Here is a 55,755-nt window from a genome sequence, read left to right as displayed (position 1 = left end):
TCGACGTTGCGGCCCGCCCCGACAGTTCGAGAGACACCGCCGGAAGGCATGTCGAATCCGGTCAGGTGTTCCACCTGACCATCCGCCGCCGCATGTGCGAATACTGCAAGTGTTCGGTTCCGCGAACCAGGGGTTCCTCGTTCTTCGTTTCTCGCTCGTGCGGTGGCGCCTGTGCAGCGGCGGGCGGGTGGTCTCGCGACCGTCGCGCGAGGTGTGTCGACCCTTGCGGGTTCCTGCTCAGGTACGAGGGGGCAATTCTGCAGCGCTACGTCGGTGATCGGTTCCCGTCGGCGCATTCGGTGTCAGTACAGGTAGACGTCGACGACCAGTGCAGACAAGCCGCCGAGCAGGGCCAGTAGTGCTGCCGACCGGGCGGGCCGGGATCGCATGGGGCCGAAGCCCAGCAGCAGGGCGAGGGCGGCGACGGTGAACACGCCGGAGCCGGTGTCCTGCCAGCTGACCGGGAACACCGTGAGGGGGGCGTCGTGGAAGAACTGATGGGCGGCGGTCGCCCTCAGGATCGCATTCCACGCCACGGGGCCGGCGAAGGCGCCGACCGCGACGGTGGCGAGGATTCCGATGCTCCGTTCGCGGCCGAGCAGCGCGGTAACGAGGACGGCGAGCAACGCGGACTGGGCCGCCCCAAAGGTGATGACACCCCAACTCGGCATCCGGGTGCTCCCTCGTCCGAGGACTCGATCGGACTCCAGTCTGCACCGGTCACCGCCGGTGATTCCCGGTTCGCTCGATGACGATCAGGCTTCGATCAGCGCCCATCCGAACTCCACAATTGTGGACCCACCGAGCAACCGCGGCTGTTCTGCACTCACCTCCGGGCCGTCGACGACGCCACCGCCCCGGCTCACGCGTTGCGTTCGGCACTCGACGCGACCCACCCGAAATCGGCTCGGTGGCGATGCCGGCGACCGCGTTCGGGCCGGCTCGGCGAGCAGGGGTCGCTCCTCGAAGGTCGGTCGCCCTGGCGTGACAGTTCGACAGGGCGGGAAATCAGGTCGCCCAGGGGTTCCCGCGGACGAAGACCGTCGGGAAGCTGAGCCGAACGCCGTTCCGGTCGGCGAGCCGGGTGAGCACGCGCATCGTGCGGTCGAGGTCGTCGCCGGCGTAGGGGAGGGCCCGGAGCGGTTCGGTGAGGGGGCGGAAGAAGTCGTCCCAGTGGATCAACACCGCGCGGCGGGCGCCGACGGCCCGGACGGTCTCGTCCCAGTACGTCTCGATGTAGCCCTCCGACTGCAGCCCGAGTTGTCCGACCCCGAGGTACGCCACCTCCGCCTCCTGGCCGGCGAGGGCGCCCGCGACGTGTCCGGCGCTGCCCTGGATCAGCACAGACCGGCCGGACGTGTTGTGGCGCACCAGGATCGACCACGCATCACCGCACCGGAACGCGGACGCGCGGGCCGGGGTCCGCACCGGGGCGGTGATCACTCCGGGGAACCGGTCGGGCGGGCAGTGGTGGGACGGCACGAACGTGACCTCGAACCCGCCCAGTGTCAGCGGCTCGGCGGGGGTCACGGTGACGATCCGGTCGTCCGGCAGGCCGTGTCCGCGGCCGATCTGCGCGGCCGACGTGCCGCCGACCAGCGGCGCGCCGGTCCGCGCGGCGACGTCCGCGGAGTCCAGTGTGTGGTCGAAATGGGTGTGTACCGGGATCACCGCGTCCAGGGAGGTGATCCCCGTCCGGGTGAGGACGTCGGTGATCCGTGCCGGGTCGGGAGCGATCCGGCCCAGCCCGACCCGCAGCATCCCGGGCCGGCTGAAGTACCCGTCGGTCAGGATCGCCGACGTCCCGTCGTCGATCAGCAGGCTGGAGACCCCGAGGAACGTGACGGCCGGGCCGTCGCCGGCCGGCGGGACGTCGAACCGCTCCCGGTACGCGGAGATGTCGGGTCGCCCGAGACGTGGTCGCATACCCGGACGGTAGCCGCGGCACGCCGCCGACGGAGCCGGTTGCGGCCCGGGAAACGCGCCGGGTCACCCGGTTGCGAAGGGTGCCGGCGGTGATTGCCCTCACATCTGAGGCCCGGACGGTGTGATCACCCGCGCCCGCGGGGTCGGGGTCGGGCGGATGCCGGTCGTGCGGAGCCCTCCGGGGCACGGCGTCCCTGCCAGGCGATTTACTACTTGGCGGTAACTTCGAGCGGCGCGGAACCTGTGTCAATCCATGGTGAGAAATTTGCAAAGTTAGCAACGTCGAGTGAAAAGCTAGCCAAGGTTGGCATTTGCAACAGGTAGACGGCGGTTTTTCCGTATGTCACTCTCGATACGTACACCAGAGGGGCCTGGCAAGCATGTGAAGCCGTACGGACGTACTGGACCTGAGCATCCTGAATGGCCCGCAGATCAGAGAGAGTGGAGTCTTGATGTCGACCACCGGCACCCCGAAGACCGCAGCTGAGATCCAGAAGGATTGGGACACCAACCCGCGCTGGAAGGGCATCACCCGCAACTACACCGCCGAGCAGGTCGTCAAGCTGCAGGGCACCGTCGTAGAGGAAGCCACCCTCGCCCGCCGCGGTTCGGAGATCCTGTGGGACCTCGTGAACAACGAGGACTACATCAACTCCCTCGGCGCCCTCACCGGCAACCAGGCCGTGCAGCAGGTGCGCGCCGGCCTCAAGGCCATCTACCTCTCCGGTTGGCAGGTCGCCGGTGACGCGAACCTCTCCGGCCACACCTACCCGGACCAGAGCCTCTACCCGGCCAACTCGGTGCCGCAGGTCGTCCGCCGGATCAACAACGCGCTGCTGCGTGCCGACGAGATCGCCAAGGTCGAGGGCGACACCTCGGTCGACAACTGGCTCGCCCCGATCGTCGCGGACGGTGAGGCCGGCTTCGGTGGCGCGCTCAACGTCTACGAGCTGCAGAAGGCCATGATCGCGGCCGGTGTCGCCGGCTCGCACTGGGAGGACCAGCTCGCGTCGGAGAAGAAGTGCGGCCACCTCGGTGGCAAGGTGCTCATCCCGACCCAGCAGCACATCCGCACCCTGACCTCGGCCCGCCTCGCGGCCGACGTCGCCGACGTCCCGACCGTCGTCATCGCCCGCACCGACGCCGAGGCCGCCACCCTGCTGACCTCCGACGTCGACGAGCGCGACCGTGAGTTCCTGGACGGCACCCGCACCGCCGAGGGCTTCTACGGCGTGAAGAACGGCATCGAGCCCTGCATCGCCCGCGCCAAGGCCTACGCCCCGTACTCCGACCTGATCTGGATGGAGACCGGCGTGCCGGACCTCGAGGTCGCGAAGAAGTTCGCCGAGGCCGTCCGCGGCGAGTTCCCGGACCAGCTGCTGGCCTACAACTGCTCCCCGTCCTTCAACTGGAAGGCGCACCTGGACGACGCGACCATCGCGAAGTTCCAGAAGGAGCTTGGCGCGATGGGCTTCAAGTTCCAGTTCATCACCCTCGCCGGCTTCCACTCGCTCAACTACGGCATGTTCGACCTGGCCCACGGCTACGCCCGCGAGGGCATGACCGCCTTCGTCGACCTGCAGGAGCGCGAGTTCAAGGCCGCCGAGGAGCGTGGCTTCACCGCCATCAAGCACCAGCGCGAGGTCGGCGCCGGCTACTTCGACTCGATCGCCACCACGGTCGACCCGAACACCTCCACGGCCGCCCTGAAGGGCTCCACCGAGGAGGGCCAGTTCCACTAGGAACTGCGTGTCATCCGCGGCGGCGTTTCCCCGACGCTCCCGCACACGGTTGACCGACTCACCGTTCACCCCGCCGCGGGGCCCACAGCCCGGGTCTCGCGGCGGGGCTGGACCTCCCGCACCATCCACAGTCTTCCTGCATGACGATGACGATCCACCACACGATGAGGAGCTGACGTGACCAGCGAAAAGATTCAGCGCGTCGGCGTGATCGGCGCCGGACAGATGGGCGCCGGAATCGCCGAGGTGTGCGCCCGCGCACATGTCGACGTCCTGGTGTACGAGCAGACCCGCGAGCTCGCGGCCGCCGGACGCGCGCGCATCCTGCGCTCGCTCGACCGCGGTGTGAGCAGCGGCAAGATCACCGAGCGGGAACGTGAGCAGGCCGCCTGGCGGCTGCGCTTCACGTCCGACCTCGGCGACTTCGCGGACCGGCAGCTCGTCGTGGAGGCCGTCGTCGAGGACGAGAAGATCAAGAGCGCGATCTTCACCGAACTCGACCAGATCGTCACCGATCCGAACGCGGTGCTCGCGTCCAACACCTCCTCCATCCCGATCATGAAGCTCGGCATCGCGACACAGAAGCCCGAGCGCGTCATCGGCATGCACTTCTTCAACCCCGTCCCCGTGCTTCCGCTCGTCGAGCTGGTCACGACCCTCAAGACCAGCGGCGCCGTCTCCCAGCGGGCCGAGGAGTTCGCCAGCGACGTCCTCGGGAAGCAGGTCGTGCGCTCCGCCGACCGCTCCGGGTTCGTCGTCAACGCCCTGCTGGTGCCGTACCTGCTCTCGGCGATCCGCATGGTCGAGTCCGGGTTCGCCACCAAGGAGGACATCGACAAGGCGACCGTGCTCGGCCTCGCGCACCCGATGGGTCCGCTGGCGCTGACCGACCTCGTCGGTCTCGACACGGTCAAGTCGATCGCCGACTCGATGTACGAGGAGTTCAAGGAGCCTCTGTACTCGGCCCCGCCGCTGCTGCTGCGCATGGTCGAGGCGGGCCTGGTCGGCAAGAAGGTCGGCCGCGGCTTCTACGAGTACGGCGAGAACGGGCGCGTCGCCAAGAAGGCCAGCTAGGCACATCGCAAGCCAGCAGTCAGCACCTTCGGCGCCCGTGAGTGAACTGCCCCCGACGCGGGCGACCTTCACTCACGGGCGCGAAGCGCACCAGGGAAGGGTCGACGACGACAATGTCAAGCAGCGCAGCTACTTACGGTTCCAGCGTCCTGGGCTACCCCCGCATCGGCCCCCGACGTGAACTCAAGCGGGCCCTCGAGGCGTACTGGCACGGAAAGTCCTCCCGCGCCGAGCTGGTCGCGGTCGGGCGCGAGATCCAGGAGCAGACCTGGAGCGAGCTCGCGGCGACCGGCCTGACGCAGGTCCCCGGCAACACCTTCTCCTACTACGACCACGTCCTCGACAACGCGCTGCTGTTCGGTGCGGTGCCGTCGCGGTTCGCGTCGCTGCAGGGTGAGCTCGACGAGCTCGACTTCTACTTCACGATGGCGCGCGGCCGGCCGGACTTCCCGCCGCTGGAGCTGGTGCGCTACATCGACAGCAACTACTACTACCGGCAGCCGGAACTCGACGAGACGACCCCCTTCTCGCTGCACGCCGATGCACTGATGGACGAGTTCGAGCGGGCCAAGGAGCGGGGCATCGAACTGCGGCCGGTGGTGCTCGGGCCGGTGTCGCTGCTGCTGCTGTCCAAGGTCGGACCCGGTGCGGCCGAAGGCTTCTCGACCCTCGACCTGCTCGACTCCCTGCTGCCTCAGTACGAGGCGCTGTTCGAGCTCCTCGCGAAGGCCGGCGCGACGTGCATCCAGCTCGACGAGCCGATGTTCACCCAGGACCGGACGCCCGCCGAGCTCGCGGCGCTGGAGCGGGCATACGCGACGCTGTCGCACGCGCCGCTGCGCCCGCGGATCCTGGTCACCGGCCCGTACGGCAACCTCGGCGATGCGTTGCCGATCCTCGCCGGCACCAAGATCGAGGCGATCGGCCTGGACCTGGTGTACGGCCGGATGTCCGCGGACGAGCTGGCGAAGATCCCGGGCCTGCGCCGCAAGCGGCTGTACGCGGGTGTCGTCAACGGCCGGAACGTCTGGCGTGCGGACAATTTCGTCACCCTGACCTACCTGTCGCAGCTCAAGGACGTGATCCCCGATCTCGTCGTGTCGACGTCGTGTTCGCTGATGCACGTCCCGTACGACGTGCTCGCCGAGTGGGACCTCGACGGGGACGTCGCGGACCGGTTGGCGTTCGCCAAGCAGAAGGTCGGCGAGGTCGTGTCGCTGGCCAAGGCGCTGACCGAGGGGCCGTCGGAGCGGTGGCGCAGGAAGCCGACGTCGGTGCACTTCAAGCAGAAGCACGAAGTCCGGTCCCGCGTCAACGCGATCAAGCCCGGACACCGTGTCCGGGCCCCGTACGAGGAGCGGCGCGCCGCGCAGCAGGCCCGGCTGGACCTGCCGATCGTGCCGGCGACCACGCTGGGTTCGTTCCCGCAGACCGACGCGATCCGCCAGGTGCGTTACGAGCTCGGTCAGGGCCGGATCGAATACCCGGACTACGTCAAGCGCATCCAGGAAGAGATCGAGCGCACCATCCGGTTGCAGGAGGACATCGGGCTCGACGTCCTCGTGCACGGTGAGCACGAGCGCAACGACATGATCCAGTACTTCGCCGAGCTGATGGACGGATTCGCGTTCACGCACAACGGCTGGGTGCAGGCGTACGGGTCGCGGTGCGTGCGGCCGCCGATCCTGTACGGCGACGTGCGCCGGCGCGGTCCGATGACCGTCGAGTGGATCGGCTACGCGCAGTCGCTGACCGATCGCCCCGTCAAGGGCATGCTCACCGGACCGGTGACGATGCTGGCGCGCTCGTTCGTCCGGCAGGACCAGCCGCTGCACGAGACGGCCGACCAGGTCGCCCTGGCGGTCCGGGACGAGATCGCCGACCTCGAGGCGGCGGGCATCGCGATCATCCAGGTCGACGAGCCGGCGATCCGGGAACTGCTGCCGCTGCGGGCCGGTGGCCGTACCGAGTACCTCGGCTGGGCGGTCGACGCGTTCCGGCTCGCGACCGGAGGGGCGAAGCCGGAGACGCAGATCCACACCCACCTGGCGTACACCAGCCGGGCGGAGGTGGTCGACGCGATCGAGCGGATGGACTGCGACGTCACCGCGATCGTCGCGACCCGGTCGATCTCGTGGGTGCTCGACGCGCTCAAGGAGCGCAAGCTCACCCACGGCGTCGGTCCCGGCGTGTACGAGTCCCGGTCGGCGCGGATCCCGGACATCGACGAACTCGACGAGTTGCTCACCGAGGCCGCCGAATCCGTGGACCTGGACCGGTTGTGGGCGAACCCGGACGGCGGCCTGAAGACGCGGCACTACTGGCAGCTCGAGCCGTCGCTGCGGAACCTGGTCGCCGCGGCCCGCCGGCTGCGGCGGCGTGCCGCGGCGGCGGACGGCTGACGCCGGAAAGTCGTGCGGGACTCCCGCGACCCGTGAGTGGTCGCGGCCGCGGGAGGTCCGCCAGGAGAACGGTGAGGCCCCGGACGTCTGCGGTCCGGGGCCTCGCCCTTTTTCGTGCGTGAGTCCGTCAGGATCCGGCGCTGCCGGTCGACGACCCGTCGGCGCTGCCCGTGTCGCCGGGCAGATTCGTTCCGTCGGAACCGGTTCCGTGGATCGACACGGTGACACTGCTGCCCGGATCCGCCTGCACGGTGACGACACGCGCACCCGCCGGGGAGGTGATCCGGCCCCCCTCCGCGGTGGCGACGTATCCGTCGGGGTAGTGCAGGTCGGAGACGTAGATCTCGGTCGGCTTCGTCGACGGCCGGGCCGTGTACGTGTACCGGAAGTCGCCGTTGTCGCTGTTGAACCGCAACGTGCCCGGCGAGCCGGCGGTGGCCTGCGGATAGGTGCGCACCAACTGTTTTCCGATTTCGCCCCGGAACGGGTCCCGTCCGGATGCGGCGTCGACGAAGTTGCCCGGCGGCCAGTAGTGCCAGCCGACGAATCGGTCGTCCGCCCGGGAGGCGGTGGCCGCGAGCGTGTCCGCGTCGATGTCGCCGAACTCGGTCACCATCACCGGCCGGTTCGTGCGGGACCCGAGCGTGTCGATGTTGAACCAGGTCTTGTCGTGCTGGACCGGGCACGCCGCCTTCAACCCCGCGGGCAGGCCGGCGTAGATGCTCATCTGGCTCGGAATGCAGTAGTCGTGCACGGACAGCGCGATGTTCGGGTCGGTGATCGCCGGCGTGTGTGGCGGGTTGCCGAGGTTGCTGGGCATCGTCTCGTTCCACGTCACGTTCGGTTCCCAGAACACCGGCACGTCCGGGTCGACGGCACGGATGTGGTCGGTGAGCCTCTGCATCGCGCCCTGGTACTTCCGGTCGAAGTCGGGGCAGCCGTTCGGGAAGCAGGTGAGGAACGGCGAACCGGGCCACGGCTCGTTCATCAGCTCGATGCCGAGCACGCCCGGCAGCCCGTCGACGCGCTCGGCGAGCGCCGCGAGCGCGGTGCCGAGGTGGTCGAGGACGCCGTTCTCGTTGTTCCAGACGGCATCCCACGCGACGTTCATGCTGGGCATCAGGTAGTTGAGCGGGAATCCGGGATTCGGTTCCCAGGACTGCGGCCGCGCGGCGATCGCCCAGTCCGGGAAACCGTTGCCGCCCCACGGCTTTCCGATTCCGTCCTGGTGGTTGTCGAGCAGGACCCGGATGCCGCGGCTGCCCAGGGTGTCGACCACGTCCGCGAGCCGGTCCAGGTAGTCGGTGTCGATCACCCCGCGCCCGGGCATCAGCCCGTCGAACGAGACGCCGAGCCGGACCGTGTTGAGCCCGTGCCGGACCAACAGGTCGGCATCCTGCGCGGTGAGGGTGGTCCCGTCGCCGGCGACGACGTACGGCGCCTTCTTGTCGACGTTGTTGATCCCGTGCAGCAGCAGGACCCGGCCGTCCTCGTCGACGATGGAGCGGCCCTCGACGTGGGTCCGGGTGGTGCTCGGCGGGGCAGGCTCGTCGGCGAGCGCGGTCGCGGGTGTCGCGGCGACCAGCGCTCCGACGGTCGCGGCGATCGCGGCCGCGTACGACAGATTGCGCATCAGACTCCTCAACCCTGATCTGGACGAATGTCCAGATCTACCCGATGTCGGACGGCGCCGGTGCCGATTCGGCGGAATGGGCCGACCCGGCCCGGGAAAACCGTCCGAACGACCGACGCCGTTGCACCGGCTCCGATGACGCGGGATAGACATGTAGGCATGCTCACTGTTTCCGCGTACGCCGCGACCGCCCCCGACAAGCCCCTCGAGAAGACCGCGATCGAACGTCGCGACCTCGGGCCGCTCGACATCCTGATCGAGATCAGGTTCGCGGGCATCTGCCACTCCGACATCCACACCGTACGCAACGAGTGGGGCGGCACCCGCTACCCCGTCGTCCCCGGGCACGAGATCGCCGGCATCGTGGCGGAGGTCGGGTCGGAGGTCACCCGGCACCGGGTCGGCGACCGCGTCGGCGTCGGCTGCTTCGTCGACTCCTGCGGCACCTGTGCGCCGTGCGTCGCGGGCGAGGAGCAGTACTGCGCCAACCGCGTCACCGGCACCTACAACTCGGTCGACCGCGACGGCCGGGTCACGCAGGGCGGGTACTCGACGCACATCGTCGTCACCGAGCGGTTCGTCGTCTCCATCCCCGACGCCCTCGCGCTCGACGCCGCCGCTCCGCTGCTGTGCGCCGGGATCACGCTGTACTCGCCGCTGCGGCACTGGAACGCCGGCCCCGGCAAGCGGGTCGCGATCGTCGGCATGGGCGGGCTCGGTCACGTCGGCGTCAAGATCGCGCACGCGCTGGGCGCGGAGGTCACGGTGCTCAGCCAGTCCCTGTCCAAGCAGGAGGACGGACTGCGGTTCGGAGCCGACCACTACCGCGCGACCTCCGACCCCGCCGTGTTCAAGGAACTGCGCGGCAGCTTCGACCTGATCCTCAACACCGTCTCGGTGAACCTCGACATCGACGCCTACCTGAGCATGCTCGCGCTCGACGGCACCCTCGTCCTGCTCGGGCTGCCGGAGAAGCCGATGACGGTGCGCGGCTTCTCGCTGGCCGGAAACCGTCGCAGCCTCGCCGGTTCCAACGTCGGCGGCATCCGCGAAACCCAGGAGATGCTCGACTTCTGCGCCGAACACGGCATCTCCGCCGAGATCGACGTGATCCCCGCCGACAAGATCAACGAGGCCTACGACCGGGTCCTGCGCAGCGACGTGCGCTACCGCTTCGTCGTCGACGCCTCGACGTTCTAGCACGTCCCCGCCCGCGGGCGCTCCTCACCCCGGCTCGGGTGGGGAGCGTGCACGGGCGGCGTGACCCGCCCGGCCGCCCGGGTCCATACTCGGAAGTGACGGGGGTCACATCTGGTGAAGGGGTTCGGGGCGATGAGCAGGCAACTCGAGGGACACCGGGTGGCAGTGCTTGCCGCCGACGGCGTCGAACAAGACGAACTCGTCGAGTCGCGGCGGGCCGTCGAGGCGGCCGGTGGGACCACCGAGCTGCTGTCGATCGCCCTCGGCGAGGTCCAGGCGTATCGCGCCGACATCGTGGTCGGTGACCGGTTCCCGGTCGATCTCCTGGTCGGGCGTGCCGACGTCGACGACTACGACGCGCTGATCCTTCCCGGGGGCACGTTGGGGCCGGACCGGCTGCGCACGGACGACCACGCGGTCGCGTTCGTCCGGCACTTCATGCACGTCGGCAAGCCGGTCGCGGCGATCGGGCACGGGCCGTGGATTCTGGTCGAGGCGGCCTCGCTGGTCGGGCGCACCCTGACGAGCTGGCCGAGCCTGCGCACCGACATCATCAACGCCGGCGGCATCCACGTGAACGAGAAGGTGGTCGTCGACCGGAACCTGGTGACCAGTCGCGGCCCCCTGGACCTGCCGGCGTTCTGCAACGCGCTGGTCGGCAAGTTCACCCAGCATCCCGAGGCGATCGGACAGTTTTGATCCGCCGGCCCGGCCCTTGTCGCGTTCGCTTCGCCGGGCGTAGCGTCGAACGCACCACCTGATCCTCGTGCCGAGGAGGAGTGAACGATGAAGATGCATCTCTTCGCCGAATGGTTCGGCTACTCGCTGGGACTCATCGCCGTCATCACGTTCGCGATGGCCGTCGTCGCGCTGGCTTCCGGCTACGGCGGATGGGCGCTGGTCGCCGGGATCGTCTGCCTCGTCTCGATCGCGTTGGGACTCGGCATCGTCACCGAGACGGTGCACCACGACCACAAGCAGCGTCGCCACACACCGCGGTTCCCGCTGCCCGGCGGCACCGCCTGGCCGGTCCGGGAGTGAGGACCGTCGACGATCCGACCCGGTGCGGGTGATCGCCCGACCGCAGATCCACCACACACGAGGAGTGGACCGATGACTCTGAACATCGTTGCCGGCTGGGTGGGGTTCACCTCGGTGCTGCTCGCCGCCGGGTCGCTGGGCATGTTCCTGGTGGCCGCCGGGAGCGGGCACGCTGGCTGGGCCGCGCTCGCGGGCGGGCTGTTCCTGCTCGCGGTCGTCACGGCCGCCGCCGTGGTCGGAGGCACCGTCCGGCACGATCACAAACTGGGGCTGGACGTTCCGCACTTCCCGTGACGGTGCGGGGCCACCGCGGAGTGCGGCCGGCCGACGGTCACGAGTCGGCCAGTCGGCGCTTCTCCGTCTCGACGTCGAAGGTCGCGGCCGGCCAGTCCAGGTCGAGTCGCTCGAGCGCGTCGATCAGCAGCTCCGTCACGACCAGGCGGGAGTACCACTTCCGGTCGCACGGCACCACGTGCCACGGCGCGTGCTCGGTGGACGTGCGGTCCAGCATCGCCTGATACGCCTCCTGGTATTGCGGCCAGTAGCCGCGCTCGGTGACGTCGTTCGGGTTGTACTTCCAATACTTGTCCCGGCGTTCGAGACGCTCGGCCAGCCGCGCCTTCTGCTCGTCGAGCGAGACGAACATCGCGACCTTGACCACCGTTGTCCCCGAGTCGACGAGCTCCTTCTCGAACGCGTTGATCTCGTCGTACCGCGGCTCCCACTCGCTGCGCGGCACCAGATCGTGGACCCGCACGACCAGCACGTCCTCGTAGTGCGACCGGTCGAACACGCCGAGCTGACCGTGGCGTGGCAGCGCCTTGCGGATCCGCCACAGGTAGTGGTGTCGCTTCTCCTCGGGCGTCGGCACCCCGAACGAGGCGTGGTCGACACCCTGCGGGTCGACGTGCCCAATCACGTGGCGGACCACGCCGCCCTTGCCCGCGGTGTCCATGCCCTGCAGCACCAGCAGCACCGACCGGTGCTCGTTGGTGGCGCGGCCGTGGGCGAACAGCTTCTCCTGCAGGTCGGACAGGACCGCCCCACGTTCCTCGAGGAGCTTCTCGCCCAGTGACTTCCCGCCGGCGAAGCCGGGGGTGCCGTTGGTGTCCAGATCACCGACCCGGGTGTCCGGGGTGACGCGCACCGCCTCCGCCGCGGGAATCTCCCAGCCTTCGCTCTTGCCCATGCCCGAGACTCTCGCACGCCGACCCCGGACACGCCCGGATTGCCGGAGCGTGGCGGTCTCAGAGCCCTTCGGACTTCTCCGGCAGCAGCGGGTGCGGGATCGACTTGAACCGGGCCGGCGAGCCCGCGACCGCGGCGATCCCCGTCACGCCGCCCCAGGTCATCATCGACAGGTAGTCGATCAGATCCTCGGCGGTCATCGACCGGTTCGAGATCCACCAGTGGGTCGCCAGCTGGACCGCGCCGATGATGCCGTACGCCCAGGGCACCGCGCCGCCGGAATCCATCTCCATCTGGCGCAGCCGCACGCCGAGCACCGCCGACAGGGCCTCGGCGATCATCCGCTCCGACTCCGCGACCACGTCGCGGTTGGCGCCGGAACTGTTCGCCATCACGTACAGGTAGACCTCGGTGTCCTCGGCGACGGTCTCCACGTAGGCGGCGATCGCGACCCGGACGAGTTCGTACTCGTCCATGTCCGCGCCGATCGCGGCGTACATCCGCGGCGCGAGCACCGTCTCGACCCAGCGGGTCATCGTCGCGGTCGTCAGGTCGCTCTTGTCGTTGAAGTACCGGTACAGGACGGTCTTCGACACGCCGATCTGGGATGCGATCTCGTCCATGCCGACGTCGCGGCCGCGGGCCCGGATCGCGGACAGCGTGCCGTCCACCAGCTCCTCGCGGCGCGCGATCTTGTGCTCGCGCCACCGGCGTTTGCGGCCGTCGGTCTTCGGCGGCTCGAGGGTGGTGTCGGCGACCTCGGGGGTGTCGAGGTCGGGGGCAGTCTTCTTCGGCACTGGAATTGCCATCCGTTCAATTCGATCTTTGGGTGCAAGTTTAAGGCCACCGGCTCCACCGGCCCGGCGCATGCCCCGGTGTCGTGCCGAATTTCGGCACAATGGCCAGGTGATGGAGTTGCTCGTTGACGACGCCGCCAAGCGACGGGACCTACGCCGGATGAAGGCGGTCGCGACCGGGTTCCTGCTGGCCGCAACCGTCCTGTACCTGTTCTGCCGCTGGCAGGAGACCCGCGGGGCGGGGGAGTGGGTGGGGTACGTACGTGCCGCCTCGGAGGCAGGCATGGTCGGTGCGCTCGCCGACTGGTTCGCCGTCACCGCGCTGTTCCGCCGTCCCCTCGGACTGCCGATCCCGCACACCGCGATCATCAAGAAGAAGAAGGACCAGCTCGGGTCGAGCCTGGGTGCCTTCGTCGGGGACAACTTCCTCGCGCCGGACGTGGTGTCGCAGAAGGTGCGCGCCGCGCGGGTTCCGCTGCGGCTGGGCACCTGGCTCGCCGAACCGGTGCACGCGGATCGGGTGGCCGCCGAGACCGCGACCCTGCTGCGCGGCTTCGTCGGTGTGCTGCGCGACGAGGACATCCAGCAGATCATCGACAACACGATCGTGCGCCGCATCGCCGAGCCGGCGTGGGGTCCGCCGATCGGCAAGGTGCTCGCCGAACTGCTCGCCGAGAACCGGCAGTTGCCGCTTATCGACATGCTCGCGGAGCGGGCCCACCAGTGGGCGCTCGGCAGCCAGGAGACCATCGACCGGATCATCGACAGGGACAGCCCGTCCTGGTCGCCGAAGTTCGTCGACCTGCTGCTCGGGGAGAAGATCTACAAGGAACTCGTCGAGTTCACCTGGAAGGTGCGCTCGAATCCGCAGCACGAGGTCCGGCTGGCCGCCAACCGCTTCCTGATCGACTTCGCGCAGGACCTGCAGCACGACCCCGCCACGATGGCGAAGGCCGAGAAGATCAAGACCGAACTGATGGGCCGCAAGGAGGTCACCGGGGCGGCCGAGGCGGCGTGGCGGGTGGCCAAGCGCATGATCCTCGAGTCCGCCGACGACCCGAACTCCACGCTGCGCGCGAAGACCCGCGACACGGTGATCAGGGTGGGGGAGCGGCTCCGCGACGAGCCGGAGCTGCGGATCAAGGTCGACGGCTGGCTCGACAGCGCGGTGCGCTACATCAGCATCAACTACACCGCCGAGATCACCGGGATCATCACCGAGACGGTGGCCCGCTGGGACGCCGAGGAGGCCAGCCGCAAGATCGAACTGCAGGTGGGCCGGGACCTGCAGTTCATCCGGATCAACGGCACCGTCGTGGGCGCGCTCGCCGGACTGGCGATCTACACGCTCTCCCAGCTGCTGTTCGCGTGATCCAGGTCTCCTGCTAGCACGAGTGCTTGCTATAGCTAGCACCCTCCCGTACCGTGGATTGTGCACACAGGGAGAGGGAACGGGGTATGACCGAGGACACCCGGTCGACCGGTGACAGCGCCGGCGACGTCGCGGCCCGGGTGGTCAGCTCCGCGGCGCAGGACATCGGCAGCTTCATCAGGTCGCAACGCGAGGCCGCTCAGGTGTCGCTGCGCCAACTGTCGCAACTGGCCGGCGTCAGCAATCCGTATCTGAGTCAGATCGAACGCGGACTGCGCAAGCCGTCGGCCGAGGTGCTCGGACAGATCGCGAAGGGCCTCCGGATGTCGTCGGAGGTGCTCTACATGCGGGCGGGCCTGCTCGAGCAGCGCCCCGCCAGCCCGGTGCGGGACGCGGTGCTCTCCGACGTCTCCATCACGGAACGCCAGAAGCAGGCGCTCCTCGAAATCTACGAGTCGTTCCGGCGCGAGAACGCCCCGCGAACGACGACCCAGCCCGAAGAACAGGAGAACGAGAATGACTGATCTCAAGGGTTTCGACAACGTGAAGACCCCGTTCTACGCCGCGGTCGGCGCCGGTGACGTCGTCGTGCAGGCGGTTGCCGACGTCGTCGCCCAGGTGCGCGAGCGCGCCGCGACCGCCGGCGACGACCTCACCGCCGACGCCGCCCGCGAGCGCTTCGACAAGCTCGCCGGGGACGTCGTGGACGGCGTCGAGACGCTGCGCGAGCGGCTCGCCGGCTGGCCGTCCGAGCTGCCCGAGGAGCTCGCCGAGCTGCGCGAGCGGTTCACCGCCGAGGAGCTGCGCAAGGTCGCCGAGGCGTACCTCAAGGTGGCCTCCGACATCTACACCTCGCTCGCCGAGCGCGGCGAGGAGACCGTCGAGCGGCTGCGCAAGCAGCCGGGCGTCGAGGAGGGCCTCGGTCGCGCCGAGTCCGTTCTCGGGGACGCCGCGGCCCTGACCGAGGAGGCGCTCGGCACCGTCGCCCGCCAGACCCGGGCCGTCGGCGAGCAGGCCGCGAAGCTCGCGGGCCGGGCGGCGGAGAAGATCAGCGACGTCGCCGACGAGGTCTCCGACGCGGTGTCCGACGCCGGCGAGCAGGTCGCGAGCCGCTTCGTGGGCGCCGGCGAGAAGGCCGAGGCCACCACCGAGTCGGCCGCGAACAAGGTCGCCGCCGCCGCGCCGAAGGCCGCAGCCAAGCCCGAGTCCGCCGCGGCCGAGCCTGCCGCCAAGACCGAGCCTGCCGCCGCGGCCGAGCCTGCCAAGGCCGAGCCCGCGAAGGCCGCCCCGGCCAAGGCCGCCCCCGCGAAGGCCGCGCCGGTCAAGGCCGCCGCCAAGCCCGCCGCCGACACGAAGGCCGCTCCGGCCAAGGCTCCCGCCAAGAAGGCGCCGGCCCCCAAGGCCACCGACGCCTAGTCGACCACGTCGAGACGGGACGCCCCCACGCACACCGTGCGTGGGGGCGTCCCGTCGATAGGATGGCACTGTGACCACCGCCTACAACATGACCACGCTGATCATGATCGCGTTGCGTCTACTCGCCCTCGGAGCCGGCGCGTTCGCGCTGTTCCACGCCGTCCGTCAGCGCACCGACGCCTTCACCGCCGTGGACAAGCTCAGCAAGCCGATCTGGGTCGGCATCCTGGTCGTCGCGATGCTGGTGGTGTTCCTGTTCGGCGTGGTGTCGTTCTTCGGTCTGATCGCGGTCGTCGCGATCTGCGTGTACCTGGTCGACGTGCGACCCCGGGTGGACGAGATCCAGCGCGGCCCCCGCTGGTGACAGGTGACTGAGAATTAGAGTCACAGATACCGTTGACAACGGGTAACCGCGCGACGCATTGTTGAGGCGAGCAACCGGCCGGGTGATCTCCACCGGCACCGGTGCTCACTTCAACAGTCGGTGATGCACGGAGGTACCCACGGTGTCGGACAGGACTCGCACGTCGGCGCGGCGCATTCTGGTGGGAGCGGCCGTCGGCGCCGCGGTCACCGGGGCGGTGGCCGCGACCCGGTCCCGGCGGGCGAAGGCACTCGCGACCTCCGGCGCGGCCAACCCCGCCCTCGCCGACCCCTCCGTGCGAGCCGAGGTCGTGCCGGTCGTGTCCGCCGACGGGCACCCGATCAACGTGCTCGCGTACGGTGACCCCACCGCGCCGCCGATCGTGTTCGCACACGGCTGGACGTGCTCGACCACGTTCTGGTACCCCCAGATCAACGCGCTCGCCGACGAGTTCCGCGTCGTCGTCTACGACCAGCGCGGACACGGCCGGACCGGACTCGGGCCGACCCGGCCCAGCCCCGAACTCCTCGGTGACGACCTCGACGCGGTGCTGTCCGCGACCGTCCGCGACGGACAGAAGGCCGTCGTCGTCGGGCACAGCATGGGCGGCATGTCGATCATGTCGTGGGCGCTGCGGTATCCCGAGCGGGTCGCGGAGAAGGCGAGTGCGGTCATGCTCGCCAGCACCGGCCCGGACCGGTTGATCGCCGAGACCACCGTGATCCCGCTGCCGAAGCGGGCGCCGGCGGTGCCGGTGCCCGTCGGTCGCGCGATCCTCGGGTCGACCGCGCCCCTGATCGCGACCCCGCTGACCCGCCGCGGAGTGCAGTACGTCGCGCTCGCGCCCGGCTCCACGCGGCAGGAGGTCGACTTCTGCGTCCGCATCGTGCGGGACTGCCCGCCGGCGACCCGCGGAGGCTGGGGCCGCGCGCTGAGCACCCTCGACATCGGCGCCTCGCTCGACCACCTCACCGTCCCGACCACGGTGGTCGTCGGCACCGCCGACCGGCTCACCCCGCCGGTCCACTCGGAACGGATGAGCGATCGGCTCGACGCCGACGGACACCTTCAGCGCCTCATCCGCCTGCCCGGCATCGGGCACATGAGCACCATCGAGGCGGCCGACGAGGTCAACGCCGAGATCAGGCGCCTGCGGCGCCTGTGAGTACTTTTCGAGCACTCACGGGCCGCGTCCGCTAACTGAAGACGACGGTCTTGCGGCCGTGCACCAGCACCCGGTCCTCAAGGTGCCAGCGCAGGCCCCGCGCGAGCACCAGCTTCTCGATGTCGCGGCCCTGCCGGACCATGTCGCGGACCTCGTCGGCGTGGTCGACCCGGATCACGTCCTGCTCGATGATCGGGCCGGCGTCGAGTTCGGCGGTCACGTAGTGGCAGGTGGCGCCGATCAGCTTGACTCCGCGCGCGAACGCCTGGTGGTAGGGCCGGGCGCCGACGAACGACGGCAGGAAGCTGTGGTGGATGTTGATCGCCCGGCCGGCCCAGTGGTCGCACAGGTCCGGCGGCAGGACCTGCATGAACCGGGCCAGCACGACCGCGTGTGGATCGTGCACGTCGACGAGCTTGCGCACCTGCTCGAACGCCGGCCCGCGCTCGGCGGGATCCTTCGGGAACGACACGTAGTGGAAGTCGATGCCGTGCTGGCGGGTGACCTCCTCGAGGTCGGGATGGTTGCCGATCACCGCGGCGATGTCCGCGGGCAGTTCGCCGCCCGCGGCCCGGCCGAGCAGGTCGTGCAGGCAGTGCCCCTCCTTGCTGACCAGCAGGACGATCCGTTTGCGCACCCCGGTGTCGTGCAGCGTCCACTCCGTTTCGGGACCGAGATCGGCCGCGACCGTGGCGAACCGCTCACGAAGCTCGTCGAGGCCGAGTCCGATCGACGACGCCCGCACCGCCTGCCGGGTGAAGAACCATCCCGAGTCGGCGTCGGCGTGGTAGGCGGCTTCGACGATCGAGCCTCCGACCTCGGCGAGGAACGTCGAGATGCGGGCGACGATGCCGGTGCGGTCGGGAGTGCCGAGGGCGAGCACGTAGCGCCGGTCGTCCTCGGATGCGGTGGGCCTGTTCATGCGGACAGTCTCGCAGGTGTCCGCGACCGTCGAGCCCGACCGGGTGAAGTCGGCCAGGTCAGTGCACCACGACCGCGGTGGCGACGAGGGTGCCGGCGTCGACGGTCTCGATGTCCCGCTCGGTCAGCAGGGCCAGGAAGTCGAGCCGCACGGCCTCGACCGTCTCCGGGCCGGGCGGCAGCGACGCGCGCAGCGCGGTGCCCAGGACCAGGTCCCAGACGAGTTCGGGTGTCGTGGGCAGCAGGTTCGACAGCTCGTTGACCTCGACGGATCCGGCGCTGTATCCGGTCAGCCAGGTACGCAACGCGCCCGGATTGTCGAGGTGGGACAGGGCGGCGGGTCGGTCGGTTCGGCGCGGGTTCGGCACGTGTGCGGCCAGCGCGTCGTGGAAGGTGTCGGTGAACTCGGCCAGCGCCCCGCGCCGCCACACCGTCACCCCCACCTTGGCGACCGGGCGCAACAGCCGCACCAGCCGCCCGAGCGCCGCGTTGGGATGCGGTAGCGAGAACAGGCCGTACGAGCAGGCGAGCGCGTCGTAACGACCGCGCGGAACACTGCTAGGCGGCTCCCAGGTGGCGGCCTCGGCGCGGACGAAGTCGATGTTGTGCAGGGCGCGGTCGGAGGCGAGGAGCCGGCCCTGCTCGAGCAGGTCGTCCGCGAGGTCGACGGCGTGGACGAGTCCGGTCGGTCCGACCGCGGCGGCCGCGGGAAGCGCGGACGCCCCCGCGCCGCAGCAGACGTCGAGCACGGTGTCACCGGGCCGCAGCCGCAGCTGGAAGGCCAGTGCCTGGCCTGCCGGGCCCCACACGGTCGGCATCAGCCTGCTGAACTCGCTCGCTCCGCCCCACACCTCGACGAGCTCGTCGGCGCTCATGCGAACAACGGTAGTCGCTCCCGGCGCCGTCGGCGGCGTCAGAGCAGGTAGAAGGCCTCGGGGTAGCGGAACTCGCCGGTGTGCTCCGGGGTCCACGCGTCCAGGCGGCGGACCTGGAAGTGGTCGGCCCACTCCGGTACACCGGGGTCGACGGCCACGGTCGCCGCCGGCACGAACCCGAACCGCGGGTAGTAGTCGAGATGGCCGAGTAGCGCGACGAGCGATTCCCCGAGTGCGTCGGCGCCACCGAGGCACGCGTGCATCAACGCCGCGCCGATCCCCGACCCCTGCCGGTCCGCGAGCACCCCGATCGGACCGAGCGCGAGGGCCGGGCGCCCCGACACCGACCCGCGGGTCAGGCACACGTGTCCGACGACCGCGCCCGCCGCGTCCTCGGCGACCAGCGACAGCGCCGGCAGCCAGGCGTCCGAGGCCCGCAACGCGGCGACCAGTGCGACCTCCACCGGTTCGGCGGCGCCGGGCGGGGTCTCGTGGGCGAAGGCGGAGCGGTGCACCGCGGCGACGGCGTCGACGTCGGTGGGACGTTCCCGGCGGATCAGCATGGGCGTCAGTGTCGCCGGGCCCGGGAGTCGGTCGCAACCGGTTTTGTCACGGGGGGCCGGGGCGGGCTGTGCGAAGCTCGACGCATGTCGGAGAACCTCACCCGTGCCCGGGTCGCCGCGATGGTCGACCACACCCTGCTCAAGCCGGAGGCGACCGCGGCCGACGTCGCGGGACTCGTGACCGAGGCCCGCGAACTCGGGGTGTACTCGGTGTGCGTGTCGCCGTCGATGCTGCCGTTGCGGGCGGACGGGTTGCGGGTCGCGGTCGTCGCCGGGTTCCCGTCCGGCAAGCACCATTCGCTGATCAAGGGGTCCGAGGCGCGCCTGGCGGTGCAGCAGGGCGCGGACGAGGTCGACATGGTCATCGACGTCGGTGCCGCGGTCGCCGGGGACTACAACGCGGTGCTCGCCGACATCCTGACCGTGCGTGAGGGCATCGCGGACGCGGCGGTGTTGAAGGTGATCCTCGAGACGGCGGCGCTGTCCGACGAGGCCATCGTCGAATGCTGCCGGGCCGCCGAGCGGGCCGGCGCGGATTTCGTCAAGACTTCGACCGGGTTCCATCCGGCCGGCGGCGCGACGGTCCACGCCGTCGAGGTGATGGCGCAGACCGTCGGCGGCCGGCTCGGCGTGAAGGCCAGCGGCGGAATCCGGACCGCGGACGCCGCCCGCGAGATGATCGCCGCCGGCGCGACGCGGCTCGGGTTGTCGGGCACGCGGGCGGTGCTCGACGGCTTCCCGGACTGAGCGGCCGCCGGCCGACCCGGTCAGACCAGCAGCGAGCAGCTGTCGGGCGCCTGCTGTCCGGCCTGCGGTGCCGGCATCGTGTAGGCACCACCGGCCAGGGTCAGTTCCAGGCCGCTGCTGCTGACGGTCAGCGTCTGTGCGGTCATGCCCAGCGGGAAGTTCTGCAGGCTGCTGGTCAGGATGTCGACGATGCCGCTGACCAGATCGGTCGGCAGGCCCAGCCCGAACACCGCGGCGTCGACGGTCTGCACGTGCACCGCACCGTCGACGACGGTCGGCTTGACGGTCAACTGGGCGATGCTGCCCATCACCTGGAACTGCAGCGTGCCCGCGGACGGATCCGCGACGACGTTCGTGACCAGCGCGCCGAACGGCTGCTCCTGGATGGTCGACAGGATGCCCTGGGTGGACCACTCGATGTCGGCGGTCGAGCTGCCGACCGTGCCGCCCGAGGTCTCGCTGGTGGTCAGGTCGACGTCGTTGACGCGGGCGCTGACGTGCATGTCCTTGGCGGGGCCGAAACTGGAGTCGTCACTGGTGATCGTGATGTAGGGGACCTTCTTGTCGACGGCCTGCAGCAGCACCGGCTTGGCGCTGAGCCCGACGTCGACCTGGGATCCGAGCTGGCTCTCGAACTGGCTGGTCATGCACTGCTTGACGTTGTGCCGGACGTACAGCTCGGCGCCGATCAGTGCGGCGACGAGGGCGACGATCACGACCAGGGCGACGGTCAGGGCGAGGCTGCGCTTCGAGCGGGTGCTCGCGGGACCGGAGGGTGCGTGCGTGGTGGCCATTGCTGGGATTCTTCCGGAAGTTCCTGTGCCGTTTCTGAGAACACCCGGAGGGAATTCGTGTGGAATCCGCCACGCGGACAATTGTGTGACCTGTACCACAGTTTCGTCGTACTGTGTCGACATGGACCACACGCCGGAACGGAAACGACGCGACCGCGCCCTGCGCGAACGGGCCGGCGGGCAGGGCGGCTACTTCACCTCCGCGCAGGCACGTGCCTGCGGCTACTCGGCCGACGAGATGGCGGACGCGGTTGTCGCCGGCGCCTGGTTGCAGTCGGATCCCGGACTGTTCCGGCTCACCACGTGGCGCACCGGCGACTTCGACGAGGTCGCCCGGTGCTGCGTCCGCCTCGACGGCGCCGTGGTGTCGCACCAGAGCGCGGCGGAGTTGCACGGTCTCGGGCATCTCCATCCGAGCTTCCTGCACGTGACCGCGCCCGACGACGGGCACGCGCGGCTCGACCGGGTCGCGGTGCACCACTGCGACCTCGCCGCGGGCGACACCGAGCACGCCGGCGCCTTCCTGATCACGACACCGCTGCGCACCGTTCTCGACCTCGCCGACGGCGGGGTCTCGCAGTGGGTGCTCGACGAGGTCGTCGGCGACGCGCTGGCGATCGACCGGCTCGACCGGGAGGAACTCGAAGTCGGGTCGGACCGGTGTCCGACCCGGGTGCGGCAGCGGGTGCGCCGGGCGCTGTCGGCCTGGGCGTGACCCGGAGCGTCAGGAGGCGGACGGCGCCACCACCGCCCACGGCACCGTGAGCACGTTGTCGCGCAGGCGGCGGCGCGGCACCTCCACCGGAACACCCTGAGCGCGCAGCAGCTCGAGCGTCGCGCGCCACCGGATCCGGGGGCCGAACGCGGCGTGGGGAGCGGCGGTCGCCCAGGCCCGGTCCGCCGCGAGCAGCAGGTCGTGGACACCCTCGCCGGCCACGTTGCGGTGGATCAGGGCTTTCGGCAGCCGCTCGGCGATGTCGCCGGGGCGGTCGACGTCGAACGGGTCCCACGCCAACGTCAGCGTCAACGGCCGGTGCGCGTCGAGTACGACCCACGCGCAGCGGCGACCCAGCTCGTCGCAGGTGCCGTCGACCAGCAGTCCGTTCGGTGCCAGGGCCGACTGGATCTTCGCCCAGGCGCCGGCGACCGCGTCCTCCGGGTACTGACGGAGCACGTTGAACGCCCGCACCAGCACCGGGCGCAGGCCGGCGAGTTCGAAACCCCCGCGTGCGAAGCGGACGCCGTCCCGGCCGGGGACGACCCGGGCCGGGTCGATCTCGAGGCCCACGACCGGCAGGTCGCCGCGGACCGCCCGGAGCCGGGCCGCCAGTTCGAACGTGGTGTCGGGGCGTGCGCCGTAGCCGAGGTCGACGACCAGGGGGTGCGGGGTGGAGTTGAGCAGGTCGACGACCTGGGGGCGGTGCATCAGCCAGCGATCGCTGCGCCGCAGCCGGTTGATCCCGGTGGTGCCGCGGGTGATGACGCCGTCCGGTTTGGCGGCGCGGTTCATGCGGATCTCGTTACCGGTCTTCCCGCTGTCGGCGGTCCAGCCAGTCGGCGGTGACCCGCGCCTCGGTGCGCAGCAGGTCGACGACGTTGAGCAGCATCATCTGCTCGAGCTTGCCGCCGACGAACGGGATGGACACCTTCGCCTCGGACGAGGTCCGGAGGGTGGACCCGGTGTCGGTGCGAAACAGCGACATCGTGCCGGTCAGGCTTCCGGGTCCGGCCGGGATCGTGGCCTCGTAGGTGCCGGTGACCGGCTCGCCGAACGCTCCGTAGTGCTCCCTGCGGGTGATGATCATGTCCTTCGTCATCACGGTCTGGGCGACGTCCGGCAGGCTGCTACGGGGGATCACGTGGTGAAAGACCAGGTCGATACCGGTCTCGGTGACCTCGAAGTGTTCGACGTCGTTGTCCGAGAACTTCCTCAGCTCGTCCATCCGGGCTTCCCAGTAGTCCCGGTCGGACAGCGCCGCGTACACCCGCTCGGTGGAGTGGGTGTAGCGGGCGGAGTAGTCGATGCGGCGAGCCATGAGCGGACAGGCTACCGGCTCGGCACGCATCGACCACACAATTCGCCGCGGTCAGGCGTTCGCGGCCGCCCACTCCTCGACGGCTTCCTGATCCGTCTCGAAGATCTTGCGGACCTGGTCGACGACCATTCCCTCGATCGTGCCGCCGATCAGCTTGACGTTGACGTCGACCTCGCCGGCGCCGGTGAGGGTGGATCCGCCGTCGACGTCGGTCAGCGTGTAGGTGCCGCGGACCGTGACCGGAATTCCGGTGGTGTCGACGGCGAACGAACCGGCCGCGGAGCCGCCGGCGACCGGGCTCCAGTTCTCGGACCGCAGGATGGCCAGGTCGCCCTTGATCAGCTTGGTGACGATGGAGGGCAGTGCGCTGGTGTCGACGACCTGGTTGACCGCGACGTCGATCGTGCCGGGGCCGGACTCGAGCCGGGTCAGGGTGACGCCGCTGTCGGCGCCCTTGGCGACGCGGTCGTTCCAGAACGCGGGAGCGGTGAGGGTGCGGTGCACCACCTCGGCGGGCAGGGAGTAGTTGGCGGTGAACTCGATACGACGTGACATAGTGCGGCAGATTACATGGCTGTAGTGCTAGTCGTTTTCGGCCAGCCAGCGTGCGGTGAATTCGTCCTCGTGGGTGAGCAGATCGTCGATCTGCTCGGCGATCACCGACTCGATTTTGCCGCCGATTAACGGGATCGCGACCTGCACCTGCCCGTCGAGGGCGACGGTCGCACCGGTCCCCTCTGCGGTCAGGGTCAGAGTGCCGGTCAGGTCGCCGGGCATGCCCGCGACGTGCGCGGTGAACGTGCCGGTAGCCCGGTCGTCACCGAGCGGTCCCCAGTCCTCGGTGCGGGTGATGGTCAGGTCGCCGGGCCGGATCTTCGTCACGATCGACGGCAAGTGCTCGGCGGGGATCGCCTGCGTCATCTCCACGGCGATCGTGCCGGCGCCGACGTCGATGCGGTCGACGTGCGAGTGCTCGCCACCGGCCTCCGCGAGCCGGTCCCGCCAGTACCGCTCGCTGGTCAGGGCGGCGTGCACCCGCGCGACGGAATGCGGGTAGGTGGCGGAATGCGGGATTCGGCGGGCCATGTCCGGCACGCTACCGTTTGCACCCGTGCGGGTAGTGGAGGACGTGGCGGCCGAGTCCGGGGCCGAATTGGATGTGGACGTGCCGATGTCGCGGCTGACGACACTGCGGGTCGGCGGTCCGGCGCGGGCGATGCTCACCTGCCGCGACACCGACACGCTGGTCGCGGCGGTCCGCGCGCTGGACGCGGCGCGGGTGCCGGTCCTGATTCTCGGTGGGGGCTCGAATCTGCTGGTCGCCGACTCCGGTGTCGACGCGGTCGTGGTCCGCGTCGCGGGCGACGGGGTCCGCCTCGACGACGGACTGGTCGTCGCCGACGCCGGCGCGGTGTGGGACGACGTGGTGGCGCGGTCGGTCGACGCCGGCCTCGGCGGCCTCGAATGCCTGTCCGGGATTCCCGGGTCGGCGGGTGCGACCCCGGTGCAGAACGTCGGCGCGTACGGCGTGGAGGTCGCGTCGCTGTTGCGGCGGGTGCAGTTGCTCGACCGCGCGTCGGGTGAGGTGCGGTGGGTCGGCCCGGACGCGCTCGGCCTCGGGTACCGCACCAGCGTCCTCAAGCACACCGACACCGCGGTCGTGCTGGCCGCCGAGTTCGCGGTGACCGCGGACGGGCTCAGCGCGCCGTTGCGCTACCGGGAACTGGCGACCGTGCTCGGCGCCGACGAGGGGGAGCGGCGGTCGGCCGCGAAGGTCCGCGAGGTGGTGCTCGGGCTGCGGGCGGGCAAGGGCATGGTCCTCGACGCCGCCGACCATGACACCTGGAGCGCCGGATCGTTCTTCACGAACCCGGTGGTACCGGACGATCGGCTGCCCGCGGTGCTGGCCGCGATCGCCGCGCGACTCGGCGAGGGCGTCGCGGTTCCGCGCTACCCGGGTGACGGCGGCACGAAACTGTCGGCGGGCTGGCTGATCGAGCGGGCGGGGTTCGCGAAGGGGCATCCCGCTCCGGGGGCGGCGGCGCGGCTGTCGACCAAGCACACGCTGGCGCTGACGAACCGGGGGGCCGCCTCGGCCGCGGATCTGCTGGCGTTGGCGCGGGAGGTACGCGACGGTGTGCAGGATGCGTTCGGGGTGCGGCTCGAGCCGGAGCCGGTGACGGTGGGCTGCCGCATCTGAGCGGTGGGACGAGGGTCACATCCGCGACGTCGGTACCGTGGATTTCGTGTTTGCTCTCGGTGTGCGCCCCGGACGGGCCCGCGGATTCTGGTTGCTCGCCGCGCTGGCGGCGGTTGTCGCGCTGGTCGCGGGCTGCAGTGCGGGCGGCGGCTCCACCCCGTCCGCGCGCCCGGAGAAGGGGCCCGTCGCCACGGTGACGCAGACCCCGGCGGCCGGTGCCACGGACGTGAACCCGACCGCGCCGGTGTCGGTGACCGTCACGGGCGGCACCCTGCAGGGGGTGGCCCTGACCAGCCCGTCCGGCAAGGTGGTGCAGGGCACGCTGGCGCCGGACCAGCGGACGTTCGCGGTCACCGAACCGCTCGGCTACGGCGCCACCTACACCTGGTCCGGGACCGCCGTCGGCACCGACGGCGTGGCCGTGCCCGTGCAGGGCGCGTTCACCACGGTCGACCCGCCGTCGACGACGTCGGTGACCACCAACATCGCGGACGGTCAGCAGGTCGGCATCGCGGCCCCGATCATCCTCAAGTTCGACGCCCACGTCGCGGACAAGGCCGCCGTCGAGAAGGCGTTGACGATCACCACCAACCCGCCCACCCCGGGATCGTGGGCGTGGTTGCCCGACGACAACGGGTCGCGGGTGCACTGGCGGCCGGAGCACTACTGGGTGCCCGGCACCACCGTGCACCTCGTCGCGAAGCTGTACGGCCTGCCGTACGGGGACGGCGCGTACGGCGAGTCCGACGTGACCCTCGACTTCGGCATCGGCCGCAGCCAGATCGTCAAGGCCGCCGCCCCGAGCCACCGCATGCAGGTGGTCCGGGACGGGCAGACGATCATGGACATCCCGGTGAGCTACGGCGAGGGCAACGAGAACCGCAACGTCACCCGCAGCGGAATCCACGTCGTCACCGAGAAGCACGAGGACTTCCTGATGTCGAACCCGCCGTTCTACGAGAACGTCCGCGAACGGTGGGCGGTGCGGATCTCGAACAACGGCGAGTTCATCCATGCGAACCCGCAGACCACCGGCGTGCAGGGGTCGGCGAACGTCACCAACGGCTGCATCAACCTGTCACTGTCGGACGCGCAGCAGTACTTCGGGACCGCGCTGTACGGCGACCCGGTCGAGGTGACGGGCACCCGCATCGACCTGTCGGCCGCCGACGGCGACATCTACGACTGGGCGATCGACTGGCCGACCTGGCAGTCGATGTCGGCATTGCCGGCCGCGGCCGCTCCGGCGCCACCCGCGGCCGCGGCCCCGGTCCCGGCCCGCTGACGCTGGAAACGCACCCGGGACCTGCCCTGATGTCGACGGCGGGGGAGACGGAAACGCTTCGGTGACGGCACGAGTCCCGCTCCCGGAGCGGCCGTGGGTCCTCCGGGCACGGTGTCGTGTCGGGAAGGACCCACGGCCGGATTGCCGTGCTGCCTAGCTTCCGAAGAGGGAGCCGAGGCTGCCGGTGGAGCTGCCGCCGCCCGTGCTGTCCGCGGTTGCGACGGTGACGGTGATCTGGCCGGAGGAGGTGACGCCGCCGGGTCCGGTGTACGCCGCGGTGATGGTGCGATCGCCCGCGGCGGTGGGGGTCCAGCTCAGGGTGGCGGTGCCGTTGGCGTCGAGGGTTGCGGTGCCGACGACGGTGTCGCCTTCCTTGAATTCGACTGTGCCACCGGTGCTTCCGGGGGTCACGGTCGCCTTCAGTGTCGTGGCGGTGCCGACGGTGGCGCCGGTGACCGGGGCGACGGTCGTGGTGTAGGCGGAGGGGACGTCCACGTACTGCACGGCCGACAGCGATCCGTCGGCGCTGGCGGTGACCAGGTACTTCGCGGTCAGTCCGTGGGAGCCGGGAACGGCCGGCGTCCAGGTCGTGGCGGCGACGCCGTTGGCGTCGAGGGTGCCGGTGCCGATCTTGGCGGCGCCGTCGTAGAACTCCACCGGGTCGCCCTGGGCGCCGCCGGTGACGGTCGCGGTCAGAGTCGACGCCTGCCCCAGCGCCGCACCGCCGACCGTGGCGAGGCTGGTGGTCGTGGCGTTCTTCGCGACCGTGATCAGCGGGCCCTTGGTGGTGTAGGTGCCCGGGCCGCGGGAGCCGAGGTAGCTCATACCGGTGGTGAGCGCCTCGTTGCGGCTGCAGTCGTTGCCGACCTTGTACTGCGTGCTCAGCAGCGGTGCGTCCTCGTACCGCTTCGCGGTCGGCTGGTAGCCGAGGCCGACGAAGTCGACTGCGGTGTAGTCGGACTGGGTCTCGACGAACGGCTCGACGGCACGGGTTCCGGCCGCGTCGGTGACCGTCGCGGAGCCGGGCACGTAGGTCAGGCAGGCGGGGTGCCATTCCCTGACCCAGTTGAGCTTCTCCCAGTTGGCGTCGGTGCGCTCCCACCGGGTGGTGATCGTGACGGTGTCACCGGCGGCGGGGGTGGTGTTGGTGACGATGCGGGTGAAGTGGGTGTACCCGTCGTCCCAGGTGATGGTCTGCGGCGCCGCGTTCGCGATTCCACAGGTGAGGAGGGTGAACGCGCCGACCGTGAACGTGGCCGCCGCGCCGGCGGCGATGCCGCGAGCGCTCGTTCGGTGAGCCATGAAGATTTCCTTCCGTGTTCGGTGAGGCCTGGTTGACGTGCTGGCGGTACCTCCCCGGAGCCGGGGAGGGGCCTTACTAGCTGCCGAAGAGGGAACCGAGGCTGCCGGCGCCGCCCCCGCCGGCGGTGCCCGCGACGGCCACGACGGCACTGGTGGTGGCGGACACTCCGGGACCGCTGTAGGTGGCGGTGATGGTGTGGTCGCCGGCGGTGGTCGGCGTCCAGCTCTGGGTGGCGGTGCCGTCCGGGCCCACGGTGGCGGTGCCGATGACGGTGTCGCCGTCCTTGAACTCGACGGTGCCGGCACCGTGCGGGGTGACGGTGGCGGTCAGAGTGGTCGCGGCACCGACGGTGGCACCGCTGACCGGGGCCAGCGCGGCGCTGAAGCTGTCGTTCGCGACGGTGACGGCCGGTCCCTTGTTGACGTAGTCACCCCGGCCGCGCGAGCCGTTGTAGCTCAGCCCGGTGTAGAGGGCCGACCCGCGAGCGCAGTCGGCGCCGACCGTGTACTGGAAGCTGAGGGTCGGGGTGTCGCTGTAGTTCCTGACCATCGGCTTGTAGCCCGAGGTGGCGAAGTCGGCGGCGGCGAAGTCCGGCTTGACCTCGACGTACGGTTCGACGGTGTGGACACCGGCGTTGTCGGTGAGCTTGGCCGAGCCGGGGACGTAGCTCAGGCAGGTGGCGTGGAAGTCCTTGGCCCACCAGAGCTCTTCGTAGTTGGCGTCGTCGCGGGCCCACGTGGTGGTGACGGTGATGACGTCGCCCGGATTCGGGGTGGTGTTGCTGACGGTGCGGGTGAAGGTGGTGTACCCGTCCCTCCAGGTGATGGAGCCGGGCGCGGCACTCGCCACGCCGCCGGCGAGGAGGGTGACGGTACCGACCGCCAGCGCGGTGGTGGTGGCGGTGATGAAGCGGGTCGTTGCTCGTCGAACCATGGTCGTCTCCCTTGCGATCGGTGCGGACATACGGTCGGTCGGTCGGTCGGTCGTGTGCGGGTCGGGCCGATCAGCTGCCGAAGCCGCCGAGAAGGGAGTCGAGGCTGCCGGTGCCACCGCCGCCGAGATAGCTGATCGAGATGGACGGGCCCTTGGTGGCGTAGCCACCGGAGCCGAGGGTGCCGTTGTACTCCATGCCGGTGGGGAGGTAGTTGCCGCGCGAGCAGTCGGCGCCGACCGTGTACTCGACGGTGAGCACGGGCGACTCGGCGGGGTTCTTCTGCACCGTCCAGCTGCCTGCGGAGATGTCGGCGGCGACGAAGCCGGGCTGGATCTCCAGGTACGGCTCGACATCGAGGGTGCCGCGGTTGCCGCTGATCTTCGCCGAGCCGGGCACGTAGGTCAGGCAGGTGGGATGGTGGTCCTTGATCCAGTAGAGCCGTTCGGGTGTGTCGTTGGTCCGCTCGAACTTCGTCGTCACCGTGATGGTGTCGCCCGGGTTCGGGCTGGTCTCGCTGATGGTGCGGGTGAAGTGGGAGTAGTAGTCGTCCCACGTGGCCGTACCCTCGGCGGCACCCGCGACGCCTCCGCCGATCAGGGCCATGGACCCGACCGCGACTGCGGCCGCCGCGGTGGAGACGACGCCGCGCGTGATCCATCGATGTGCCATATCGGTGTTCCTTTCGACTGTGACGGACGGTTGGTCGGATCGCTCCGCCGCCGCGCGACCGCAGGGGCAGGAGCGGGGGACCGGCCTTCGCTCTGCGCCGACACCGATCGGCACTGGGGGGCCGTTGCAGATCGGCGGAGAAGGGAGGTGCGCGGCGATCGGATCCGTCGGGCGCAGCGCCGTCACAACTGGCACGAAAGCGAAAGCACGAGAGCAGAATTCGATTGGTCGACGGTGACGATCCGCGACGATGACCGACGCTGAGCACTCGTGGTCCTCAGTGCGGCCGACATGACCGGGGCCGGGTGCATCCTGGTCGGACGTCCGTACCGGACGGTATGTGAGATCAGGCTAGGTCGGCGGGCGTCGGAACGACAAACACCTGCTTGCTCGCGATTGACAGGGCGTTGCTGTCAGTACGCGACGGGGATGGGCATCGCGCGGTCTTCGAGGTCGGGCGCCTGCAAGCGTTCGACCAGATCAGGATTCTCGTCGCGCACCTGCCGCGCGGCGGCGACGAACGAGCGGACCAGCGTCGACGGGTTCGCGCGCGGCCACGCCACCGAGACGTCACACGGCGCGACGTCGGTGATCGGCAGCAGGGTCACTCCCGGAAACGGGATCCAGCGCGCGCAGGCCGCGGTCACGCCGATGCCGACACCGGCCGCCACCTTCTGGTACTCCTCGAGCAGCGACGCCGACCGGGACACCACTCGTGCCGGCACGCCGTGGCGATGGTCGTCGAGTTCCCAGTAGGCATTCCACACCGGGTCGTTGCACGCCGCACCGAACACCGGCTCGTCGATCAGGTCGGCCACCGTGACGTCGGGGCGATCGGCGAGACGATGATCGTCCCGCACCATTGCCACGAGCGGCTCCGTGAACAGATGCTCGAAGTCCACGCCGCACGTCGTCAGCGGCCGCCGCACGAATGCCACGTCGACCGACCGGTCGTTCAACCCGGCGGACGGGTCGTCATAGTTGAACTGCCGCATCTCGATCGCGACTCCGGGATGACGCCGGCGGAACGCCGAGATGATCGGCTCGGTCAGCATCAGCGCCGCCCCCTCGAGGAAGCCCAGCACCAGTCGCTGGTTCTCGGTGCGCTGCATCGAGCGGGCGCGCTCCGCCGCAACGTCCATCGCCGCGAGCGTCGCCGTCGCGTCCTCGAAGAACGCCGTGCCCGCGGCACTGAGAGTCACGCTGCGGGTGGTGCGGGTCAGCAGCACCACGCCGAGCGCCCGCTCCAGCTGCTTGATCTGCGCGCTCAGTGTTTGCTGTGCGATGTGCAGCTTCTGCGCGGCGCGTGTGAAGCTCAGTTCCTCCGCGACGGCGACGAAATAACGGAGGTGGCGCGTCTGGAGCTCCATGCCGGGAGTGTAGGCCGACCCGGTGCTCCGGAAGTCGTGTACGCGGCGCGCGAGATCGACTCGTTGCCTGACGGTTGCCCGTGTGTCTGCCGGCCGCGCCCGTCGAGCAGGTCGCCGGGTGTCAGCTCGCGTCGCACCGCGTCACTTCCGGGCGAACCGGGTGGCGGAGGCCTGGTCGCGGGGTCGCATGATGATCTGGTCGAGGTTGACGTGCGAGGGCCGGGACGCGACGAACCCGACCACCTCGGCGACGTCCGCCGCGACCAGCGGGGTGATGCCCTCGTACACCTTCGCGGCGCGTTCCTCGTCGCCGTCGAAGCGCACGAGGGAGAACTCGGTCTCCACCGCGCCCGGGGCGATCTCGGTGAGCCGGACCGGCAGGCCGAGCAGCTCGCCGCGCAGCGTCCGGTGCAGCACCGCCTGCGCGTGCTTGGCGGACGTGTACCCGGACCCGTTGTCGTACGCCTCGAACGCCGCGACCGAGGTGATCGTCACGATCAGGCCGTCACCGGACTCGATCAGCTTCGGCAGCAGCGCCTTCGTCATCCGCAGCGTGCCGAGGACGTTGGTCTCCCACATCCACCGCCAGTCGTCGAGGTCGGCCCCGAGCACCGGTGCCACGCCCTTCGCGCCGCCGGCGTTGTTGACCAGCACGTCGACCCGCGGCACGACCGCGCAGAACGCGTCGACGGAGTCCTCGTCGGTGACGTCGAGTTCGAGGGCGGTGCCGCCGATGTCCTTCGCGAGCCGCTCGAGCCGGTCCACGCGGCGGGCACCGACCACGACGTGGAAGCCCTGAGCGGCCAGGGTCCGGGCGGTGGCCTCCCCGATTCCGGAGCTGGCTCCGGTGACGACGGCGACTTGGTCCTCGGGCGAAATGGTCATGCCCCTCAGACTAGGCGCCTCCCCGGCTCGTGCGCGGTGTGCGTTGCCCCATGCGCCACGCCCGAGCCGGGTTCGGTCAATCGGCGGCGAACTCGGCCTCGCGCTCGATCTCCCGGACCGCGACGGCGGGGACGCCGACCGGGCCTGGGGTGTAGGTGACCGAGCGCAGGTCGCCGGTGTAGCGGAACGGACCCCGGCGCTCGCGCAGGTCCCACGACACCGGACCGCGGGCGTCGACGCCGACGGAGATACCGGTCCAGGGGGCCATGCCGACCAACTGGACCTGACCCAGCAGTTCGGCCTCGTCGGCTCCGTCGACCCGGATCGTGAAATCCCAGCGCAGCCGTGGCGCCACGACCGCGGACACGTCGATCGTCCTGGCGCCGGCCGGGAGTGGACCCGCATCGACCGAGGTGTAGCGGCCATAACTGTTGACGCCGAACACGAGATGCCCGTCCTCGACGTACAGCAGGTAGCCGCCCTGCACGTCACCGTGCGCGACCAGCACCCCCTCGTCGCCGGGCGTGTAGCCGCCCGGTTCCACGCCGGGCGCGGAGCCTGCGGAGCCGCCCAGTTCCACACGGATGTCGAAGTCCCGGAACGAGATCAGCTTCGACGACCGATACCGTTCCAGGGTCGGAGTGCCGGCCAGGATGCGCACCGGGCGAGCCAGTGCCTGTTCGGCGGGGCGGCGGGTGAACAGTCCGGCCGGGGTGGCGAGGGGGAACACCGTGTTCGCCCACGCCGACTCGTCCCAGGCCGCGGCGAGTTCGGCGACCTTCTCCGGATACCGGTCCGCGACATCGTGGATCTCGGTGGGGTCGGTGCGCACGTCGAACAGTTGCCACTTCGGGTCGTCGACGTCGAGTCCGGGATGGAGCGCGAGCAGCTTCCAGCCGTCCCGGTAGAAGCCGCGGTTGCCCACCATCTCGGTGTACTGCTCGGTGTGCGTGCTCGCGGCAGACCGGTCGTGCAGCAATGCCGATGCGTCGACACCGTCGAATGTCTTGACCGGCAGGCCTTTCCGCTTCGTGGGTGCTGTCACACCGGCGAGCGAGAGCAGTGTCGGGGTCAGGTCGGTGACGTACGCGAACTGGTCCCGGACGCCATTGTCCCCGGACTCTTTTCGCAGTCCGGCCGGCCACGACAGCACGAACGGGACCCGGACGCCGCCGGCGAACGACTGGCCCTTGTAGAACCGGAACGGGGTGTTCGAGGCCTGGCCCCAGCCGCGCGGGTAGTGCACGCCCAGTCTGGCCGACCCGATCAGCGACTCGTCGTGCGGCACGTCGCCCACCCAGTCGGGATCGGGGACGTGCGCGAACTCGGCGAAGTAGCTGCGGGTGCCCTCGGGTCCGCCCTCCGCGGTGCCGCCGTTGTCGGAGGTGAACACCACGATCGTGTTGTCGAGTTCGCCGAGTTCGTCGATGGTGTCGAGGACCCGACCGACCGACTGGTCGACCGAGTCCACCATCGCGGCGTACACCTCCATGTACCGAGCGAAGCGGGCACGCTGATCGTCGGTCAGTGAATCCCATTCGGGCACATCGAAACCGGGTTCGACGTTGCGTGGAGCCTGCTCGGTGCCCTCCGGGAACAGTCCCTGCGCGACCTGCGACTCGAAGCGCCGCTGCCGCACTGCGTCCCAGCCCTGCTCGTACCGTCCCCGGTACCTGGCGATGTCGGATTCCTTGGCCTGCAACGGTCCGTGCATCGCGACGTGTGCGAAGTACAGGAAGAACGGTGTGTCCGCGTCGTGGGCACGCAGGTCCTTGATGTACGAGACGGCCTTGTCGGTGAGGTCGTCGGTCAGGTAGTAGCCCTCCGGGTACTCCTCGACGTCGACGGCCGAGCTGTCCGACACCAGCTGGTTCGGGTGGAAGAACGAGTTGAGACCCTCCAGGGACCCGTAATAGCGGTCGAACCCGCGCTGCGTCGGCCACGAGTCACGGGTGGCGCCGGGGCGGATGTTCGCGTCCCGCACCAGATGCCACTTGCCGACCGCGTAGGTGGCGTACCCGCCCGCCCGCAGGATCTCCGGCAGGGTCTGCGTGTCGTCCGACAACTCCAGGCGCAGGCCCGGAAAGCCGGGATCGGCGTTCGCGACGAAGCCGTAGCCGGCGCGGTGCGGGTTGAGCCCGGTCAGCAGCGCCGCGCGGGACGGTGAGCACAGCGGGGTGGTGTGGTAGTTCGTCAGCCGCACGCCCGAGGCCGCGAGGCGATCCAGGTTCGGGGTGTCGATCTCCGAGCCGAACGGCCCGATGTCGCTGAACCCCATGTCGTCGATCAGGATCACGACGATGTTCGGCGCCCCGGGCCGGGCGGACGGCACGTCGGGCCAGGCCGGGGTCGAGTCGTCGGTGGTGCGGCCGATCCGGCCGGGGAAACCCTCGTAACCTCGGGCGTGCGGAGGAACGGTCATCAGCCGGCGACCCGGACCGGGTTGTCGATGGACGAGAAGTGCGAGGCGTCGCCCGCGACGATCGTGCTGCGCTCGCCGTGGATGTTGACCGGCACGTCACCGGCGAGGGTGATCCGGGTGAGGCGGCGGCGCTGGCCGTCGTAGTCGTCGATCGCGTAGTGCTGGGTGGCCCGGTTGTCCCAGATCGCCACGTCTCCGGGAGCCCAGTTCCAGCGGGTGGTGTTCTCCAGCTTGGTGACGCGCGCCTGCAGCAGCTGGAAGAGCGTCTGCGACTCGGTGGTGCCGAGGCCGACGAAATTCTTGACGAAATGGCCGAGCAGCAGGGCGCGCTCGCCGGTCTCGGGGTGCACCCGGACCACCGGATGCCGGGTCTCGTAGTAGGTGGACTGGAACTCGCGCCGGTACTCCGCCGTCTGGGCGTTCAGGTCCTCGGCGGTGCTGGACGCATAGTCGTAGACGTTCGTGTGGGTGGCCCACAGGTTCTCGACCAGCGCCTTCAACGGCTCGGGCAGGGCCTCGTAGGCAGCGGTGGTCGACGCCCAGGTGGTCGAGCCGCCGTAGGTCGGCAGCACGTCGGCCCGCAGGATCGACGCCTTCGGGATCCGGTCGACGAAGGTGACGTCGGTGTGCCAGCTGTTGGCGCGGCCGTACTCCGAGTCGATCGGCAGGATCTTGTCGCCGCGGGAGGTGACGGTCGGGTGCGCGGTCGTCGGCTCGCCGAGCAGGCGCGCGAACGCGTACTGCGATTCCTCGTCCAGGTGGTGCTGGTCGCGGAAGAAGATCACCTTGTGCTCGAGCAGGGCCTGCCGGATCAGGCTCACGGTGGCCGGGTCGAGGTCGCCGCCGAGGGCGACCCCGTCGACGCGCGCACCGATGTGGGCGCCGAGCCGGACGACCGCCGGGGCCGTCGTCTCGTTCGGTGGTGTGGCGAAATCGATGGACATGGAAGACCTTTCGGTGTCGCGGTGCGGTGGTCGGTTGCCGGTCCCATGTAATCGTCGGGCGCTGCCGTCGGCCAAGTGTTCGGGTCAGGGCGATCGCAATCGGCACCCGACGAGAGGTATTTCCCCCTGTTTGCAGGAGAATTCGGCGGGTGTTAGCTTGTGCGGCATGACTTCCGGCCGGCTCTCCCCGATGCGCGTCACCTACGTGACCGTCGCACTGGGCGCACGCCTGCCCCTTGCGCGGGAACTCTGTTGTTCCCTCCGCGGTATCTCTCGCTAAGTCAGCGCTGCCCCGTCTTTCGCGCATCTGCTCTCTCTGAGCGGATGTGACGACCCACGCCCCCCGTCTCGCTCGACGCGGGGGGCGTGCTCGCAGCGCTCGTCCACCGTGTAGGCCTGTCCCGTCCGGGACGAAGCGCAAGGAACTCGTGTGTCCGTATCGACTCTTCCGTCCACCATCTCCCGACCGTCCGTCCGCCGCACCGCCCACGGCGTCCGCCGCGCGCCGAACCGGACCCAGGTCGTCCCGCCGCTGCTGCGGATCACCGACTCGCCGGCCGCGGCCGTGTTCCGGGTCGCCTGCGCGCAGGGACCCATCGGCCGCGACACCGCGGCGAAGGTCACCGGCCTGAGCACCGCGACCGTGAACCGCCAGGTGGTCGCGCTGCTCGGCGCCGGCCTGCTCCGTGAGCGCGCGGACCTGACCGCGTCCGGCGCGGTGGGGCGCCCACGCGTCCCGTTCGAGGTCAACCACGAGCCGTACCTGACCGTCGGCATCCACATCGGCGCGGTCGTCACCGGCATCGTCGCCAGCGACCTCCGCGGCCGCATCCTCGGTGCGGTGGAGGTGCCGACGCCGGTGGGGCCGCAGTCGCAGGCGGTGAGCCGGATCGTCCACAGTGCCCGGATGTTCCTCGGCCGCTGGCACCGCCGCCGACCGTTGTGGGTCGGGGTCGCGCTCGGCGGCCGCGTCGACCCGGTCACCGGCCGGGTCGACCATCCGCGGCTCGGGTGGACCGCCGCGCCGGTCGGCGCGATCATCGGCGACGGACTCGGGCTGCCGGTGTCGGTCGCCGCGCACGTCGACGCGATGGCCGCGTCCGAGCTGCTGCTGGCGCCGGGACGGCCGGGGGAGAGCGCCGCCTCCGGGACCGGCCTCTACTTCTACGCGCGCGAAACCGCCGGTGTCGCAGTGACGATCGACGGTCGCGTACACACCCCGTCGACGGGACCCGGGTCCATCGTGCACCTGCCCACCGGCTCGGGGGCGCAGTGCTCGTGCGGGTCGCGCGGATGCCTCGAGGCGACCGTCAGCGACCGTGCCGTGATCGACGCCGCCCGCGATGCCGGCATCCTCACCGAGACCGACGAGCGACCGGCGATCGCCGCGGTGTACCGGGCCGCGGCGTCGGGCTCGCTGGCGGCGCACGAGCTGCTGGTCGAGCGGGCTCGCGTGCTCGGTCGCACCGTCGCGATGCTGCGGGACCTGTTCAACCCCGACCGCGTGATCCTCGGCGGCCAGGCGTTCACCGAGTACCCGGCCGGGATCCCCCACGTCGCCGAGGCGTTTGCCGCAGCATCGAGTTTGGCGCGCAAGGACATTCGCATCACCGGATTCGGCAACCGGGTGCAGGAGTTCGCCGCGGCCGTCGTCTCGCTCAGCTGCATCCACGCCGACCCCCTCACCTCCATCCGAAGGACTGCCCTCCAGTGAACACTCCGCTTCCCCCGTCTCTCGACCGTCGCACGTTCTTCCGCGGCGCGGGCCTGGTCGCCGCCGCGGTCCTCGGCACGGGCCTGCTCGGCGCCTGCTCGTCGGCGGTCGAGGAACGGAAGGCCGGCGCCGCGGCTACCGCCACCCCGGTCCGCGGCGGAACCCTGAAGGCGGCGATCACGAGCGACGTCCTGCCCGCGACCTTCCTGACGAACACCGACGGCTCCACGACGGTGATCGGGCTGGCCTACGACAGCCTGATCCGGTACCCGAACGACCGGGTGCAACCGGAGCCGCGGTTGGCGACCGCCTGGCAGCTCGCGGGTGACGGTCGCTCGCTGACCCTCGACCTGCGCGAGGGCGTCACGTTCCACAGCGGCCGGCCCTTCACCTCCAGGGACGCGGAGTTCTCGATCCGGACCTACGCCGACCCCAAGTGGACGGCGCAGTTGCGCAGCACCGCCGCCGCGATCACCGGCTACGACACCTCCGACCCGCACCGGCTGGTGCTGACGTTCGCGCACCCGCTCGGCAACATCTTCGACCTGCTCGACACCGTGCCGATCCTCGACAGCGAGTCCATCGACAAGCTCGCGGCGGGGGAGGCGTTCGTCGGCACCGGGCCGTTCCGGCTGACCTCGCGTGTCCCGAACACGTCGCTGACGTTCGAGCGCAACGACGGCTACTGGATCCCGGAGCGGCCGTACCTGGACCGGGTCGAGGTGTCGGTCATCCAGGACGCGAAGGCGCTGCTCAGCTCGCTGAAGTCCGGGCAGGTACAGCTGGTTCACGGACTGAACTACCGGGACGTCGAGGTGCTCGGCAAAACCGCGGGCTACCAGGCGATCCCGATGGAGGGTGCCGAGCTCCAGGTGTACCTCGGCACCAACGTCACGCACCCGGCGCTCGCGGATGTCCGGGTGCGGCAGGCGATCGCGTACGCGCTCGATCGCGACCGGATCGTGACCGAGGTGTTCCGCGGGTCGGGCTACCCGGTGAACCTGCCCTGGCCGAAGTCCTCCCCGGCCTACGACGAGGCGCGCAACGCCAGCTACGGCCTCGATCCGGCGAAGGCGAAGCAGATCATCGCGCAATCCGGTGTGGCCGTCCCGAACCTGCCGTTGACGTACCAGGCAGGCAACCCCTTCTACGAGGCGGCGGCGCAGATCGTGCAGGCGAACCTTGCGGACGTCGGCATCGCCACCACGCTCGACCCCCAGGAGGGGGCCACGTTCGTCAAGCAGCTGATCGGCGCCCAGTTCCCGGCGCTGTGGCTGACGTTCCATTCGTGGGCGCAGTACGTGCCGTCGACGCTGACGGTCAGTGCCTACCCGTTCAACGCCCGCAAGAACGCGTCCCGGTTCGACAGCCCGGACTACGTGCGGGCCGCCGACGCGGCGTGGCAGGTCCCGGACGGCACCAGCCCGGAGGCCGTCGCCGCGTACCGGACGGTGAGCACCGAGCTGCTCGACAACCTCTTCCTGATCGAGATCGGCGTGATCCTCAATCAGCTCGCCTCGGCGTCGGCGGTGCACGACGTCGGGTGGACGAAGCGGTCCGAGATCCAGCTGACCGACACCTACCTGGCGTGACCGAGTGAGGAGTGGTGTGATGACGCGCTACCTGATGTCCCGGGTGCCGTCGGCGGTGGCGGTCCTGGTGCTCGCGTCGCTGCTGATCTTCTTCGTTCTCAGGCTGGTGCCGGGCGACCCGGCCACGACCATGGCCGGACCGGATGCCACCCCGGAAACGATTGCCGCGGTTCGGCATTCGCTCGGTCTGGACCGGTCCGTCCCGGCCCAGTACCTGTCCTGGATCGGCGACGTGCTCACCTTCGACCTCGGCCGGTCGTACGTCCTCGGCGGCCGGATCTCCGACCTCGTCGGCACGGCGCTGGTCAACACGGTGGTCCTCGCCGTGGCCGCGTTGCTGCTGGCGGTGGTCGTCAGCGTGACGCTGTCCGTCGCGGCGGTCGTGTGGCCGCGGCGGTGGCTCACCGGACCGGTTGCGGGCTTCAACACCCTGGCCGTCGCGCTGCCGCCGTTCGTGACCGGGGTCCTGCTGGTGCTGGCGTTCGCGGTGCTGCTACCGGTGCTGCCGTCGGGTGGCGTTCCGCCGGACGGGTTCTGGGCCCGGCCGGACATCACGGTGCAGTACCTCGCGCTGCCCGCCATCTGCCTCGCGCTGCCCGTCGCGGCCGCGCTGACACGGTTCCTGTCCGAGGCCCTGCGCACCGAGATGCGCCAGCCGTACGTCCTGACCGCCCGCGCGTTGGGGGTGTCGCGGTGGAACCTGGTCACCCGCAGCGCGCTGCGCAACGCGCTGCCGACGATGCTGACGGTGCTCGGCCTGCAGACCGGGCAGCTGCTCGGCGGCGCGGTGCTGGTCGAGGCGATCTTCGCGTGGCCCGGCATCGGGCAACTGGTCGAACAGGGAATCAGCCGCCGCGACTATCCGGTGGTGCAGATCGTGCTGCTGATCGCGGTGTCGGTGTTCGTGCTCGTCCAGCTCGTCACCGACGTCGCCCACGCCTACCTGGACCCCCGGGTCCGGATCGGAGGAACGCCGTGAGCGTCGCCGCCCTGGAAACACCCGCCGTCACCGACCGCGCGCTGCCCGACCCGCCGCCGCGCCGGCGCCGCACCCTCGACGCGCTCACCCGCGGGCAGGGTCTGGTCGGCGTCACGCTCGTCCTGATCGTCGCGGCGGCGGGACTGTCCGCGCACTGGCTCGCGCCGTTCGACCCGAACGAGCAGATCCCCGGTGCGAACCTGCTCGGACCGGGCGCCGAGCACTGGTTCGGCACCGACCAGGTCAACCGGGACGTCTACTCCCGGGTCCTGCACGGCATCCGGATCAACCTGCAGATCGTCGCGCTGGCCGTCCCGATCGGCGCGATCGTCGGCACGCTGCTCGGACTGGTGTCGACGCTGCACCCGGCCGCGGACGTGCTCGCGCAACGGGTGTTCGACGTCGTCCTCGCCTTTCCGGCGCTGATCCTGGCCATCGCGCTGGCCGCGATCATCGGGCCGGGTGCCGTCACCGTCGGGATCGTCATCGTCGTCGCCGAGATCCCGGTGTTCGGCCGCACGATCCGCACCCAGGTGCTGCGGGTCCGCGAACAGCCGTACGTCGAGGCCGCCGAGGTGATCGGTGCGTCCCGGTGGTGGACGCTGCGCACCCACGTGCTGCCGAACACACTGGAGCCGTTGGCCGTTCAGCTGGCCCTGTCGATGTCGGTGGCGGTGTTCGTCGAGTCCGGCATGAGCTTCGTCGGGATCGGCGTACGCCCACCGGCACCGTCGCTGGGCGCGATCATCGCCGACGCGGTCCCCAACCTCGACGCCAACCCGGCGTTCGCGATCGGCCCGCTGCTCGTCGTCGCCGCGCTGGTGCTCGGTTTCCTGCTCATCGCGCAGGCCCTCGGCGCCGCCCGCCGCGCCTGACCCTTCCCCAGGTTCCCCGATCTGACATCAGGTCACTTCCGGTTCCCGGATGTCACATCGGGGAACCGCACCGACAGGAGAAACACGATGACCGAGACGATCCTCGACATCGAGAACCTCACGATCCGGTTCGGGCCGGACGGGCCGACCGTCGTGCGCGACCTCGACCTGAGCGTCGCCGGCGGCGAGATCGTCGCGCTGGTCGGCGAATCCGGCTCCGGCAAGTCGATGACCGCGAAGGCCGTGCTCGGGCTGCTGCCCGACGGCGCCACGGTGAGCGGCTCGATCCGCCTCGGCGGCGACGAGGTCGTCGGCGCGGCGGAGGACGCGTTGTCCGGGCTGCGCGGCACCCGGGCGGCGATGGTGTTCCAGGAACCGCAGACCGCCCTGAACCCGGTCCGCACGGTGGGCTGGCAGATCGCCCAGGCGCTGCGGGCGCACGGCCGGATCTCCCGCGCCGCGGCCCGGGCGCGGGCCGTGGAACTGCTGCGGCTGGTGGAGATCCCGGACCCGGACGTGCGCGTCGACTGGTATCCGCACCAGCTGTCCGGCGGGCAGAAGCAGCGGGTGGTGATCGCTCTCGCGCTGTCCGGGAACCCGGACCTGCTGATCGCCGACGAGCCGACCACCGCGCTCGACGTCACCGTGCAGGCCGAGATCCTGGACCTGCTGCGGACCCTGCGGGACGAACGCGGGACCGCGATCCTGCTGATCACCCACAACATGGGTGTCGTCGCCGACATCGCGGACCGGGTCGCCGTGCTCCGCCGCGGTGTCCTCGTCGAGGACCGCGGCGTGCACGAGCTGTTCGCGTCACCGCGGGAGAAGTACACCACCCAGCTGCTCGCGGCGGTGCCGCGCCTCCCCGTTGCCGCGGACCCCGGCCCGGCCCCCGAACCGGCGGCCGCGGGGGACCCGGTCCTGACGGTCACCGACCTCGACGTCGTCTACCCCGGTCGCGGTGGCGGCGCACGGTTCCACGCGCTGCGCGGGGTCAGCGTCGCCGTCGAGGCGGGAGAGGTGCTCGGGATCGTCGGTGAATCCGGTTCCGGCAAGACCACTCTCGGGCGCGCGGCGCTCGGGATGGTCACGGCGAGCGGAGGGTCGGTGGTGCTCGACGGCGCCGACCTCGCGTCGGTGACGGCGCGGGAACTGCGAGCCCTGCGGAGGAACGTGGCGCTGGTGCACCAGGATCCGGCGGCGTCCCTCGATCCGCGTCGCAGCGTCGGCGATTCGATCGCCGAACCGCTGGTGGTGCACCGCACCGCGTCCGGGGGGCTGCTGCGGGCCCGGGTGGGGGATCTGCTCGACTCGGTGCGGCTGCCGCGCGAGTTCGCCGAGCGCCGGCCCGCCGAGCTGTCCGGCGGGCAGCGGCAGCGGGTCGCGCTGGCCCGTGCCCTGGCGCTGGCGCCGCGACTGCTGGTCGCGGACGAGCCGACCAGTGCCCTCGACGTGTCCGTGCAGGCCGACGTGCTCGCCCTGTTCGCGGACCTGCGCGAGGAATACCGGTTCGCCTGCCTGTTCGTCAGCCACGACCTCGCCGTCGTGCACGAGGTCGCCGACCGGGTCGCGGTGCTCCGGCGCGGGGAACTCGTCGAGATCGGTGCCACCGCAGCGGTGTTCGGCAGTCCCCGCGAGGACTACACGCGGGGACTGCGCGACGCGGTCCCGAGTCCCGACCCGGTCGAGCAGCGTCGGCGTCGGTCCGGGCAAGCGCGCGCGGTGCTGTCGGCGGTCGGCTGACCCGAGCGCAGGTTCCGTACTCGGACGGACGATGAGCGTGTCGGCAGGACATCGCCCTGGGCCGCGGCCCCTGTGTACGGGGTCGCGGTCCGGGGCGGATTAGTTCGGTTGTGTGTCAGCTGGTGAAGGCCAGTTGCCTTCGGTTGTGGGACGGCACGGGTTTTCGGTCGGTGTCGATCCAGTGCGGCGGCAGAAACCATGGGTGCCCGTCGTCTCCGATGTAAACTTCCCAGTCTCCTTTGTGGATCCTACGGTGATGGAATCGACAGAGCAGCACCAGGTTTGACAGTTGCGTTTCGCCGCCGTTTGACCAGTGGTGAATGTGGTGCCCGTCGGTCCAGGCGGCGGGTCGGCCACAGCCGGGGAAGGCGCATCCACAGTCGCGGGCGTCGAGGGCGCGGCGGAGGCGTCGTGGGATGGTGCGGGTGGTGCGGCCGACGTCGAGGGGGTTGCCGTCGTGGTCCATGACGATGGGGGTGATGGTTGCGTCGCAGGAGAGCATCGCGGCGAGGCGGATGCTGATCGGTCCGAGCCATGGCATCCAGGCGGGCCCGCGGCGGATGACCGACCGACCCGAATCGGCACGCCGGTCGTCGCATCCGCACGAATCGTCGTGTGCGTGCGGTCCGGGATGGCCCTCACTGTCATGCGTGTTGGTGTCACCGCTGTTTCGGGTGGCTTTGGTGAGGTCGTCGAGGCCGACGAAGACGGTCAGGTGGGGTGTCTCGCCGCCCTCGGTGGGGGCGGTGCCGGAGTCGAGGTAGTGGCGGATGATGCCGGTGATGGCGTCGGCTCGACGTTGGGCTGCGGTGCGTGGGTCGGGGTCGGGTTCGCCGTGGGTGTTGTCACGTCCGGGTTGTGGTTTCGACAGGGCCGAGAGGGCTGTCAGCAGTTGTTCGCCGGCGACCTTGTCGAAGTGGCCCTTGACGCGGACGCGTCCGCCGGTGGTGGGGGAGGCGAAGAATTCGTTGAGGGCTTCGTTTTCGTCGTCGGGCGGGGGTCCGTCCTGGTTGCCGAGCATGGCCTTCAGGGCTGCGGCACGGTTTGCGGTGTCGACGGCGTGCTCGTGTTCGGCGGCGGAGATCAGGTAGTCGGTGCACTGCTGCGTGCATGTGGTGACGGGGTCGGTGGGGTCGCCGTCGACGGAGGTGGGGTCGAGGTCGGAGAGCAGGTCGGGGATCTGGTCGAGCAGGGTGGTGATGGAGCGCACCTGGTCGATGTCGAGGACGCCGGTGTCGAACGAGGCGGTGACGTCGGGGCGAGCCCGCAGGTTCTGGCCGGCGGTGACGATCCGCTTCGCTGCGGCGGGGGTGAGCTTCGCCGCTTCGGACAGCCATGACTGGGTCGACGATGCGCCGATCTTCTGGCCCAGGCAGCGTTCGTCGATCTCGTGGACAAGGCGCACTCGCAGTGCGTCGAGTTGCCGCATTCGGGTCGACAGTTGGGGCACCAGTGCGAGCAACGACTTGTCGTCGAGGCGCCACGTGGCCACCCGGTGGGGTGTGGTGAGCGTCTCGACGAGGTCCATGATCATACGATACTCGAACATGCATTCGAATACAATGGATTGTATTGGTGCGCAACAGTATGCGAGATGCTCCGTAGGTTCTGTCCGTAGCTTCGCTCTTCACCGGGCCGACCATGAATATCGTCGCTTCCTCTCCGGAAGCAACCGCGCCGACCGGTTGTGCATGCGGGATGGTGATTCCGATGCAGGAGTCCGCGGCAGCTGCGCTCCGGTTGACGCTGTTGACGTAGTCGGTCGGAACCGCCCGCCCTGGCGTCGCTTGCTGTCGCAGGCGGCCAACGAAAGCGACACACGGAGCGGCAAGTCTCAGGCCGTCAACTACTGGTGGGCCGGCGATGTCGGTGACCTCTACCTGATGTCAGGGGCGGGGATGTCCGGGCGCGCACCGGTACCGCACCTGCGGCCGCCCGGCCCGGCCGTACTCGGTCTCCCGGACCAGGACGCCGTCGTCGGCGAGGCGTTCGAGGTACCGCCACGCCGTCACCCGTGACACGCCGACCGCGGCGCCGACCTCGGCCGCGGTGAGCGGGCCGTCGGCGCCGCGGACGGACCGGGCGACGGCGTCGAGGGTGCGGGGGGCGACGCCCTTCGGGCTGGTCGACGCCGGTGACGTCCCGCGCAGCGCGGCCATCGCCCGGTCGATGTCGAGCTGGCCGGCGGCGGTGACCGGTCCCTGGTCGTCCGTGATCGCGGACCGGTACGCGAGGTAGCGGTCGAGCTTGTCGCGCAGCCCGGCGAACGTGAACGGCTTGAGCAGGTACAGCACCACCCCGCGGGCGACGGCCGTCCGCACCACCTCGAGTTCGCGGGCGGAGGTGACGGCGATGATGTCGGGGCTCGGCCGCAGCAGTCCCAGCGCCGCGGCGACGTCGAGCCCGCTGGTGTCGGGGAGCCCGATGTCGAGCAGGACCAGGTCGACCGGCCGGCCGTCCCGCTCCGCCGCCTGCGCCACCCGCAGGGCGGCGCTGCCGGTGTGCACGACGTCGTGGACGGTGAACTCGGGCAGCCGGTCGAGGTATTCGCGGTGCGCCTGCGCGATCAGCGGCTCGTCCTCGACGATCAGCACGCGGATCACTTTGCGCCCACCGGAATCTCGGCGACGATCATCGATCCGAGGGATGGTTCGGTGCGCAGGGCGCCGCCGTACCGGGCGACGACCTGTGCCACCAGTGCCAGACCCAGCCCGTGGTGCTCGGCCTTGGTCGACCAGCCGCGGGTCATCGCCCGGGACAACGTCTCCGGGTCCATGCCCGGCCCGCTGTCCGCCACCTCGATCAGTACCGTCGAATCCTGTTGACGCACGGTCACTTCCACCCAGGGGTCGTCGGTGTCGCGGACCGCGTCGATCGCGTTGTCGACGAGGTTGCCGACCACCGTCACCAGCTCCCGCGACCGCAGCGGTGTCGTGCCGAGCGCGGTGTCGTCGGTGACGGTCAGCTCGACGCCGCGTTCGGCGGCCTCGGCGACCTTCCCGATCAGCAGCGCCGACAGCGCCGGATCGGCCACCGTGACGGTGAGCCGGTCGACGAGCCGCTGCGACAGCCGCAATTCCTCGGTTGCGAACGCGACCGCCTCCTCGGGCCTGCCCAGTTCGACCATCGTCACGATGGTGTGCAGCCGGTTCGCCGACTCGTGCGCCTGCGCCCGCAGCGCGTCCGCGAGGCCGCGCACGGAGTCGAGTTCGCCGAGGACGGCCCGCAGTTCGGTGTGGTCCCGCAGGGTGACGACGGTGCCGATCCGGCGGCCCTCCCACCACACGGCGTGGCGGCCGATCACCAGCACCCGGTCCGCGGTCAGGTGCACCTCGTCGCGGGCGTCACCGTCGTCGGGCAGGTTCCGCAGCGTCGCGGGCAACGACGCGAACGGCACCGGCCCGTGTTCGGGCAGCGCGAGCAGCCGGCGCGCCTCGTCGTTGACGATCTCGACGCCGGGGGCGCCGTCGCCGTCGGCGCTGCGGAGGACGAGCAGCCCGTCACCGATCGCGTGCAGGACCGCGTCGTGCTGCTCGTACAGCCGGCGCAGCTGGTCGGGGGTCAGTCCGAGGGTCTGGCGGCGCAGCCTCCGGCTGATCAGATAGCTGCCCGCCGTCGACACGGCCAGACCGAGGACGACGATGCCGAGCAGCCCCGGCAGGCTGCCTCGGAACTGCTCCCACGTCTTCTGCCGCGTCACCCCGACCGAGACGAACCCGACCAGGGCGCCGTTCGGGTCGTGCACCGGGGCGACCGCCCGGATCGACGGTCCGAGGCTGCCCGTGTACGTCTCGGTGAACGTCTCGCCGGCCCGCGCCGGACCGGTGTGCCCGGTGTACGGCAACCCGATCTGGTCGGGTCGCGGATGCGTGAGCCGGATCTCGTCGAGGCCCATGACGACCACGAAGTCGACCCCGGTCGCCGCCCGGATCGCTTCGGCGCGTGGCTGCAGCGCCGCGGTCGGGTCGGGGCCGACGATGCCCTCCGCGACCTCTGGGAGCGTCGCCGTCGTGGCGGCGACGTCGGTCACCGCGAGCCGGGTGGCGGCGTCCGCGTCGCGGCGCTCGTCGAGTGCGAACAGGCCGCCCGCGACCAGGACGACGACGGCCAACGCCACGGTCTGGACGATCAGCAACTGCCGTGCCACGCTCAGCGGCTCACGTCGACGCCTCACCGCTCGATTGTCGCAGTCCGCGGCGGTGTCGGGGGACCGGTGAGCAGGTTCACCGGTGAACACAATTCACGCAATCTTCAGCGGGTGGCCGCGGGCTGCCACCGTGATTGCTCAGAGGTGACGTGACGCCGGACACAGAGGCCGCCCGTGGCGCGGGATCGACCGGCTGCCACCAGATATCCGCATCACAGTGAGGCAACGACATGAGCACAACCGCGCCGGCGTCGAAGCGCCGGGACCGCACCCACTGGCTGTACCTGGGCGTCGTGATCGCCGTGATCGCCGGCGTCCTCGTCGGCTGGCTGGCGCCCGACGTGGGCAAGTCGCTCGGCGTCCTCGGCACCACGTTCGTCGCCCTGATCAAGATGATGATCGGCCCGGTCATCTTCTGCACGATCGTCCTCGGCATCGGATCGGTGCGGGCCGCGGCGAGCGTCGGGCGGATCGGCGGCCTGGCGCTGGTGTACTTCCTCGGCATGTCGACGGTCGCGCTCGGCATCGGCCTCGTCGTCGGCAATCTCCTCGACCCCGGCTCGGGGCTGAACGTCAGCGCCGACACGGCCGCCACCGGTGCCGCGCTCGCCGACAAGGCGCACGCCGCCGGCGGAACGATGGAGTTCGTCGCCTCGATCATCCCGACGTCGCTGCTCTCGGCGCTCACCGACGGCAGCGTCCTGCAGGCGCTGTTCGTCGCGCTGCTCGTCGGTTTCGGTGTGCAGGGGATGGGCAAGGCCGGCGAGCCGGTCCTGCGCGGCGTCGCCCACGTCCAGAAACTGGTGTTCAAGATCCTGTCGATGATCCTGTGGCTGGCCCCGATCGGCGCGTTCGGCGCGATCGCGAACGTCGTCGGGCAGACCGGTCTCGGGGCGGTGGTGCAGCTCGGCGCGCTGATGCTCGGCTTCTACCTGACCTGCCTGGTGTTCGTGTTCGGCGTGCTCGGCACGGTCCTGCGGGCCGTCGCCGGGGTGTCGATCTTCAAGCTGGTGCGGTACCTGGCCCGGGAGTACCTGCTGATCTTCGCGACGTCCTCCTCGGAGTCCGCGCTGCCGCGGCTGATCGCGAAGATGGAGCACCTCGGGGTGCAGCGCACCACGGTCGGCGTCGTCGTGCCCACCGGGTACTCGTTCAACCTCGACGGCACCGCGATCTACCTGACGATGGCCGCGATCTTCATCGCCGACGCCCTGAACCAGCCGCTCGCACTGACCGAACAGCTGTCGCTGCTGGTGTTCATGATCATCGCGTCGAAGGGCGCGGCCGGCGTCAGCGGCGCCGGACTGGCCACCCTCGCCGGCGGCCTGCAGAGCCACCGCCCCGACCTGGTCGACGGTGTCGGCCTGATCGTCGGCATCGACCGCTTCATGTCCGAGGCGCGCGCGGTGACGAACTTCTCCGGCAACGCCGTCGCGACGCTGCTGATCGGCACCTGGACGAAGACGGTGGACCGCGGCCGGGTGCACGAGGTGCTCGGTGGCCGGGCACCGTTCGACGAGGCCGCGTTCGGCGACGGCGAGGACCCGGCCGGTCCGGTCGCGGTCGATCCCGTTCCGGCCGCCCCGAAGGTGCTCGACCGGGTCTGATCGCCGATGCGCGAATCCGGCGGCGGCCGGGTTCGCGCACAATGGCGCCCATGGCACTTCGCGAAGCAACCGGCATCGACGGCACCTCCCTCGTCTACCGCATCACCGGACCGGAGGGCGCCCGGCCGCTGGTGCTGCTGCACGGCTGGGCGCAGTCGATGAATTGCTGGGGGTCGGCGGTGCTGGACGCGCTCGCCGCGAAGTACCGGGTGATCGCCGTGGACCTGCGCGGGCACGGTTACTCGGGGGCGCCCGACGCCGGTTACGACGATCCGAAGACCTGGGCCGGCGACGTCGCCGAGGTCCTCGCCGCCGAGCACGTCGACAGCGGCGCCGTCCTGCTCGGCTGGTCGTACGGCGGCCTGGTGATCGCCGACTACCTCGCCGAGTGCGGCACCGACGCGGTGGACGCGGTCGTGCTGGTGGGTGCGATCACCAGCCTGGGGCCCGGGCAGCGGGGCGGCCGGGTCGGCTCCGCGATGCGGGCCGCGCTGCCCGCCGCCCTGTCGGAGGACCCGGGTGAGGCGATCCGCGCCCTCGGCAGCTTCGGCACCGCACTGACCGGGCCGGTCGACGTGCGGGACCCGGGCAAGGGCGCGGCCTCCCAGGCGCTGTTCGGCGCCAGCCTCGCCACCCCACCGCGGGTGCGGGCGGCCCTGTTCGGCCGCACCGTCGGCCACGACGACCTGCTCGCCACCCTCCCCGTCCCGGCGCTGATCCTGCACGGCACCGCGGACTCCGTGGTGGACGTCTCCGCGGCCCGGCACGCCGCCGACCTCGTCCCGAACGCCACCGTCTCGTACTGGGAGGGCTGCGATCACGGCCCGTTCGTCGAGGACCCGGCGAGGTTCGTGGCCGAGGTCGGCGCATTCGTCGACGGGCTCTGAGCCGGTGCCGTCAGGCGCCGCGGCTCAGCGGGACAGCTCCCACGACCGCGCGACCGATGCGAGTTTGTCGGGGTTGCGCACCAGGTACACGCCCGACACCAGGCCGTCGGTCACCTCGATCAGTGCGACGAGGTCGAGGACGTCGCCGGAGTAGACCAGCGCCGACGGCAGCCCGTTGAACACCCCCACCTCGAACCGCAGGTCGGGCGGGCCGATCCGGACGAGGCCGGCCATGAACCTGGCGACCTTCTCGCGTCCCACGACGGGCCGCAGCGCGGCGCTGACCTTGCCGCCGCCGTCGGAGATCTCGACGACATCGGGCGCGAGCAGGTCCATCAGCGCCTGGATGTCGCCGGTGACCGCGGCGCTGAGGAAGCTGCCCGCGATCTCCTGTGCGGCAGCCGAACTCGGCTCGAATCGCTTGCGCCGCGCGTGCACGTGCGACCGCGCGCGGTGTGCGGTCTGCCGCACCGCCGCCTCCGATCGGCCCACGGCCTCGGCCACCTCACGGTGGCTGAAGCCGAACACCTCGCGCAGCACGAACACCGCGCGCTCGTCGGGGGCCAGGGTCTCGAGGACCAGCAGCATCGCCATCGACACCGACTCGGCGAGCAGGGCGTCCTCGGACGCGTCGGGCGCGGTGCGGATCGGTTCCGGCAGCCAGCTGCCGGTGTATTCCTCGCGCCTGCGCTGCGCCGTGCGCAGCTGGTTCAGTGCCTGTCGGGTGACGATCTGGGCGAGGTAGGCCCGCGGATTGTCGATGCTGCCCGCTGCCGCCTCGGACCATCGGATGTAGCTGTCCTGCAGCACGTCCTCCGCGTCCGCCGCGCTGCCCAGGATCTCGTAGGCGACGGTGAACAGCAGCGGACGGTACTCGGTGAACACCTCGGCGGCATTCATGCGGACACCCCCTGTTCCTCCCTGGCCGGCGCGGGCCCCGAGAGCCAACGGTACGACCCGGCCCTGGCGCCCCGGCGGCTGACGGTCTGCCGGCAGATCTGTTCCTTGACGAAAGCACCTGTCCGGCCACGGAGCGCGAACTTCCGTGGGCTGTCGTCGGTGCGGACGAACTGGATCACGCCGGCCCGCCGGCCGAGGCTGATGCACTGCAGCAGGAACCCCATCGACAGCGGTTCCGGCCGCCGCCCGGCGAGCTGTGCGAGGACGGTGTCGGCGCCGTGCGCACCGAGCGGGATCGCCGCCTGGCAGCTCATCCGAATGTGCCCGGCGACCCGTTCGGGCGGCGCGACCGCATCGCCGACCCCGACGATCGCCGGGTTCCCGACGCACACCAGGTTCTCGTCGGTGCGCAGCCGACCCCGGTCGTCGACGGGCAGACCGCTGCGCCGGGCCAGGTCCGGCACCTCGAACGCGCCCGCCCACACCACGCAGTCGGCGGCCAGGTCGGTCCCGTCGGCCAGCACCACACGATCGGCCTCGATCCGCCGCGCCCGGGAGCCCGCGCGCACGTCGACGCCGAGGCGGGCGAGGGTCCGGGTCACCGCGCGACGACCCCGCGGTGCGAGGCCCACCCCGACCGCGCCGGCGGACACGAGCAGCACCCGAAGGTCGGCGCGTGCCTCGGCGATCTCCGCGGCCGCCTCGATCCCGGTCAATCCGCCGCCCACCACGACCACCGCAGCCCCGGCGCCCAGGGCCCGCAGCCGGGTCCGCAACCGGTCGGCGTCCTCGAGACCGCCGACCGTGAACGCGTGCCCGGCGCCGACCGCGGCGTCGGCCGTCCTGCTGCCGACCGCGTAGATCAGGTGATCGAAGCCGAGCACCTCCCCGCCGGCGAGGGTCAGCTCGCGCTCGCCGATCAGATCGACCGACGCCACCCGCAGCCGGGCGTCCGGGTGCAGCACGTCGGCGAGGGGGACGGTGGCGGTGCCGCTGTCGGCGGCGTACTGGTGCAGGCGGATGCGCTCGACGAAGTCCGGACGCGGGTTGACCACCGTGACCGCCACATCGGGACGCCCGGCCGCGAGGATCCGGTTGGCGGCCGTCACGCCCGCATACCCGGCGCCCACGACCACGACCTGACTCACCCTGTTCATGTCGATTCCTCTCGTCTCGGGTTGGACTCATCCCTGAGACACCGCCCGGACCGCGGACGTGACAGTGAGGTGCATCACCGGTGCCGGTGGACCTGAACGTGGCCGGTCCGACGGGCAAGGCAAGATGGTGTGGTGACCCCAGCACAGAATCACCGACTGCGGCGGGTCGCCGTCCTGTCGGTGCACACCTCGCCCTTGGCGCAGCCGGGGACCGGTGACGCGGGCGGAATGAACGTCTACGTGCTGCAGAGCGCGGTGCAGTTGGCCCGGCGGGGCATCGAGGTGGAGATCTTCACCCGGGCCACCTCGTCCGCCGACGCACCGGTCGTCGAGGCGGCGCCGGGCGTGCTGGTGCGCAACGTCGTCGCCGGCCCGTTCGAGGGGCTCGACAAGCACGACCTGCCGACGCAGCTGTGCGCGTTCACCGCGGGGGTGCTGCGCGAGGAGGCCCACCACGAACCCGGGTACTACGACCTGATCCACTCGCACTACTGGCTCTCCGGGCAGGTCGGCTGGCTGGCGCGTGACCGGTGGGGGGTCCCGCAGGTGCACACCGCGCACACGCTGGCCGCGGTGAAGAACGCGTCCCTCGCCGAGGGCGACACCCCGGAACCGGCCGCCCGCCAGATCGGGGAGCAGCAGGTGGTGGCCGAGGCGGACCGGCTGATCACCAACACCTCGGACGAGGCCACCCAGCTGGTCGACATCTACGGCGCCGCCCGCGGCCGCATCGACGTCGTGGCGCCGGGCGCGGACCTGTCCCGGTACCGGCCCGGCGACCGCGGCGCCGCCCGCGCCGAACTCGGACTCGACCCCCGAGAGCTGATCGTCACGTTCGTCGGCCGGATCCAGCCGCTCAAGGCGCCCGACGTGCTGCTGCGCGCGGCGGCCGTCCTGCACGAGCGCGAGCCGGATCTGCCGCTGCGGGTGCTGGTCGTCGGCGGACCGTCCGGAACCGGGCTCGACCGCCCGGACTCGCTGATCGAACTGGCCGCGGCACTGGGTATCTCGGCCCGGGTGACGTTCCTGCCGCCGCAGCCGCCGGACCGCCTCGTCCAGGTCTACCGGGCGTCCGACGTCGTCGCCGTCCCCAGCTACTCGGAGTCGTTCGGTCTGGTTGCGATCGAGGCGCAGGCCAGCGGGACGCCCGTCGTCGCCGCCGACGTCGGCGGCCTCGGGGTGGCGGTTCGCGGCGGCGACACCGGACTGCTGGTCGCCGGGCACGACACCGGCGACTGGGCCGACGCGCTGCGCACGCTGCTCGTGGACCCGGACCGGCGCGCGGCGATGGCGCGACGGGCCCCGGTGCACGCGGCGGACTTCTCCTGGGAGCACACCGCCGACGGCCTGCTCGACAGCTATCACCGGGCGGTCGCCGGATACCGGCGCAGCCCGGACCTGGCCGCCCGGCGTGGCCGCGGGATGTGGAAGATGCGGAGACTGGGAGGTGTGCGCGCATGAGCGACGGCCCCGTCGTGACCGAGACGGCGACGCTGATCGACGCGGCGTTGACCGACCGGGAACTCGAGTACACGCGACCGCTGCCGCACCAGTTCGTCGTCGAACTGCCCGGCGAGCACAAGCTCAAGACGACCTGCCTGCTCACCGTCGGCAACCACGGGGTGCGGGTCGAGGCGTTCGTCTGCCGCAAGCCGGACGAGAACTTCGAGGGGGTCTACAAGTACCTGCTGCGCCGGAACCGGCGCCTGTACGGGGTGCACTACACGCTCGACAAGGTCGGGGACATCTACCTCGTCGGCCGGGTCAGCGCGCACGCCGTCACCGGCGACGAGCTGGACCGCGTGCTCGGCCAGGTGCTCGAGGCCGCGGACGGGGACTTCAACGTCCTGCTCGAACTGGGCTTCGCGAGTTCCATTCGCCGGGAATGGGATTGGCGGGTCTCCCGCGGAGAGTCGCTGCGCAACCTCGAACCGTTCCGGCACCTCGTCGAAGGCGACGGCACCGGGCCCGCCTGAGCGCACGCCCGCCGGTCAACGCGCGGGGTCGGCCATGTCGAGGCGGACGCCGAGCAGGCGCACCGCGCGGGCCGGGTCGAGGCGTGCGGTCAGCTGGGCCGCGGCGTCGGCGATCACGCCGGAGTCGAGCGTCGGCTCGGGCAGCGCGCGGGTGGTCGTGTGCGTCTCGAACGGCGCGTACCGCACCTTCAGCGTCACCCGGACCGCCGCCCGGCCCTCGGCCCGCACGTCGGCGGTCACCCGCCCCGCCAACTCCCGCACCGCGGCGGTCACGGCGTCATGGTCCGTGAGGTCCCGCTGGAAGGTCGTCTCGCGGCCGTGCCCGCGTGCCACGTACGGCTCGTCGCCGACCCACTCGGCGCCCAGGCCGCGCCCGAGCCGGCCCAGCCACGGGCCGGTCGTCGGCCCCAGCGCGGCCGCGAGGTCGTCCTCGTCGGCCTCCGCCAGCTCGCGCACCGTGGTGATGTTCAGCGCGGCAAGCTTTCTCGCGGTCTTCGCCCCGACACCCCACAGTTCGGACGGGTCGCGGTCGCCCATCACCGCGAACCAGTTCTCGGCCGTCAGCCGGAACGTCCCGCGCGGCTTGCCGAACCCTGTCGCGATCTTCGCGCGCACGGTGTTGTCGCCGATGCCGACCGAACAGTGCAGTGCGGTCGCCGCGAACACCGCCTCCTGCACGGTCCGCGCCAACGATTCCGGGTCCGGGGTGTGCGCGCCGAGGAACGCCTCGTCCCAGCCGAGCACCGACACGACCACCCCCAGACCCCGCAGCGTGGCCATCACCGTCTCCGACGCCGCCGTGTAGGCGGCCGCGTCCACCGGCAGGAACACCGCGTCGGGGACGTCCGACAGCTTCCGCGCCGCGACCCGCAGCGGCATGCCCGACCCGACCCCGAACGCCCGCGCCTCGTACGAGGCCGTGGAGACGACGCCGCGCTCGGTCGGATCGCCGCGGCCGCCGACGACCACCGGGTGCCCGCGCAGTTCCGGGTGCCGCAGTACCTCCACGGCCGCGACGAACTGGTCGAGGTCGACGTGCAGCACCCACCGGGCCCGCGGGGTCGTGCCCATACGGTCAGTCTGCGCTCACCGGCTCACCTCTCGCGTGCGGACCGCTTCCATTCGCCCGCGAGCCGGCGGTCCGGCGACGTGCGCGGGCTGCCGCCGACGTCGAAGTGTTGGCTTCCCCGCCGCAAGCACGGTCGACCCCGTTCGGTGGGACGCCGAACCGGAAGCGGGTCGCCGAGGAGCAGCCGCCCGGACGCATCACCATCAGGTTCGAGTGACGGCTGTACGGGTTGAGGGACGAGCCGGCGCAGCACCCGACCCGGGGTCCGCACCCCGGACAGCAGACGAAAGGGCGCCCGGGACGCCACCCCGGTCTGCAGCACCCCCTGGCGATCACCAGCATGGCCGCGATCGTGGTCACACCGCCGTCGCTCAACCCGCGCCGCCGTGTGCTGTGCGGCGCGAGGCCCGGCGCCGGCCGGTGGCCGTCCGCGACCCGAGCCGCCGGTGGTCGCGCGACCCGTGACACGATTGACGGCATGAGTACCGGAACCCTTGTGCTGCTCCGTCACGGCGAGAGCGAATGGAACGCGATGAACCTGTTCACCGGTTGGGTGGACGTCCCGCTCACGGACAAGGGCATCGCCGAGGGCAAGCGCGCCGGCCAGCTGCTCGCGGAGCACGACCTGCTGCCCGACGTGCTCTACACCTCGCTGCTGCGCCGCGCGATCAGCACCGCGAACATCGCGCTCGACGCCGCCGACCGGCACTGGATCCCGGTCGTGCGCGACTGGCGGCTCAACGAGCGGCACTACGGCGCACTGCAGGGCAAGAACAAGGCCCAGACCAAGGCCGAGTTCGGTGAAGAGCAGTTCATGCTGTGGCGCCGCAGCTACGACACCCCGCCGCCGCCGATCGAGGTCGGCAGCGAGTACAGCCAGGATGCGGACCCGCGGTACGCGAACCTCGAGCAGATCCCGCTCACCGAGTGCCTCCTCGACGTCGTCAAGCGGCTCGTCCCGTACTGGGAGGACACGATCTCCCGGGACCTGCTCGCCGGGAAGAACGTGCTGGTCGCCGCCCACGGCAACTCGCTGCGCGCGCTGGTCAAGCACCTCGACGGCATCTCCGACGAGGACATCGTCGGGATCAACATCCCGACCGGCATCCCGCTGCGCTACGACCTCGACGAGAACCTGAAGCCGCTGAACCCGGGTGGCACCTACCTCGACCCCGAGGCTGCCGCCGCAGGCGCCGCCGCGGTCGCCAACCAGGGCGCGAAGTAGGAACGCCGTGACGATCGACCCGGGTCCCGAAGCCGCGCTGCGGGCCTGGGTCGAACGTCAGGTGAACACCGGGAGAACAGTGCTCGTCAGGCCCGTGACGTGCATCGAAATGCCCGCACCCGACGCCGTCCGCGGTTTTCGCGGCCGTACGATTCACTCGTGACTGTTGTTCAGGCCGTCGCACTTGCCGCCGTGGCGGCAGTGCTCGGCTACACGCTCGGCGGGGTCGTGATCCCGCGCCTGAGGGCGCGGTACACCCGAATCGAAACCGAGCAGGCCGGCCTCACGATGTCCCAGGTCCTCGACCTGATCGTGCTCGCGAGCCAGAGCGGCATCGCGGTCGTGGACCGGTTCCACGACGTCGTCCTGTTCAACCCGCGCGCCGAGGAACTCGGCCTCGTCCACAACCGGACCATCGAGGAGCGTGCCTGGCGGGCCGCGCTCGAGGTCCTCGACACCGGCCATCCCGTCGAGGTGGACCTCAGCGTCAAGAACCCGGTCCGCGGGCGCGGCAAGATCGCCGTCCGCGGCCTCGCGCAGCTGCTCAGCGAACAGGACCGCCGATTCGTCGTCCTGTTCGCCGACGACGACTCCGAGCAGGCGCGGATGGAGGCAA

Annotated in this window: 53 protein-coding genes and 1 pseudogene (1 of these 54 only partly in view); 28 read left to right on the top strand and 26 right to left on the bottom strand. The window is 70.7% G+C overall.

Translation table 11 applies throughout. The features are described 5' to 3' along the window. Window positions 1–302 precede the first annotated feature (302 nt). A complete protein-coding gene (locus ABD951_RS22350; protein ID WP_345350387.1) occupies window positions 303–671 on the bottom strand; it encodes a hypothetical protein in 369 nt (122 codons plus the stop codon). A gap of 117 nt (window positions 672–788) precedes the next feature. Between ABD951_RS22350 and ABD951_RS22345 the strand changes: the two are divergent. Beyond that, a pseudogene (locus ABD951_RS22345) lies at window positions 789–1,055 on the top strand (hypothetical protein); the annotation flags it as partial. Here ABD951_RS22345 and ABD951_RS22340 read toward each other — a convergent pair. Next, on the bottom strand, window positions 1,009–1,926 hold the full coding sequence (locus tag ABD951_RS22340; RefSeq protein WP_345350384.1) for an MBL fold metallo-hydrolase: 918 nt from the start codon (window positions 1,924–1,926) through the stop codon (window positions 1,009–1,011). The pseudogene ABD951_RS22345 and the gene ABD951_RS22340 overlap by 47 nt on opposite strands. Window positions 1,927–2,378: 452 nt before the next feature. Here ABD951_RS22340 and aceA point away from each other — a divergent pair, with 452 nt between their 5' ends. The 3 genes from aceA (at window position 2,379) to metE (ending at window position 7,144) form a co-directional block, all read left to right on the top strand. Beyond that, the gene (aceA, locus tag ABD951_RS22335; protein WP_345350381.1) at window positions 2,379–3,668 is read left to right on the top strand and encodes an isocitrate lyase; all 1,290 of its coding nucleotides are present in this window, start codon (window positions 2,379–2,381) and stop codon (window positions 3,666–3,668) included. Window positions 3,669–3,845: 177 nt separating this feature from the next. Next, a complete protein-coding gene (locus ABD951_RS22330) occupies window positions 3,846–4,742 on the top strand; it encodes a 3-hydroxybutyryl-CoA dehydrogenase (RefSeq protein ID WP_345350378.1) in 897 nt (298 codons plus the stop codon). 113 nt (window positions 4,743–4,855) lie between these two features. Then, a complete protein-coding gene (gene metE / locus ABD951_RS22325) occupies window positions 4,856–7,144 on the top strand; it encodes a 5-methyltetrahydropteroyltriglutamate--homocysteine S-methyltransferase (protein ID WP_345350375.1) in 2,289 nt (762 codons plus the stop codon). Window positions 7,145–7,271: 127 nt separating this feature from the next. Here metE and ABD951_RS22320 read toward each other — a convergent pair whose 3' ends face one another. Then, a complete protein-coding gene (locus tag ABD951_RS22320; protein ID WP_345350372.1) occupies window positions 7,272–8,777 on the bottom strand; it encodes an endoglycoceramidase I in 1,506 nt (501 codons plus the stop codon). 159 nt (window positions 8,778–8,936) lie between these two features. On the opposite strand from ABD951_RS22320, the gene ABD951_RS22315 reads away from it, so the two are divergent. The 4 genes from ABD951_RS22315 (at window position 8,937) to ABD951_RS22300 (ending at window position 11,312) form a co-directional block, all read left to right on the top strand. Further along, complete coding sequence (locus ABD951_RS22315) at window positions 8,937–9,977, top strand: NAD(P)-dependent alcohol dehydrogenase (RefSeq protein WP_345350369.1); 1,041 nt, start codon at window positions 8,937–8,939, stop codon at window positions 9,975–9,977. A 132-nt stretch (window positions 9,978–10,109) separates the two neighbouring features. Further along, window positions 10,110–10,676: a type 1 glutamine amidotransferase domain-containing protein gene (locus ABD951_RS22310; RefSeq protein ID WP_345350366.1), complete on the top strand. Its 567-nt coding sequence runs from the start codon at window positions 10,110–10,112 to the stop codon at window positions 10,674–10,676. 87 nt (window positions 10,677–10,763) lie between these two features. Continuing rightward, on the top strand, window positions 10,764–11,018 hold the full coding sequence (locus ABD951_RS22305; RefSeq protein ID WP_345350363.1) for a hypothetical protein: 255 nt from the start codon (window positions 10,764–10,766) through the stop codon (window positions 11,016–11,018). Window positions 11,019–11,090: 72 nt separating this feature from the next. Next, window positions 11,091–11,312, top strand: a complete 222-nt coding sequence (locus tag ABD951_RS22300) for a hypothetical protein (protein ID WP_345350360.1) — start codon at window positions 11,091–11,093, stop codon at window positions 11,310–11,312. Between the two features lie 37 nt (window positions 11,313–11,349). Here the strand turns inward: ABD951_RS22300 and ABD951_RS22295 are convergent, their stop codons facing one another. Together ABD951_RS22295 and ABD951_RS22290 are read right to left on the bottom strand one after the other, a co-directional pair. Next, entirely contained in the window at window positions 11,350–12,207 is an 858-nt protein-coding gene (locus ABD951_RS22295; protein ID WP_345350358.1) for a polyphosphate kinase 2 family protein, read from the bottom strand. A gap of 58 nt (window positions 12,208–12,265) precedes the next feature. Next, window positions 12,266–13,015: a TetR/AcrR family transcriptional regulator gene (locus tag ABD951_RS22290; RefSeq protein ID WP_345350356.1), complete on the bottom strand. Its 750-nt coding sequence runs from the start codon at window positions 13,013–13,015 to the stop codon at window positions 12,266–12,268. A 100-nt stretch (window positions 13,016–13,115) separates the two neighbouring features. Between ABD951_RS22290 and ABD951_RS22285 the strand changes: the two genes are divergently transcribed. From ABD951_RS22285 to ABD951_RS22265, 5 genes are all read left to right on the top strand, one after another. Continuing rightward, window positions 13,116–14,375: a DUF445 domain-containing protein gene (locus tag ABD951_RS22285; protein WP_345350354.1), complete on the top strand. Its 1,260-nt coding sequence runs from the start codon at window positions 13,116–13,118 to the stop codon at window positions 14,373–14,375. 86 nt (window positions 14,376–14,461) lie between these two features. Further along, window positions 14,462–14,899, top strand: coding sequence for a helix-turn-helix domain-containing protein (locus tag ABD951_RS22280; protein ID WP_345350351.1), 438 nt, complete (start codon window positions 14,462–14,464; stop codon window positions 14,897–14,899). Further along, window positions 14,892–15,791 carry a heparin-binding hemagglutinin gene (locus tag ABD951_RS22275; RefSeq protein ID WP_345350348.1) on the top strand — a complete coding sequence of 300 codons (900 nt, stop codon included), beginning with the start codon at window positions 14,892–14,894 and terminating at the stop codon, window positions 15,789–15,791. Before ABD951_RS22280 ends, ABD951_RS22275 begins: the two co-directional genes overlap by 8 nt. Window positions 15,792–15,879: 88 nt before the next feature. After that, window positions 15,880–16,155: a DUF2516 family protein gene (locus ABD951_RS22270; RefSeq protein ID WP_345350716.1), complete on the top strand. Its 276-nt coding sequence runs from the start codon at window positions 15,880–15,882 to the stop codon at window positions 16,153–16,155. A gap of 142 nt (window positions 16,156–16,297) precedes the next feature. Continuing rightward, window positions 16,298–17,320, top strand: a complete 1,023-nt coding sequence (locus tag ABD951_RS22265) for an alpha/beta fold hydrolase (protein WP_345350345.1) — start codon at window positions 16,298–16,300, stop codon at window positions 17,318–17,320. A gap of 31 nt (window positions 17,321–17,351) precedes the next feature. On the opposite strand, the gene purU is transcribed toward ABD951_RS22265, so the two are convergent. From purU to ABD951_RS22250, 3 genes are read right to left on the bottom strand one after another with little or no spacing between them, the layout of a single operon-like run. After that, window positions 17,352–18,242, bottom strand: a complete 891-nt coding sequence (gene purU, locus ABD951_RS22260) for a formyltetrahydrofolate deformylase (protein WP_345350342.1) — start codon at window positions 18,240–18,242, stop codon at window positions 17,352–17,354. Between the two features lie 58 nt (window positions 18,243–18,300). Further along, window positions 18,301–19,116, bottom strand: a complete 816-nt coding sequence (locus tag ABD951_RS22255) for a class I SAM-dependent methyltransferase (RefSeq protein ID WP_345350339.1) — start codon at window positions 19,114–19,116, stop codon at window positions 18,301–18,303. A gap of 38 nt (window positions 19,117–19,154) precedes the next feature. Next, window positions 19,155–19,679, bottom strand: coding sequence for a GNAT family N-acetyltransferase (locus ABD951_RS22250; RefSeq protein ID WP_345350336.1), 525 nt, complete (start codon window positions 19,677–19,679; stop codon window positions 19,155–19,157). Window positions 19,680–19,763: 84 nt separating this feature from the next. Here ABD951_RS22250 and deoC point away from each other — a divergent pair, with 84 nt between their 5' ends. Continuing rightward, a complete protein-coding gene (deoC, locus tag ABD951_RS22245) occupies window positions 19,764–20,426 on the top strand; it encodes a deoxyribose-phosphate aldolase (RefSeq protein WP_345350333.1) in 663 nt (220 codons plus the stop codon). A 20-nt stretch (window positions 20,427–20,446) separates the two neighbouring features. Here deoC and ABD951_RS22240 read toward each other — a convergent pair whose 3' ends face one another. Next, window positions 20,447–21,220: an LmeA family phospholipid-binding protein gene (locus tag ABD951_RS22240; protein WP_345350330.1), complete on the bottom strand. Its 774-nt coding sequence runs from the start codon at window positions 21,218–21,220 to the stop codon at window positions 20,447–20,449. 121 nt (window positions 21,221–21,341) lie between these two features. Here ABD951_RS22240 and ABD951_RS22235 point away from each other — a divergent pair, with 121 nt between their 5' ends. Continuing rightward, a complete protein-coding gene (locus ABD951_RS22235; RefSeq protein WP_345350327.1) occupies window positions 21,342–21,935 on the top strand; it encodes a type IV toxin-antitoxin system AbiEi family antitoxin domain-containing protein in 594 nt (197 codons plus the stop codon). Window positions 21,936–21,944: 9 nt separating this feature from the next. Here the strand turns inward: ABD951_RS22235 and ABD951_RS22230 are convergent, their stop codons facing one another. From ABD951_RS22230 to ABD951_RS22215, 4 genes are read right to left on the bottom strand one after another with little or no spacing between them, the layout of a single operon-like run. Then, the gene (locus ABD951_RS22230; protein ID WP_345350324.1) at window positions 21,945–22,730 is read right to left on the bottom strand and encodes a class I SAM-dependent methyltransferase; all 786 of its coding nucleotides are present in this window, start codon (window positions 22,728–22,730) and stop codon (window positions 21,945–21,947) included. Between the two features lie 10 nt (window positions 22,731–22,740). Further along, window positions 22,741–23,256 (bottom strand): DUF2505 domain-containing protein, encoded by a 516-nt coding sequence (locus ABD951_RS22225; protein WP_345350321.1) that lies wholly within the window; start codon window positions 23,254–23,256, stop codon window positions 22,741–22,743. 51 nt (window positions 23,257–23,307) lie between these two features. Then, window positions 23,308–23,811, bottom strand: a complete 504-nt coding sequence (locus ABD951_RS22220; RefSeq protein WP_345350318.1) for a DUF2505 domain-containing protein — start codon at window positions 23,809–23,811, stop codon at window positions 23,308–23,310. A gap of 27 nt (window positions 23,812–23,838) precedes the next feature. Further along, a complete protein-coding gene (locus ABD951_RS22215; RefSeq protein WP_345350315.1) occupies window positions 23,839–24,342 on the bottom strand; it encodes a DUF2505 domain-containing protein in 504 nt (167 codons plus the stop codon). Here ABD951_RS22215 and ABD951_RS22210 point away from each other — a divergent pair. Further along, complete coding sequence (locus ABD951_RS22210; RefSeq protein WP_345350312.1) at window positions 24,341–25,456, top strand: UDP-N-acetylmuramate dehydrogenase; 1,116 nt, start codon at window positions 24,341–24,343, stop codon at window positions 25,454–25,456. The two genes, ABD951_RS22215 and ABD951_RS22210, sit on opposite strands and share 2 nt — an antisense overlap. Window positions 25,457–25,502: 46 nt before the next feature. Further along, a complete protein-coding gene (locus ABD951_RS22205; RefSeq protein WP_345350309.1) occupies window positions 25,503–26,741 on the top strand; it encodes a L,D-transpeptidase in 1,239 nt (412 codons plus the stop codon). Between the two features lie 153 nt (window positions 26,742–26,894). On the opposite strand, the gene ABD951_RS22200 is transcribed toward ABD951_RS22205, so the two are convergent. The 7 genes from ABD951_RS22200 to ABD951_RS22170 all read right to left on the bottom strand — a co-directional run bounded on the left by ABD951_RS22200 (window position 26,895) and on the right by ABD951_RS22170 (window position 35,268). Continuing rightward, the gene (locus tag ABD951_RS22200; protein ID WP_345350306.1) at window positions 26,895–28,043 is read right to left on the bottom strand and encodes an Ig-like domain-containing protein; all 1,149 of its coding nucleotides are present in this window, start codon (window positions 28,041–28,043) and stop codon (window positions 26,895–26,897) included. Between the two features lie 76 nt (window positions 28,044–28,119). After that, window positions 28,120–28,977, bottom strand: a complete 858-nt coding sequence (locus ABD951_RS22195; RefSeq protein ID WP_345350303.1) for an Ig-like domain-containing protein — start codon at window positions 28,975–28,977, stop codon at window positions 28,120–28,122. Window positions 28,978–29,047: 70 nt separating this feature from the next. Continuing rightward, the gene (locus tag ABD951_RS22190) at window positions 29,048–29,647 is read right to left on the bottom strand and encodes a hypothetical protein (protein WP_345350300.1); all 600 of its coding nucleotides are present in this window, start codon (window positions 29,645–29,647) and stop codon (window positions 29,048–29,050) included. 413 nt (window positions 29,648–30,060) lie between these two features. Next, complete coding sequence (locus ABD951_RS22185) at window positions 30,061–31,017, bottom strand: LysR family transcriptional regulator (protein WP_345350297.1); 957 nt, start codon at window positions 31,015–31,017, stop codon at window positions 30,061–30,063. 141 nt (window positions 31,018–31,158) lie between these two features. After that, a complete protein-coding gene (locus ABD951_RS22180; protein WP_345350294.1) occupies window positions 31,159–31,902 on the bottom strand; it encodes an SDR family NAD(P)-dependent oxidoreductase in 744 nt (247 codons plus the stop codon). 76 nt (window positions 31,903–31,978) lie between these two features. After that, window positions 31,979–34,324, bottom strand: a complete 2,346-nt coding sequence (locus tag ABD951_RS22175; protein ID WP_345350291.1) for an arylsulfatase — start codon at window positions 34,322–34,324, stop codon at window positions 31,979–31,981. Beyond that, window positions 34,324–35,268, bottom strand: coding sequence for a TauD/TfdA dioxygenase family protein (locus ABD951_RS22170; protein WP_345350288.1), 945 nt, complete (start codon window positions 35,266–35,268; stop codon window positions 34,324–34,326). Before ABD951_RS22170 ends, ABD951_RS22175 begins: the two co-directional genes overlap by 1 nt. A 430-nt stretch (window positions 35,269–35,698) precedes the next feature. Between ABD951_RS22170 and ABD951_RS22165 the strand changes: the two genes are divergently transcribed. The 5 genes from ABD951_RS22165 to ABD951_RS22145 all read left to right on the top strand — a co-directional run bounded on the left by ABD951_RS22165 (window position 35,699) and on the right by ABD951_RS22145 (window position 42,171). Further along, a complete protein-coding gene (locus tag ABD951_RS22165; RefSeq protein ID WP_345350285.1) occupies window positions 35,699–36,982 on the top strand; it encodes an ROK family transcriptional regulator in 1,284 nt (427 codons plus the stop codon). After that, complete coding sequence (locus tag ABD951_RS22160; RefSeq protein ID WP_345350282.1) at window positions 36,979–38,574, top strand: ABC transporter substrate-binding protein; 1,596 nt, start codon at window positions 36,979–36,981, stop codon at window positions 38,572–38,574. Before ABD951_RS22165 ends, ABD951_RS22160 begins: the two co-directional genes overlap by 4 nt. A gap of 19 nt (window positions 38,575–38,593) precedes the next feature. Next, window positions 38,594–39,553, top strand: coding sequence for an ABC transporter permease (locus ABD951_RS22155; protein WP_345350279.1), 960 nt, complete (start codon window positions 38,594–38,596; stop codon window positions 39,551–39,553). After that, a complete protein-coding gene (locus tag ABD951_RS22150) occupies window positions 39,550–40,428 on the top strand; it encodes an ABC transporter permease (protein ID WP_425569914.1) in 879 nt (292 codons plus the stop codon). The genes ABD951_RS22155 and ABD951_RS22150 overlap by 4 nt, the downstream gene beginning before the upstream one ends. 87 nt (window positions 40,429–40,515) lie before the next feature. Next, complete coding sequence (locus tag ABD951_RS22145) at window positions 40,516–42,171, top strand: dipeptide ABC transporter ATP-binding protein (protein WP_345350276.1); 1,656 nt, start codon at window positions 40,516–40,518, stop codon at window positions 42,169–42,171. A gap of 115 nt (window positions 42,172–42,286) precedes the next feature. Here the strand turns inward: ABD951_RS22145 and ABD951_RS22140 are convergent, their stop codons facing one another. The 3 genes from ABD951_RS22140 to ABD951_RS22130 all read right to left on the bottom strand — a co-directional run bounded on the left by ABD951_RS22140 (window position 42,287) and on the right by ABD951_RS22130 (window position 46,324). After that, window positions 42,287–43,720, bottom strand: coding sequence for an HNH endonuclease signature motif containing protein (locus ABD951_RS22140; protein WP_345350273.1), 1,434 nt, complete (start codon window positions 43,718–43,720; stop codon window positions 42,287–42,289). 337 nt (window positions 43,721–44,057) lie between these two features. Next, entirely contained in the window at window positions 44,058–44,774 is a 717-nt protein-coding gene (locus tag ABD951_RS22135) for a response regulator (RefSeq protein ID WP_345350270.1), read from the bottom strand. After that, window positions 44,771–46,324, bottom strand: a complete 1,554-nt coding sequence (locus ABD951_RS22130) for a sensor histidine kinase (protein WP_345350710.1) — start codon at window positions 46,322–46,324, stop codon at window positions 44,771–44,773. The genes ABD951_RS22135 and ABD951_RS22130 overlap by 4 nt, the downstream gene beginning before the upstream one ends. Before the next feature lie 224 nt (window positions 46,325–46,548). Between ABD951_RS22130 and ABD951_RS22125 the strand changes: the two genes are divergently transcribed. Together ABD951_RS22125 and ABD951_RS22120 are read left to right on the top strand one after the other, a co-directional pair. After that, complete coding sequence (locus tag ABD951_RS22125; protein ID WP_345350267.1) at window positions 46,549–47,925, top strand: cation:dicarboxylate symporter family transporter; 1,377 nt, start codon at window positions 46,549–46,551, stop codon at window positions 47,923–47,925. A 50-nt stretch (window positions 47,926–47,975) separates the two neighbouring features. Beyond that, window positions 47,976–48,812, top strand: a complete 837-nt coding sequence (locus ABD951_RS22120) for an alpha/beta fold hydrolase (RefSeq protein WP_345350264.1) — start codon at window positions 47,976–47,978, stop codon at window positions 48,810–48,812. A gap of 24 nt (window positions 48,813–48,836) precedes the next feature. On the opposite strand, the gene ABD951_RS22115 is transcribed toward ABD951_RS22120, so the two are convergent. Both ABD951_RS22115 and ABD951_RS22110 read right to left on the bottom strand, forming a co-directional pair. Next, window positions 48,837–49,712 (bottom strand): RNA polymerase sigma-70 factor, encoded by an 876-nt coding sequence (locus tag ABD951_RS22115; RefSeq protein WP_345350261.1) that lies wholly within the window; start codon window positions 49,710–49,712, stop codon window positions 48,837–48,839. After that, window positions 49,709–50,869, bottom strand: coding sequence for an NAD(P)/FAD-dependent oxidoreductase (locus ABD951_RS22110; protein ID WP_345350258.1), 1,161 nt, complete (start codon window positions 50,867–50,869; stop codon window positions 49,709–49,711). The genes ABD951_RS22115 and ABD951_RS22110 overlap by 4 nt, the downstream gene beginning before the upstream one ends. 129 nt (window positions 50,870–50,998) lie before the next feature. Between ABD951_RS22110 and mshA the strand changes: the two genes are divergently transcribed. Further along, a complete protein-coding gene (gene mshA, locus ABD951_RS22105) occupies window positions 50,999–52,330 on the top strand; it encodes a D-inositol-3-phosphate glycosyltransferase (protein WP_345350255.1) in 1,332 nt (443 codons plus the stop codon). Continuing rightward, the gene (locus tag ABD951_RS22100) at window positions 52,327–52,845 is read left to right on the top strand and encodes a type III secretion system chaperone family protein (RefSeq protein WP_345350252.1); all 519 of its coding nucleotides are present in this window, start codon (window positions 52,327–52,329) and stop codon (window positions 52,843–52,845) included. Before mshA ends, ABD951_RS22100 begins: the two co-directional genes overlap by 4 nt. A gap of 15 nt (window positions 52,846–52,860) precedes the next feature. Here the strand turns inward: ABD951_RS22100 and ABD951_RS22095 are convergent, their stop codons facing one another. After that, window positions 52,861–53,916, bottom strand: coding sequence for a DNA polymerase IV (locus ABD951_RS22095; RefSeq protein WP_345350249.1), 1,056 nt, complete (start codon window positions 53,914–53,916; stop codon window positions 52,861–52,863). A 467-nt stretch (window positions 53,917–54,383) separates the two neighbouring features. Between ABD951_RS22095 and ABD951_RS22090 the strand changes: the two genes are divergently transcribed. Beyond that, entirely contained in the window at window positions 54,384–55,139 is a 756-nt protein-coding gene (locus tag ABD951_RS22090) for a phosphoglyceromutase (protein ID WP_345350707.1), read from the top strand. Between the two features lie 159 nt (window positions 55,140–55,298). Then, on the top strand, window positions 55,299–55,755 hold the 5' portion of the coding sequence (locus ABD951_RS22085) for a sensor histidine kinase (protein ID WP_345350246.1). It continues 806 nt past the right edge of the window; the window shows 457 of its 1,263 coding nt (coding positions 1–457); it begins with the start codon at window positions 55,299–55,301; its stop codon lies off the right edge, out of view.

The organism is Rhodococcus olei (assembly GCF_039540555.1).
GTDB classification, from domain to species: domain Bacteria; phylum Actinomycetota; class Actinomycetes; order Mycobacteriales; family Mycobacteriaceae; genus Rhodococcus_G; species Rhodococcus_G olei.
This window is presented reverse-complemented; position numbering and strand designations above follow the sequence as displayed.

Excerpts from the sequence above, each read along its gene's own strand:
- ABD951_RS22350 (WP_345350387.1), bottom strand. The coding sequence starts at position 671 with ATGCCGAGTTGGGGTGTCATCACCTTTGGGGCGGCCCAGTCCGCGTTG.
- ABD951_RS22340 (WP_345350384.1), bottom strand. The coding sequence starts at position 1,926 with ATGCGACCACGTCTCGGGCGACCCGACATCTCCGCGTACCGGGAGCGG.
- aceA (WP_345350381.1), top strand. The coding sequence starts at position 2,379 with ATGTCGACCACCGGCACCCCGAAGACCGCAGCTGAGATCCAGAAGGAT.
- metE (WP_345350375.1), top strand. The coding sequence starts at position 4,856 with ATGTCAAGCAGCGCAGCTACTTACGGTTCCAGCGTCCTGGGCTACCCC.
- ABD951_RS22320 (WP_345350372.1), bottom strand. The coding sequence starts at position 8,777 with ATGCGCAATCTGTCGTACGCGGCCGCGATCGCCGCGACCGTCGGAGCG.
- ABD951_RS22315 (WP_345350369.1), top strand. The coding sequence starts at position 8,937 with ATGCTCACTGTTTCCGCGTACGCCGCGACCGCCCCCGACAAGCCCCTC.
- ABD951_RS22310 (WP_345350366.1), top strand. The coding sequence starts at position 10,110 with ATGAGCAGGCAACTCGAGGGACACCGGGTGGCAGTGCTTGCCGCCGAC.
- ABD951_RS22305 (WP_345350363.1), top strand. The coding sequence starts at position 10,764 with ATGAAGATGCATCTCTTCGCCGAATGGTTCGGCTACTCGCTGGGACTC.
- ABD951_RS22300 (WP_345350360.1), top strand. The coding sequence starts at position 11,091 with ATGACTCTGAACATCGTTGCCGGCTGGGTGGGGTTCACCTCGGTGCTG.
- ABD951_RS22295 (WP_345350358.1), bottom strand. The coding sequence starts at position 12,207 with ATGGGCAAGAGCGAAGGCTGGGAGATTCCCGCGGCGGAGGCGGTGCGC.
- ABD951_RS22290 (WP_345350356.1), bottom strand. The coding sequence starts at position 13,015 with ATGGCAATTCCAGTGCCGAAGAAGACTGCCCCCGACCTCGACACCCCC.
- ABD951_RS22285 (WP_345350354.1), top strand. The coding sequence starts at position 13,116 with ATGGAGTTGCTCGTTGACGACGCCGCCAAGCGACGGGACCTACGCCGG.
- ABD951_RS22280 (WP_345350351.1), top strand. The coding sequence starts at position 14,462 with ATGACCGAGGACACCCGGTCGACCGGTGACAGCGCCGGCGACGTCGCG.
- ABD951_RS22275 (WP_345350348.1), top strand. The coding sequence starts at position 14,892 with ATGACTGATCTCAAGGGTTTCGACAACGTGAAGACCCCGTTCTACGCC.
- ABD951_RS22270 (WP_345350716.1), top strand. The coding sequence starts at position 15,880 with ATGACCACGCTGATCATGATCGCGTTGCGTCTACTCGCCCTCGGAGCC.
- purU (WP_345350342.1), bottom strand. The coding sequence starts at position 18,242 with ATGAACAGGCCCACCGCATCCGAGGACGACCGGCGCTACGTGCTCGCC.
- ABD951_RS22255 (WP_345350339.1), bottom strand. The coding sequence starts at position 19,116 with ATGAGCGCCGACGAGCTCGTCGAGGTGTGGGGCGGAGCGAGCGAGTTC.
- ABD951_RS22250 (WP_345350336.1), bottom strand. The coding sequence starts at position 19,679 with ATGCTGATCCGCCGGGAACGTCCCACCGACGTCGACGCCGTCGCCGCG.
- deoC (WP_345350333.1), top strand. The coding sequence starts at position 19,764 with ATGTCGGAGAACCTCACCCGTGCCCGGGTCGCCGCGATGGTCGACCAC.
- ABD951_RS22240 (WP_345350330.1), bottom strand. The coding sequence starts at position 21,220 with ATGGCCACCACGCACGCACCCTCCGGTCCCGCGAGCACCCGCTCGAAG.
- ABD951_RS22235 (WP_345350327.1), top strand. The coding sequence starts at position 21,342 with ATGGACCACACGCCGGAACGGAAACGACGCGACCGCGCCCTGCGCGAA.
- ABD951_RS22230 (WP_345350324.1), bottom strand. The coding sequence starts at position 22,730 with ATGAACCGCGCCGCCAAACCGGACGGCGTCATCACCCGCGGCACCACC.
- ABD951_RS22225 (WP_345350321.1), bottom strand. The coding sequence starts at position 23,256 with ATGGCTCGCCGCATCGACTACTCCGCCCGCTACACCCACTCCACCGAG.
- ABD951_RS22220 (WP_345350318.1), bottom strand. The coding sequence starts at position 23,811 with ATGTCACGTCGTATCGAGTTCACCGCCAACTACTCCCTGCCCGCCGAG.
- ABD951_RS22210 (WP_345350312.1), top strand. The coding sequence starts at position 24,341 with ATGTCCGGCACGCTACCGTTTGCACCCGTGCGGGTAGTGGAGGACGTG.
- ABD951_RS22215 (WP_345350315.1), bottom strand. The coding sequence starts at position 24,342 with ATGGCCCGCCGAATCCCGCATTCCGCCACCTACCCGCATTCCGTCGCG.
- ABD951_RS22200 (WP_345350306.1), bottom strand. The coding sequence starts at position 28,043 with ATGGCTCACCGAACGAGCGCTCGCGGCATCGCCGCCGGCGCGGCGGCC.
- ABD951_RS22195 (WP_345350303.1), bottom strand. The coding sequence starts at position 28,977 with ATGGTTCGACGAGCAACGACCCGCTTCATCACCGCCACCACCACCGCG.
- ABD951_RS22190 (WP_345350300.1), bottom strand. The coding sequence starts at position 29,647 with ATGGCACATCGATGGATCACGCGCGGCGTCGTCTCCACCGCGGCGGCC.
- ABD951_RS22185 (WP_345350297.1), bottom strand. The coding sequence starts at position 31,017 with ATGGAGCTCCAGACGCGCCACCTCCGTTATTTCGTCGCCGTCGCGGAG.
- ABD951_RS22180 (WP_345350294.1), bottom strand. The coding sequence starts at position 31,902 with ATGACCATTTCGCCCGAGGACCAAGTCGCCGTCGTCACCGGAGCCAGC.
- ABD951_RS22175 (WP_345350291.1), bottom strand. The coding sequence starts at position 34,324 with ATGACCGTTCCTCCGCACGCCCGAGGTTACGAGGGTTTCCCCGGCCGG.
- ABD951_RS22170 (WP_345350288.1), bottom strand. The coding sequence starts at position 35,268 with ATGTCCATCGATTTCGCCACACCACCGAACGAGACGACGGCCCCGGCG.
- ABD951_RS22155 (WP_345350279.1), top strand. The coding sequence starts at position 38,594 with ATGACGCGCTACCTGATGTCCCGGGTGCCGTCGGCGGTGGCGGTCCTG.
- ABD951_RS22145 (WP_345350276.1), top strand. The coding sequence starts at position 40,516 with ATGACCGAGACGATCCTCGACATCGAGAACCTCACGATCCGGTTCGGG.
- ABD951_RS22140 (WP_345350273.1), bottom strand. The coding sequence starts at position 43,720 with ATGTTCGAGTATCGTATGATCATGGACCTCGTCGAGACGCTCACCACA.
- ABD951_RS22125 (WP_345350267.1), top strand. The coding sequence starts at position 46,549 with ATGAGCACAACCGCGCCGGCGTCGAAGCGCCGGGACCGCACCCACTGG.
- ABD951_RS22120 (WP_345350264.1), top strand. The coding sequence starts at position 47,976 with ATGGCACTTCGCGAAGCAACCGGCATCGACGGCACCTCCCTCGTCTAC.
- ABD951_RS22115 (WP_345350261.1), bottom strand. The coding sequence starts at position 49,712 with ATGAATGCCGCCGAGGTGTTCACCGAGTACCGTCCGCTGCTGTTCACC.
- ABD951_RS22110 (WP_345350258.1), bottom strand. The coding sequence starts at position 50,869 with ATGAACAGGGTGAGTCAGGTCGTGGTCGTGGGCGCCGGGTATGCGGGC.
- ABD951_RS22100 (WP_345350252.1), top strand. The coding sequence starts at position 52,327 with ATGAGCGACGGCCCCGTCGTGACCGAGACGGCGACGCTGATCGACGCG.
- ABD951_RS22095 (WP_345350249.1), bottom strand. The coding sequence starts at position 53,916 with ATGGGCACGACCCCGCGGGCCCGGTGGGTGCTGCACGTCGACCTCGAC.